Below are 56,691 nucleotides of genomic sequence, written 5' to 3' on the forward strand. Positions count from 1 at the left end.
CTTTTCCCGATCGGGACGCCCCCGAGTTTCCGACCAGAAAGGAATGCAGAAAACCTGCCCCCAACTGCCAAGTATAACATGCACTTTATCTAAAATGCCAATGGTCCAGCGGATCAATCGATACAATTACTTCGGTGGATGGGGCATACCACCCGGCAGGCCCCATCCAGCGTGGTCTCAAAAAAGCAGGGTCACTCGGTCGCGGGTTCTTCCGCCGTCAGCAGCAGCTTGTCGATGCGTCGCCCGTCAAGGTCGACGATCTCGAACACCCATCCATTCTTGACGAAGGTTTCGCCCACATCCGGCAGGTGTTTCATTTCCTCGAGCGCAAGTCCGGCAACAGTGTTGTATTCCGCGTCCTCATCGATCGGGAAACGCAGGAATTCCGAGAATTCGTCAATCGGCATCCAGCCGGAGACGAGATAGGAACCATCCGCACGGCGAACGATCGCCTTTTCCTCGATATGGTCCTCTTCCTGCATGGCGCCGATGATTGCCTCGATCACGTCGCCCGCAGTAATCACCCCTTCAAAATGGCCGTATTCGTCATAGACGAGCACCATATGCGTCGGCGTGCCGCGAATGGCCTCCACCACGTCCAGCGCATCGGAAAAATCCGACACGACCGGAACGTCCCGGACGATCTCGCGCAGATTGACGCTGCCCGTGGAGGAAAGCTGGTTGAAGAAATCACGCACTTGCAGGACGCCGATCACTTCATCGGAATTCTCGCCGCGTACCGGCAGCCGTGAACGGCTCGTATTGTGAAGCTGTTGGCGGATTTCGTCGAAACTGTCTTCAATATCGACCATTTCGACGTCCATGCGCGGCGTCATCAGTCCGCGCGCCGTCCGGTCTGCAAGGCGCATCACGCCTGCGATCATGCGGGATTCTTCCGTCTCGATCACGCCCGCGCTATGCGCTTCGGCGAGAACGGACTTGATCTCTTCATCGGTCACGCCGTCGCTCGACTTGCCGGACTGACCGAGCAGCTTGAGGACCAGACGGCCCGACGTATCGAGAAGCCAGACGAGCGGCGCAGCCATTTTCGACAGGAGCGTCATGGTCGGAGCGACGCGGCTTGCCACCGCCTCCGGCTCGCGAAGCGCGATCTGCTTCGGCACGAGTTCCCCGACGATCAGCGACAGATAGGTGATGACCACCACGACCGAACCGACGCCGAGCGCATCGGCAAGGGCCGGCGATATGCCCTGCGCCAGAAGCCAGCCGGAGAGACGGGCACCCAATGTCGCGCCCGAAAACGCACCTGACAGAATGCCGACCAGCGTAATGCCGATCTGGACGGTGGACAGGAAACGGCCTGGATTATCGGCAAGCTCGATGGCCATGCGGGCGCCGCGGCTGCCCTTGTCCGCCATTACCCTCAGTCGTGCCGGGCGGGAGGAAACCACTGCGAGTTCCGACATGGCGAGAACACCATTGAGGATCGTCAGCAGCACGACCGTAATTATTTCAAAATACAAAACTGCCCCTCGGGATCAGATGATCGGAATATAGAGCGTTTCCAGTTAAAACGGGTTCGCAGAACCGCTCTATCTCTTTTTGTCTACGCATTATCCTATGCAAAACCGCTTCGCGCTTTTGCTGGAAATGCTTTAATAATAGAAAGGAACGCCCCCTCTTTCCAGAGGCGGCCCGCATAAAATACTGCGATACTGTCACAATAACAGTCATGATGCGCTTTCTTCTGGCTCGCTTCTGATCAGGAGCAGCGGCCATTTGTCGTCCTCGCAATAAATGATTCACAATTCAGGCAAAACGAGAAAAGAGAAGATTGGTCAGGCCAATTGGGTCTAACAATAGCAATTAGGGGCCGAGCCAACCCATCATAACGAGTTTTTTGCTGCCTGCACAAAATTGGCTTGACCAGAAACCGCGTGCCTTCTACTTCTTCTGTCAATAGTTGACGAAACTTTGCGCGAGGAGGAAGCGCGATGGGAGGATTACCGTCAGCATCAGCGCGCGCGGATGCTGCGCCTGTATTGCTGAATCTGGATTCCGTTTCCAAGGAATTTCCGGGCGTCAAAGCCCTGTCGAACGTCAGCTTTGAATTGCGGGCGGGCGAGGTTCATGCCGTCTGCGGCGAAAATGGTGCGGGCAAATCAACCCTGATGAAGATCGTCAGCGGCGTCTATCAGCCCGATGGCGGGACGATCCATTATCGCGGCCAGCCGGTTCGCTTCGGCTCCACGCTTGAATCGGAAGCGGCAGGCATCGCCATCATCCATCAGGAACTGAACCTCATTCCGCATCTGAGCGTTGCGGAGAATATCTATCTTGCCCGCGAGCCGAAACGCGGTTTCTTTGTCGACCGCCGCAAGCTGAAGGAAGACGCGCAGCACTGCCTTGACCGGCTTGGCGTGAAGATCGATCCGTCCACGCAGGTGCTGAACCTTTCCGTTGCCCAATGCCAGATGGTCGAGATCGCCAAGGCGCTTTCGCTCAATGCCTCCGTCCTCATCATGGACGAACCCACCTCCTCGCTGACCGAGCAGGAAGCGCAGCTTCTGTTCAGGGTCATCCGCGAGCTGAAGGCGCAGGGCACCGGCATCGTCTATATTTCGCATCGCCTCGATGAAATGGCGGAGATTGTCGACCGCGTCACCATCCTGCGCGACGGGCGCTATGTCTGGACCAGGGATTTCCACGATGTCACCGTCGATGAGATCGTGGCCGGGATGGTCGGGCGCTCGCTGGACGAGAAATTTCCCGAACCGACGCGAAAGCCGACAGAGGAAGTGATGTTCTCCGTCGCCGGGCTGACGCGGGGCGGCGTCTTCGAGAATATCGGCTTTGAACTCACGCGCGGCGAAATCCTTGGCTTTGCCGGGCTGATGGGCGCGGGACGAACCGAAGTTGCGCGCGCGATCTTCGGTGCCGATCCGCATGACGCCGGAACCATCGTGCTCGAAGGCGAGACGCTTTCCATCACCAGCCCGCGCGACGCCATCGAGGCAGGCATCGCCTACCTGTCGGAAGACCGCAAGGCGCAGGGACTGGCCGTCAAGATGCCGGTCGATGCCAATCTGACCCTCGCCAATATGGAAGCCGTCAGCAGCGCCTATGGCGTTATCGATTTCGAACGCCACCGGCAGGCAAGCCAGCGCTATGTCGATCTTCTCAACATCAAGACGCCGGGGCTGGCCCAGCCCGTTCGCCTGCTGTCGGGCGGCAACCAGCAGAAGATCATCATCGGCAAGTGGCTGTTCCGCGAGCCGCGCATCATGTTCTTCGACGAACCGACGCGCGGCATCGACGTGGGCGCGAAATTCGCCATCTACCAGATCATGGACGAGCTGGCCGCAAGAGGCATCGGCATCGTGCTGATCAGCTCGGAACTGCCGGAAATTCTGGGGCTTTCGGACCGCGTGGCGGTCTTTCACGAGGGGCGCATCACCGCGGTCCTCGATACGGCTGCGACAACGCAGGAAGAAATCATGACCTATGCCTCCGGTCGGGGCCGGCAGGACAAATGAGGACGCAGTAATGGCCGAAATCACCACGGACAAGCCCCAGCAGACGTCGAAATCCAAAGGGCTCAGCGACCGCCAGAAGGATATCATCCAGAAGTTTGCGGCCGTCGGCAGCCTGATCATTCTGGCGGCGATCTTTTCCGTCACCAGCAGCGCTTTCATGACCGTCAACAATGCGATGACCATCGCCTTGCAGGTGACGTCCATCGCGCTGCTCGGCATCGGCGCGACCTATGTCATCATCACCGGCGGCATCGATCTTTCGGTCGGTTCCGTGCTGGCGCTTGCCGGTGTGGTGGCGGCGCTTGCGGTCAAGGAACTTTCACTGCCGATCCCGCTCGCCATGCTGCTCGGCATCCTGACTGGATCGCTCTGCGGTCTCATCAACGGCTTTGTCATCACCCGGCTCAAGCTGCCGCCCTTCATCGCCACGCTTGGCATGATGCTGATCGCGCGCGGCGTCGCGCTCCAGATCACCGGCGCGCGCGCCGTCTCCGGCCTTGGCGAATCCTTCGGCGTGCTCGGCAACGGATCGCTGTTCCGCATCGAGAGCATCGACGAACAGGGCTTTCCGGTCGTCACCTTCCCCGGCATCCCCTACCCGGTGGTGCTGATGATCGTGATCGCGATCGCGGCCGCACTCGTATTGAACCGCACGGTGCTTGGCCGCCACATCTATGCCATCGGGTCGAACGCCGAGGCAGCGCGGCTTTCCGGCGTCAATGTCGCCCGCGTGACGGCCTTCACCTATATCGTTTCGGGAACGCTTGCCGGGCTTACGGGCTGCGTTCTCATGTCCCGCCTCGTGACAGCGCAGCCCAATGAGGGCGTCGCCTACGAACTCGACGCCATTGCGAGCGCGGTCATCGGCGGCACGTCGCTCATCGGCGGCGTCGGCACCATCTCGGGCACGTTCATCGGCTCGTTCGTCATCGGAATCCTGCGGAACGGCCTCAACATGAACGGCATTTCCGCTTTCACGCAGCAGATCATCATCGGCCTCGTCATTCTGGTCACCGTATGGATCGACCAGATGCGCAACCGTCGATGAGAGGGGAGACGGAATGCGAGGCATTCCGGCAAGGGTAGAGCCAAGAGCTCGATAACAGGAGGAAAACATGCGTAAACTGGTGCCTGCATTGATGGCTTCGGCCTTCGTCCTTGCCGGGGCGGCAAGCGCTTCGGCTGGCGAAATCGCCGTTATCGTGAAGACCGTGAATTCGACTTTCTGGCAGAACGTCCAGAAGGGCGCCGAAGCCGCGATCAAGGATTCCAAGGACCACACCATGACCTTCCAGGGTCCGGCGGCTGAATCGGCCATCGCCGATCAGGTGAACATGGTGGAAAATGCCGTGAACCGCAAAGTGGACGCAATCCTGCTTGCCCCTTCCGACCCGGACGCGCTGACGCCCGCCGTGAAGAAGGCATGGGAAGCCCGCATTCCGGTCGTTATCATCGACTCGCAGCTCGCCGATGGCGGCGACAAATATTACCAGTCCTTCCTCGCCACCGATAACCGCAAGGCCGGTGAAGCCGCGGCCAAGGCCCTGATCGACAAGGCAGGCACCACCGGCAAGATCGCCGTCATGTCCTATGTCGCGGGTGCAGGGTCCGAAATCGGCCGCGTCGGCGGCTTCGTGGACTACATCAAGGCCAATTCCAAGCTGGAAATCGTCGGCCCCTATTACTCGCAGTCGCAAATGGCGACCGCGCTCAACCAGACCACCGACGTTCTGGCGGCCAATGGCGATCTCGTCGGCATCTTCGGCGCCAATGAACCGACCGCCATCGGCATGGGCCGCGCCATCAAGCAGGCAGGCAAGTCCGGCAAGCTGACCGCCATCGGCTTCGACGGCAATCAGGACCTGCAGGAATTCGTCAAGGACGGCACGTTGAACGCCATCGTCGTTCAGGGTTCCTACCAGATGGGCGAAAAGGGCATCGAAACCCTGCTGAAGGTGCTGAACAAGGAAAAGGTCGAGAAGTTCGTCGACACGGGTGCTGTTGTCGTCACCAAGGACAATATCGACAAGCCGGAAGCCAAGAACGTGCTTTATTAAACCACGGCAGTCCCAAATGTTCGAAAGGGAGGCGCAACGCCTCCCTTTTTGTTGGAGCGCATCCCGAAAATTGTGAAATGATGCGCGTTCCAATCGGATCGAAACTGCTCTAACGGCCCTTCCTTTCGCGCCAGGTCTGGAACTTGCGCTCGTTCTCTTCCTTCGTGCACGGATAAAGGCCGACAATGGCTGCGCCGTTCAGCACCTCTTCCAGCACGAAATCCTCATAGGTTTCCATGGCCGTGCATTCGGCGGCGATCTCATCGGCCAGATGCGCGGGAACGACCATGACGCCATCGGCGTCGCCGACCAGCACATCGCCCGGAAACACCGCCGCATCGCCGCAGGCGATCGGCACGTTGATGTCCACCGCCTCATGCAGCGTCAGGTTGGTCGGGGCGGAGGGCTTTGCGCAATAGGCAGGCATGTCCAGCTCGCCGATGCCGCTCACATCGCGAAAGCCGCCATCCGAGACGATGCCCGCCGCGCCGCGCAGCGCGAGCCTCGTCACGAGGATAGACCCGGCAGTCGCCGCGCGCGCATCCTTGCGCGCATCCATCACCAGCACGCAACCGGGCGGGCAGGTTTCTATCGCAACGCGCTGCTTGTGGTCCGGATTGCGGAAAACCGTGATGGGATTGCGATCCTCGCGCGCCGGGATATAGCGCAACGTGAAGGCCTGCCCGACCATGTTCTCGCGCTTGCGCGCTACCGGCAGCACGCCCTGGATGAACTGGTTGCGCAGGCCACGCTTGTAAAGCGCGGTCGCGACGGAAGCCGTCGAAACCGCCTTCAGCTTCGCCCGCGTTTCGTCGGAAAGCACATAATCTGACATCGAAGCTGCCTCTCAATAGATGACCGGTTCGTCGACGGGACGGCCGAAATCGGTTTTCAGGAAGTCGAAATCGCAGCCCTTGTCGGCCTGTTCGACATGCTTGGAGAACACGAACCCGTAGCCGCGCTCATATTTGGGCGGTGGCGCCTGCCAGGCCGCGCGCCGCGCCGCCAGTTCCGCCTCCGAAACCAGCATGTTGAGGCTGCGTGCCGGAATATCGAGTTCCACCATGTCGCCGGTCTTCAACAGGGCGAGCGGCCCGCCGATGAAGGATTCCGGGGCGACGTGCAGGACGCAGGCGCCGAAACTGGTTCCCGACATGCGCGCATCCGAAATGCGCACCATATCGCGCAGCCCAAGCTTCAAAAGCGCCTTCGGCATCGGGATCATCCCCCATTCCGGCATGCCGGGCCCGCCCTGCGGACCGGCATTGCGCAGCACCAGCACCGTGTCCGGCGTCATCGGATAGTCGGGATCGTCGATGATCTTCTTCAGGTCGGGGTAGCTGTCTGCCACAAGCGCCGGCCCCTTGTGGCGGTGGAAGCGCGGATCGCATGCCGCAGGCTTTATCACCGCGCCATCGGGACAGAGATTGCCTTTCAGCACCGCAAGCGACCCCTCGTGATAGACCGGATTGGAAAGCGGGCGGATCACGTCCTCATTCCAGATTTTGACGTCCTCCAGACCATCGGTGAGCGGCTTGCCGGTCACTGTTATCGCGGACGGATCGAGCTTGCCGCCAAGCTGCTTCATCAATGCCCGCAGCCCGCCCGCATAAAAGAAATCCTCCATCAGATAGGTGGTGCCGGACGGCCTGATATTGGCGATCACCGGTGTCGTGCGGCCGATGCGGTCGAGATCGTCCAGCTCCAGCGGCACGCCCACCCGGCGCGCCATCGCGATCAGATGGATGATGGCGTTTGTCGAGCATCCGGTGGCCATCGCAACCGTGACCGCATTGGTGATCGCGGCAGGCGTCATGATCTTTTCCGGCGTCAGGTCTTCCCAGACCATTTCCACGATACGGCGACCGCATTGGGTGGACATGCGCTGATGGTTGGCGTCGGCGGCCGGGATGGACGACGCGCCGGGAAGCGTGAGCCCCATGGCTTCGGCAATCGCGGTCATCGTCGATGCGGTTCCCATGGTCATGCAATGGCCGTAGGACCGGGCGATCCCGCCCTCGATCCCCTGCCATTCCTCCTTCGAGATGGTGCCTGCGCGGCGCTCGTCCCAATATTTGAAGCCGTCCGTGCCGGAGCCCAGATATTTACCGGCATAATTGCCGCGCAGCATCGGCCCGGCAGGAAGGAAGATGAACGGCAGGCCCATGCTGACCGCGCCCATGACGAGGCCCGGCGTGGTCTTGTCGCAGCCGCCCATCAGCACCGCGCCGTCGATCGGGTGCGAGCGCAGCAGTTCCTCGGTCTCCATCGCCAGCATGTTGCGGTAGAGCATGGTGGTCGGCTTCACGAAATTTTCCGACAGCGACAGTGCAGGCAATTCCATCGGGAAGCCGCCCGCCTGCAGGATGCCGCGCTTGACCCACTCCACCCGGTCCTTGAAATGCATGTGGCACGGCTGCGCATCGGACCATGTATTTATGACGGCGATGATCGGACGGCCTTCCCAGTCGACCGGATCATATCCCATCTGCATGGTGCGCGAGCGATGCCCGAATGAACGTTGGTCGTCCGGCAGCATCCAGCGCGCCGAACGCAGATCACCATAGGTCTTTCTGGTCATTTCCTACCTTCCCGATCAGAGCGCATCCCGAAAGGCATAAGCGGCTTCCGGGAGAAATAATTGGTTTGGGAGCAGCCGGGCGGTCACGTCACACGCCCCTCATCCGGTGCACCGCGGCACCGGCAACCGAAGCCGCGGCCAGAAACACGCCGCCCGACAGGGGCGCTGCGTCCAGTCCCGCGCCCGGCACCTGCCGGTGCGAAGTGATGGCCAGAAGTGTGAGGCCCGGTCCGCAAAAACAGGGCATTGTCGGGGCTGGAACCGGGACCGGAACCTTTTCCAGCAGATTGCCGTCACGGTCGAAGCGGTTCAGGACACCCGCCGATACGCCCGCGCTCCAATAAGCGCCCCCGGCATCGCAGGCCCCGCCATCCGGCCTGCCGCCCTGCTCATCAAGATCGCGGATGCGCTTGCGCCCGCTGACGCCACCCGTCTCCGGGTCGAAGTCGTAGCGGTCGATCCACGGCCCGCGTGAATCCGTATGAAACATGGTTCTGCCATCCGCCGTCCAGGCGAGGCCGTTTGAAATCCTGAAGCCGTCGGCCTTCACGGATGCATCGCCATCCCCCGTCACCCGATAAAGCCGCGATATAGGCTCGCGCTCGGGACGGCCATCCATGCTGCCGACCCAGAACGCGCCGTCGGGACCGACCTTGCCGTCATTGAGGCGGGACGTTGCAGGCTCGTCAAAGGCGGACCATAACGCTTCCTGACTGCCGGTTTCAGGATCAAACAGCACGACCTCGCGCGAAAGCGCCACGACAAGCCGTCCGCTTTCGGTCAATCCGAGGCTTGCCACCTTGCTGTCGAAAGACCATTCGCGAAGCGGCCCCCGGTCAAGGTCGATTTCATATATGCGTCGCCCCTCGATATCGCAGGCAAAGAGTGTCTGCCTGCGATCGTCCCAGACCGGGCTTTCCATCAACTCTCCGCGCAGATCGGCTATGCAGCGAAACGGCTCCATCATTCAGCCTCCGTCTTTCTCCTGACAACGTCAGGGTGATCGAGCACGAAACCGGAGAGTTCCAGTCCAAGGCCCGCGCCTTCGAATGGATAGATCACGCCTTTTTCGATGCGCGGCATCACCGTCACCAGATCGCGATACCAGGACGTGTAATAGGCGCGGACCGACTCCTGATAGATCGCGTTCGGCGCATTGAGCGACAGGTGAATGGAAGCGGCGAACACCACCGGGCCGGTGCAGTCATGCGGCGCGATGGGTCGCTGGAAGGCCTCGGCCATGGTGGCGATCTTCTTGGCTTCGGAAAGCCCGCCGCACCATGAAATGTCGAGCATCACATAGTCGGAAGCATCGGCACGCAGCACATCGAGAAACTGCGCGCGCGTCGCCATCGTCTCGCTGGCGCAGACCGGAATGCCGGACTGGCGCGCATAAACGGCAAGCGCCTGCGGGTTCATCATCTTGATCGGATCTTCCGACCAGAATGGCCGGAAGGCTTTCAGCTCGCGCGCGATGGCGAGCGCCGATGTGAGGTCCCACATGGAGTGGAACTCGACCATGATTTCCATCCGGTCGCCAACCGCATCGCGTATCTGGCGGAACGGTTGCAGCGCCTTGTCGAGATCGCCGGCATGGATGAAGTTCCCGCCGGAAGCGACTGCAAAAGGATCGAAGGGCCAGATTTTCATGGCCGTTATGCCTTCCGACAGAAGGCTTTCGGCAAGCGCGCCCGCATCCCTGTGAAAGGCGAGCTGGTCCTCATATGGCCCCTCCTTCGCCTCGTCGGCATCGCCGATATAGCGGCGCGCCCCGCTCTTGTTATAGGTGTAACCGGCGCAGGTATTGTAGGTGCGGATCGATTGGCGCGACAGGCCGCCCAGCAACTGGTGGATCGGCTGGCCGGTCAGCTTGCCGAAAATATCCCAAAGCGCGATGTCGATCGCCGATGCGGCGCGGATTTCCACGCCCGAGGAACGGAAGCCGACATAGGGTTCCAGCAGCAGTTTTGAAATGCGGTCGATCTCCAGCGGGTTCTGGCCAAGGAGCAGCGGCGCAACATCGCTGTGGATATAGGCTGCAACCGCATTTGCCCCACGAAATGTTTCGCCAAGCCCGACGATACCTTCGTCGGTGTGAACCTGCACCCACAAGATGTTGTTGAGGTGCGGAAGCTGCACCGTTTCAATTGCGGTGATCTTCATCCTGTAGCCTCAATGCGCGGACGGTTGACGGTTGCGTGCCACGATCTGCGTCGGATTGACGAAACGCAGCGCCAGAAGCAGCCAGACCAGCGAGGTGACCATATAGATGACCGCCATGGCATCGATGGACTGCACCGAGCGGACCCCGGCGGCGAACACGGAATAATAGAGCGCGACCACCAAAGTTTGCGATGTCGGCCCGGCGGTGAGGAAGGTCAGTTCGAACATCGCCACCGTGCGCACCAGAACCAGAAGCATGGCCGCGAGAACGCCCGGCGTCAGCATGGGCAGAAGCACATGGATGAAGAGCTTGAACGTGCCTGCGCCGAACACGCGCGCCGCCGCTTCCACCTTCGGGTCGATCTGCTCGATGAAGGGGATCATCACCAGAATGACGAAGGGGACCGTCGGCACGAGATTGGCGAGCACCACGCCCCAGAAAGTGCCGCCCACGCCGAACTTGTAGAGCACGGTCGCCAGCGGAATGCCGAAGGTTATCGGCGGCACCAGAAGCGGCAGCAGGAAGACCAGGAGCACCAGCTTCTTGCCGGGAAAATCGCGGCGCGCCATGGCATAGGCTGCCGTCACGCCCAGAATGCCCGACAGGATCACCACGGCAAAGACGACCTGAAACGTGACCAGCAGCACCTGATCGAGCTGGAATTCGGCCCAGGCCGCCGCATACCAGCGCGTGGTGAACGCTTCCGGCAGCCAGGTGCCGAGCCAGCGCGTGCCGAAGCTCGAAACCACCACAGCCGTGATGACCGCAAGGACATTGAGCACGAAGAAGCCGGTCACGAGCCAGACGAGGGTGATCCAGAGTTTGGAAAGGACGGAAGTATCGCGGATCATGGCCTATCCCTTTCCGCCGGCGGTGGAACCGCGATAGAAGAGCGAACGCACGCCGAGAAGCGCGCCGACGACAAGCAACTGCACGCCCGCCATGATCATCGCGATGGATGAAGCCATGGAGTCGTCATATTGCTCGAACGCCGCCTGTGCCGCGGCAATCGAGATCACGCGCGTCGGCCCCGACGGCGCACCCAGAAGGACGGCGGAGGGAAACACGGCGAAGGCCTGCACGAAGGTGAGACAGGCCGCGACGACCAGCCCCGGCACCAGCAGTGGCAGCATGACATGGCGGAAGCGCTGCCAGCTGTTTGCGCCATGGGTGGCGGCGGCGCGTTCCAGCGCGGGATCGATGCCCGTGATATAGGAAAGCGTCAGCAGGAAGGTGAACGGAAACACCGTGATGACCAGCGATGCGAAGACGCCCCAGTAATTGTTGGTGAGCTTCAACGGGCTGTCGATAAGGCCGATGGTGATCAGCGTGCGGCTGAACCAGCCTTGAGGTCCCAGATAGTTCAGCAACCCCTCCGCGATCAGGACGGTGCCGAGCGTTACCGGCAGGACCAGGATCGTGGTCAGCAGCCGCTGGCGGCGCATCAGCCGCACGCGCATGGCAATGGGAACCGCGAAAAGGACGCTGATGAGGGTAACGGGAACCGCCAGCCACAGCGTCGCGCCGATGGTCTTGTAGAGGTAGGGATCGGAGAAGAACTTGCTGTAATTGGCAAGCGCGCCCCCTCCGTCGAGCGGGTTGAAGGACAGGACCAGCCCGTAAAGAAACGGATAGATGAACACGCCCACCACAAAAAGCAGCGCGGGCAGGATCAGAAGGGTGACGCCATCGAAGCCGCGATTGGCGAGGCGTTGCCGCAGGCCGGGCCGCAAGGCGGGATTGAGCGGTGCGTCTGCATAGGTCTCGACTGCCATCGCTCAGCCCTCCGCCGGAAAGACCAGCGCATGGCCGGCATCGATGCCGAGCACGATGCGGCTGCCGGGTTCAACGCCGTGCGGCCCGTGAAAGATCAGTTCCATCCCGGTTTCGGTGCGGGCAGTGCCGACATATTCGCGCCCCCGATATTCGATGGTCTCGACGATGGCCTGCAAGTCGTTGCGATGGCCCGAACCGGACACGACATCATCGCCGCGCGCCATGAGCACGGCATCATCGCCCGGCCGAAGCTCGTCCATGGCGCGCCCGACGAGTTCGCTTCCAGCTACGGCAATGACCGCCTGCCCGTTTTCGATGCGCAGGACCTTGCCCGGCAAGGCGTTGCGGAAGCCCATGAAGGCGGCAACGTCGCGATAGCGCGGCTCTTCGTAAAGTTCGTGCGGCTTGCCCACCTGACGGATTTCGCCATCGCGCAGCACCACGATGCGGTCGGCAAGCGACAGGGCCTCATCCTGGTCATGGGTCACATAGATCGTCGTGGAGCCGAGTTGGTTATGGATGCGACGGATTTCGGCGCGCATCTCAAGGCGCAGCTTGGCATCGAGATTGGAAAGCGGCTCGTCCATCAGAACCAGCGGCGGCTCGATGACGATGGCGCGGGCAATCGCCACGCGCTGCTGCTGGCCGCCGGAAAGCTGTCCGGGCAGTTTTTCTTCCTGCCCTTGCAGGCGCACCAGAGCCAATGCGGCCCGCGCCCGCTTTTCGATCTCGCTTTTCGCCAGACCGCGCATCTTGAGGCCGAAGCCGACATTCTGCAAAACGTTCATATGCGGAAACAGCGCATAATTCTGGAACACCATGCCGAAGCCGCGATCCTCGGGCTTCAGCTGATCCACGCGCCGCTCGTCGATATAGATGCCGCCACCCGTCGTGCCGAGAAGTCCGGCGATGCAGTTGAGAGCCGTCGATTTTCCGCAGCCCGAAGGCCCCAGAAGCGCGATGAACTCGCCCTTGCGGATGGTGAGGTTGATATCCCTCAGGGCAGCGAAAGTCCCGAATGAACGGCTCATCCGGTCGAGCCGGAGTTCTTGAAATGACATTGACGCAAGCACCATGGTTTGGAATTGGCGAGTATCGGCGCCCCGTGACGGGCCGTTTGAGCCCGTCACGCAGCCGTCGGTTCATCAGCCCCCGGCGACCTCTTCGTCCCAGCGGCGGAACGCGGCAACCAGCGCCTCCGGCTCAAGCGGCAGCTCGATCGGATTGTTGGCGATCCAGTCGGCATATTCCGGACGGCCGAACTCCGCGATGATGTTCTGGCTTTCCTTCGGCGCCATTTCGATGGTGACATCCTTCACCGCCGGGCCCGGATAGAAATATCCGGCGTCATAGGAATAGGCTTGCTGGTCAGGCTTGAGCGCGAACTTGATGAACTCCATCAACACCGCCACCTTTTCCTCCGGCACGCCCTTGGGGATCGCGAAATAATGCGCGTCGCAAACCCAGTGGAAGCCGTCGAGCTTGCTGACGCCCATCTCCTTCGGCACCACGCCCAGAGCACGCGGATTGATGTCCCAGCCGGTTGTCGTCACCGTCATGTCGCGCGTGCCTTCGCCCAGTTCCTTCATGAGCGCGCCCGTGCCTGCCGGATAATATTCGATGTTCTTGTGCAGTTCCTTCAGATAGGCCCAGGTCTTGTCCCAGCCCTTGACCGGGTCTTTCGGGTCGCTGTCCTTCAGAAGATAGGGAAGCCCCATCAGGAAGGTGCGCCCCGGACCGGAATTGGCCGGGCGGGCATAGATGAACTTGTTCGGATTTTCCTTTGCCCAGGCGAGCAGTTCCTCCGCGGTCTTCGGCGGCGTCTTCACCTTGTCCGGATGATATTCAAGCAGGGGGCCGGATGGATAATAGGAAACGACGACGCCCTTGCCCTTCGACATTTCCTGCATGCGCCAGGCGGGTTCCAGATAGATATCCTGCAACTTCGGCAGGCCGTTGTCCGGCAGCGCAATGATGTCGGTCCATATGTCGTCGGCAAGCCCGGCAGAAAGCGCGTCCGGTCCGACGATCACCATGTCGATGTCGATGCGGTTGGCGCGCTGCTGCGCCTTGATCTTTCCCGGCAGTTCCGGCGCCGGTGCCTTGTTGAAGGTGAAGCGCGAGACGAGCGCCTTCTGCCCGGCTGCGAAATTATCGAAGATCGGCTGTGTCAGCGCCAGATTGCCAGCGGCATCGATGACGTTGAGCGCCACCGGCGAGGACGGCAGTTTCACCGACTGCGCCCACGCGCCCTTCGGCAGCATGAGCCCCATGCCGGTCGCAATCCCGGCCCCCGCCATGAATGTGCGGCGTGAAATTCCCTTGTTCATGTTCTCCTCCACTTTCTGGTTATCCGGTGCGCCCCTCTTCTCCCTGTCAGGACGCCCGGGTTCATTTGTCAGACAATGCCATCGGTCTCCCAGCCGGAGACGATCTTGCGAAGCGTCTCGCGATCATTCGCTTCAAGCTGCGGCAATCCGGGAAGCCGTACCTTGCCCACATCGAGCCCCTGAATCTGCAAGGCTTCCTTCACAACGGTCACATTGGCGCCGTTGCGGTATCTGGTGCGCATGGTCTCGAAATCGGCAATGCTTTCGACCACTGCCCGCGCCCTTGCGAAATCTCCCGCCTCCAGCGCGTTCCACACCGCGAGCGAGCGCTTCGGCGCGACATTGACGAGGCCGGAGGTGAAACCGCGCCCGCCAAGGGCATAGAACGGCAAGGCCCAGCTTTCCGCCAGACCGCAGATCCAGGTCGCTTCCATGCCCTTGGTCGCCCGGCAGCACTCGAAGAAAAGCATCGTGTTCTGCGATGCGAACTTGACGCCTGCGACCTTCGGATGGGTGGCAAGGCGCACCATTTCATCGAGCGGGATCAAGTCCGAGCGGATATAGGCGACGATGGGCAGATCGATAGCTTCGGCAATGGCGATGAAGTAATCCACCTGCGCGTGGGGCGCGGCGAAGGGATCGAGCGGATGGTGGATCATCACGCCATCGGCTCCCGCCTTGCCTGCCGCGCTCGCGACCCGGATCGCCTCACGCACCGAACGCCCGGCGGCAGCCGTTACAGCAGCCTTTCCGTCAACCGCGGCAATGGCAATCGCCTGAAGCCGGATAACTTCATCCTCGGTAAGACTGTAGAATTCGCCGGTATTCCCCCCGGTGACGATGTTATGAACACCTGCCTGCGCGATGCGCCCGACGATTTCACCCGTCAGTCCGGCATCGATCTCGCCCCTTGCGTCATAGGCAGTCGCATGCACGCCCGAAATGCCGCGAAGCACCCGGCGGTAGCCCGCTAAATCCATCATTTCCTCCCAATGTACCGGTCAGAAGACCAGTTCGATATGCGTATCCCCCGCTTTCACTATGTGCTCACGCATCAGCCGCTCGGCCAGATCGCCGTTGCGCGCCGTGATTGCCTGCATGATAGCCTCATGCTCCTTGAACGACTGGCGGCGCACATCCTCGCGCGACAGAACTGTCACCCTTGCGGCGTGGTCGTACATGCGCTGGGCATTCTGCAACCGGCGCAGATATTCGCAGCCCGATGCCTCATGGATGCCGTCGTGGAACTTTTCGTTCAACTCGATCAGCAGGTCGACATTGCCCGCTTCCACCGCCGCGCGCATTTCCTCGATCACCGCGCGAAGAAAGCCGAACGCCTCCTCGCCGCCATGCTTGGCCGCCTGCCGCGCAATGATGCTTTCCAGCGCGGCGCGGGCGAGCGTCATTTCCTCGGCCTGCCGCGCATTGAACGATACGAACGTCCCGCGCCGCGCCTCGGTCCTGACCAGCCCTTCCCCTTCGAGCTGGCGCAGCGCCTCTTTCAACGGGCTCGTGCTGATGCCCAGATCGGAAGCCAGCTGCCTCTCGTTCAGCTTCTCGCCAGACTTGATGCGTCCGGAAATGATCGCCTCCCGCAGATTGTCATGCACATGATCTCTGAGGCTCTTCACCTTGATCGGAGAAAGGGGGGAAACGTTATCACCCAAGGCAGCACCTGTTTGTCACGAACTTTCGGCCCTGATCCTGAAACAGCGAATCTGATATGTCAATATCTGATACATCAGATATCAAATGAAACTGACCCACAGGCTGACGGACGGCAAAAAGACGGCGAAACGCCGTCTTTCCCGGATAGGTTCATAAAGAATATGGGAATGGGCCGTGCCTGAAACCGGCAGCAAAATAGGAGCGGTTGTGCGGGTGGGCCTGTTGCGCCGCCCAGAGCATTTTCAGCAAAAGTGTGAAACGTCCACGCGGGGAAATCAGTTCACTGGACTGATTTCTATCCCGCTTCGATGCGTTGGATAATGCGATAAATAGTTAGAGCGGTTCCGGCGTTTCTGCCAGAAAAGGAACCGGTCTAGGACTGGTCCAGTCCGGCCTGCGCGACATGCAGGCGCCTGTAGCGCCCATCCTTCATGGCCAGAAGCGCGGCATGACTGCCCTGCTCGGCGATGCGCCCGCCCTCCACCACCAGAATGCGGTCGGCATTGACGATGGTTGCGAGGCGATGCGCGATCACCAGCGTGGTGCGGCCTTGCGAAAGCTCGGCCAGCGACTGCTGGATGGCGCGTTCGGTTTCCGTGTCGAGCGCCGACGTGGCTTCATCGAGGATAAGGATAGGCGGGTTTTTGAGGAATATGCGCGCAATGGCCAGGCGCTGCTTCTGCCCGCCGGAAAGCTTCACGCCACGCTCGCCGATAATCGTGTCATAGCCGTCCGGCAGGCTGGCAATCACGCCATCGAGCCGCGCGCGGCGCGCAGCGTCCGCGATTTCCGCGTCGGTCGCATCAAGACGGCCATAGGCTATGTTTTCCCGGATCGTTCCCGCGAACAGGAAAACATCCTGGCTGACGATGCCGATGTTGGAGCGCAGGGATTTCAGCGTCATATCGCGAATGTCGATGCCGTCGGCAAGGATCGCACCCTTTGTCACGTCATAAAAGCGCGGCAGCAGCGAGCAGATCGTGGTCTTGCCCGCACCCGATGGACCGACGAAGGCAATGGTTTCGCCTGCGCGGATGGAAATATCGAGGCCGTCGACAATGGGCCGCGCGGCGTTGTAGCCGAAGCTCACATCGCAATATTCGATATCACCGGTCAGGCGCGCAACCGTCTGCGCACCGGGGCGGTCCGCAATATCCGGGCGCGTGTCGAGAAACTCCGTATAGCGCTGGAAACCGGCAATGCCCTTGGGATAGGTCTCGATGACCGAATTGATCTTTTCGATCGGACGGAAGAACACGTTGACCAGCAGCAGGAAGCCGACAAACCCGCCAGCCGTCAGTTCGCCGCGCACCACGAACCACGCGCCCGCCAGCATCACCACGACCTGCACGAAACGCATCGACAGATAGGAGAGCGACATGGACGCCGCCATGATCTTGTAGGCAGCAAGCTTGGTGGTCAGGTATTTGTCGTTGCTTTCGGCGAAAAGCTGCCGCTCGTGGTCCTCGTTCGTAAATGTCTGAACGACGCGGATGCCGCCGACATTCTCCTCGATGCGGGCGTTGAAATCGCCGACGCGCCGGTAAAGTGCGTGCCATGTGTTGGTCATGCGCCCGCCGTAACGGGTGGTGACATAGGCCGACAGCGGAACGATGACGGCGGTAATCAGCGCCAGCGGCGGATGCACCCACAGCATAAGGATGAAGGCGCCGATAAGCGTCATGATCGCGATGAAGACATCCTCGGGGCCGTGATGCGCCACCTCGCCGATTTCTTCCAGATCCTTGGTCAGCCGCGCCACCAGATGGCCGGTCTTCTGGTTGTCGAAGAAGCCGAAGGAAAGCTTCTGCAAGTGATCGAAAGCCTTGCGCCGCATCTCTGTCTCGATCTTGATGCCGAGCATATGCCCCCAATAGGTAACGATGACCTGCAGGAAGGCATTGAGAACATAGATGGCAAGCAAGCCAACCGCAGCGATGGCGATCACGCCGAGCTGCCCGGTGGGCAGCAGCCTGTCGATGAAAAGCGTGACGGCGACCGGAAAGGCAAGCTCAAGCAGGCCGGATGCCACCGCACTGGAAAAATCCAGCGCGAACAGCCCACGATGCGGACGGTAATATCCGGCAAAGCGTTTCAGCAATCCAGCCATGATGCGGCTCCCTCGAAATCAATCACAGGGTGCCTAACTCATTCATCTCCCTATTAAAAGGGTAATCTGACCCCAGAGTTCAAGATTGGGGCGCCACCGTTGCCATCCGGTTGAGAATGCGGTCGTGGAAAAGCATTCCCAGACACATCATCGCGACGAAGAGCCAGACCTGCGGCAGGCCCATCGAGAGCGCCGACACGACAGGGCCGGGACAGAAGCCGGCGAGCCCCCAGCCCGCGCCGAATATCGCGGAACCGGCGATCAGCCGCCGGTCGATTTCGGTCTTTTCCGGCAGATGGAAGAATTGGCCGAGCACGGGCCGCGCCATGCGCCGCTGCAATAGGACGCCGGGGATTGCCACCAGCAGAGCACCGCCCAGCACGAAGGCAAGGCTCGGATCCCAATGGCCGCTGGCAATATTCAGGAATCCCGTCACACGGGCGGGATCGATCATGCCCGACAGCGACAGGCCGAAACCGAAGATCGCACCTGCAATCAAGGTCACGGAGAGGCGCGCGAATGCCGACTGTTTCATAGGAACGCTCCCGAAATGGTGGCAACCACGATGCCGGTTATGAGGAAAGTGAGCGTCGCCGCTATCGAGCGCCCGGAAAACCGCGCCATGCCGAGAATGCCGTGGCCTGACGTGCAGCCCGAACCCATGCGGGTTCCGATACCGACCAGAAGCCCGGCCACGATGATGACGGGCCATGACATGGCCATGGTGACGGGGGGAAACGAGCCATAGATCGCGGCATAGATAATCGGCCCCAGAACGAGGCCGACGACGAAGACTGCATTGGCCGGGATCTGCTGGCCACCCAGAAGCCGCCCGACGATGCCGCTGATACCGGCAATGCGCCCGTTCACGACAAGAAGCAGGACTGCCGAAAGGCCAAGCAGCATCCCGCCGGCCAGCGATTGCAGATAGGTGGCGATCATGACCGGGCCTCCGGTGCACAGAAAATGCCGTAGAGAGCCTCGATCAGCTGCGCGGCCCGGGCTTCCGTCAGCCGGTAGAAAATCTGCTTCGCTTCGCGGCGGGTTTCGACCACGCCCGCCTCCCGCAGCACACCCAGTTGCTGCGACAGCGTCGGCTGATGGATGCCTAGCGCTTCCTCGAGCTCCCCGACCGAATATTCACCTTCTGCAAGCGTGCAGGCCAGCATGAGCCGCGCCGGGTGCGACAACGTCTTGAGGAGTTCGGCAACCTCTGTTGCCCGGCCTTCCATTTGCGCGCGCGTCATCCTCTTTGCATCGGCGGGCGCACGGCCCGAAATCGCATCCATCTCGTCACCTCACAAACAATATACAATTAAATATAATATATATTGAGTTTTGCAAGAGGAAGCCGGAACAATAATGCCGCCGTTCATTCCGAACGGCGGCACCAAAGTCAGTATGCGAGAAGCGACTGGACTGCGGCCAGTTCCGTCTGGCGCAATTCGTGCCCGCCCGGATGCCAGACAAGCTCGACATCGGCTTTCTGGCGCTCGAAATATTGCGCCAGCGCTTCCGTCAGGTCCGGCGGACAGATGGGGTCCATCCGCCCGGCGGTCATGAGGATTTTCGCTCCTTCAAGCGCCGGATTATCCTTCGGCCTGAACGGGACCAGCGGATGCAGAAGCGCTGCCTTGTCGAAGACCCTGCCTTTCTCGATCAGCAGGTTCGCCATGATGTTGGCCCCGTTGGAATAGCCGAGCCCGATCACTTCGGACGGCTTGTGTTCAGCCGCAAGGGCGGCAATGAACCCGGCCATCTTGTCGGTGGCGCGGGCAAGGTCTTCCATGTCATAGACGCCCTCGCCCGTGCGGCGGAAGAAGCGCGCGGCGCCATATTCCGACACGTCGCCGCGCGGCGACACGATGGTCGCGTCCGGCAAAAGCTGTTCCGCCAGACCGAAGAACTGGTTTTCGTCGCCGCCTGTGCCGTGAAACACGATGAAGAGCGGCGCACCCTTTGCACCGGCCTTCAGCCGGTGCTCATAGGTTTGAGTGGTCATGTTCGTTTCCTCCCTGCGCCTCAGATCTTGTCGAGATGTTCTTCAAGATAGCTGCGCAGATGCTGGTGCTGCGCCGGCAGCTTCAATGCTTCGCCAAGATGCGCCGTGTCCTCGTCCCGGTCGAAACCGGGTTCGTTGGTCGCCACCTCGAACAATACGCCGCCCGGCGTGCGGAAATAGATCGCCCAGAAATAATCGCGGTCGATGACCGGCGTGACGTGATAACCCGTATCCATCAGCGCCTTGCGCACTTCCAATTGCTTCTCGCGATTTTCGACGGCGAAGGCCACATGATGCACGGAACCCGCGCCCTGCTGGTTGCGGCCCAATGCCGGAAGTGTCTCCAGATCGACGACGCCCGCGCCATTGCCCTCCGGCATGATGAAGCGGCTGATGCCGTCCTTCGCATCGAACTTCTGGTATCCCATATATTTCAGCAGTTCGGCTGTGGCGCCCTCGTCGCGAAGCCGCATCGAGACCGAATGAAAGCCACGGATGGCATGGTCGGGATCGATCCCTTCATGCGCCCATGGCGCACGCGGATCGTCCTTCACTTCGACCAGCGCAAAGCTGTCGCCGTCCGGCCCACGAAAATGGACACGCTTTTCGCCGAACGCCTCGTCTTCCGAATCCACCTTGACGGCAGACTGCTCGAACCGGTCCTTCCAGAAACCGAGCGAGCCCTGCGGCACGGCAAAGACGGTCGTTCCCACCTCGCCCGTGCCGTCGCGTCCGCGCGGTATGCCGGGGAACGGGAAATAGGTCATGACGGTGCCCGGCGTGCCGACTTCGTCGCCATAATAGAGGTGGTAAACGCTCGGATCGTCGAAATTGACGGTCTTCTTGACGCGGCGCAGCCCCAGGACATCGGTAAAGAACCGGTTGTTGGAGCGCGCATCTGCGGCAAGCGAGGTGACGTGGTGGAGGCCCTTGATCTGGTTAAGCATGGCGATCTCTCCTATTGTGTTGCCGCTAATATAACCATCGTCATGGGACTTGAAATATTGACGGTGCTACACAGATTGTATCTGTTTCAGATACAGTTGCGGGCAACCGCGATTTCCATCTGGACGCAGCACCCTTTGAACGTTTAGCTACCGCTAACCCAACACAGAAAGGTTTCCCATGGCATCCGGCTTGTTCGCACTTCTCGATGATGTCGCGGCCATTGCGAAAATGGCGGCAGCCTCGCTCGACGATGTCGCAGGACAGACCGCGAAGGCCAGCGCCAAGGCGGCGGGCATCGTCATCGACGACACGGCCGTCACCCCGAAATATGTCGTGGGGCTGAAGCCTGAACGCGAATTACCGGTCATCTGGAAGATCACCAAGGGATCGCTGCGCAACAAGCTCGTCTTCCTGCTGCCGCTGGCGCTCATTCTCGGCTATTTCGCGCCGTCCTTCATCATGCCGCTTCTCATGATCGGCGGTATCTATCTGGCTTTTGAAGGAACGGAAAAGCTGGTGGAATTCTTCATTCCGCACAGCGAAGAGGCACATGAGGAAACCAAGGCCGGTACGCCGCAGGAGATCGAGGAAACGACCGTCAATGGCGCAATCCGCACCGATTTCATCCTGTCGGCGGAAATCATGGCGCTGACGCTGGCAGGGCTCGCCCCTTCAAGCATCTATACGCAGGCGGCTATCCTCGCCAGCGTCGCCATACTGATCACCTTCGTGGTTTACGGCGTGGTCGGCATCATCGTGAAGCTCGATGACGTGGGCGTCTCGCTGGTGCGCAACAGCCATACCGCTTTCGGCAGGCAGCTCGGCAAGGGACTGGTCGCGGGCATGCCCATCATCCTCAAGGTCCTGAGCACCGTCGGCACCGTCGCCATGCTCTGGGTCGGCGGCAGCATCATCGTTCACGGGCTGGATTCCATCGGCATCCACAGCGTCGAAGCCTTCATCCATTCCCTCGTTTCGCACCTGCCGACCGAAGGCACCCGTTTTGCAGCCGCCTTCGAATGGATCGCAACGTCCTTCCTGCAGGCAGTGCTCGCCGTCCTGATCGGCATTGTCGTGGTGATCGTCGTCAAGGGCTACAAGTCCCTGAAGGCGAAGGCCTGAATCAAAAAGCCCGGCAAAAGCCGGGCTTTTCAATGAATTACATCACGAAGCTCAGATATTGGGCTCGATCTTGCCCTTCCCCTTGGCTCCGCCCTTGTCCTTGGCGGTGAGCCTGTCGATATAGGCGAGGAACAGCGCCGAGAATACGAATGCCAGATGGATGATGGTGAACCACATCAGCTGGCCCGACGTATAGCTGGTCGCGTTGAGGAATATCTGCAGCAGGTGGATCGACGAGATCGCAACGATGGTCGAGGCGACCTTGATCTTGAGCGAACCGGCATCGATGGTGCCGAGCCAGTGGACCTCGTCGCCCGCCTGATCGAAGCGGCTGACGAAATTCTCGTAGCCCGAAATGATGACCATGACCACGAGGCTCGCAATCAGCGCCGCGTCGATGAGCCCGAGGACTTTCAGGATCGTGTCGGTGTCGTTGAGCGCGGTGACTTTCGTGGCAAAATCGAACAGCTTGCCCACGAAGGATACGGCATAGATCGCCAGCGCCACGGCAAGGCCGAGATAAAAGACCACGAGCAGCCAGCGCGACGCCAGAATGATGTTTTCGATCAGGAGTTCAATTCGTTTCATCGATCCGTTTCCAGGTAATCATGCGGATACCCTCTTAAAAAACATCGCGCCTTTGACAAGCGCGCGAGATATTGAATGATGTGCAAAAGTAGGAACGCGACCGCTTTCCTGCAATATCAGCCCGCCTCTGTCGCCTCGAGCAATTCCAGCGCGAGCCTTCGTGCGCCTGCGGAAATATCCGGATTGAAGATCAGCCAGTAGCCCTTGTCGCTCGTCTGCGACACTTCGCAGGCATGGACAAGCTGACCCCGCTGCACGGCGCCGTCGATCAGCCCCGCCCAACCGAGCGCCACGCCCTGATCGGCAATCGCTGCCTCGATCACCAGGTTATAGGTGTTGAAGACCAGCCCGTAATTGCCGTCCTCAATATCTTCACCGATAGCATCGAGCCATGACTGCCATGTGAACCAGCGGTCGCCCTGCAAGGTGTCGAGATGCAGGAGCGAGGCCGCGCCGAGCCGTTTCCCGTCCGGAAAGGGACCATGCGCGGCAAGATAGGCCGGAGAGCAGACAGGCACGACCTTTTCGCCGATGAAGGCTATGGCGTCCTTCGGAAAGTCCCCGCGTCCGCCGAAGAGGATTGAAATGTCCGCGTCACGCCGGTCGAGCGGCTGAAGCATGGACGATGCCGTGATGCGCACATCCACTTCCGGATGTTTCGGGCGGAACTGCGCGACACGCGGCATCAGCCAGAAGGTTGCGAAGCCGTAATCGGTTGCGATGCGCAATCCCGGCGCACGCTGGCGGCGTCTGATCTGCTGCACCGCCTCATCGATTCCATCCAGACCGCTGCGCACCGCATCGTAAAGAATGCGGCCTTCGGGCAGAATTTCGACCCCGCGGGCACGCCGGGCGAACAGCGCGACACCCAGACGCTCCTCGATGCGTTTTATCTGATAACTCACTGCCGGTTGCGTCATGCCCAGTTCACGCGCTGCGAGGGTTAGATTTTCCAATCGTCCCACCGCTTCGAAAACGCCAAGGCTGCCAAGATCCCAGGATGGAGAAACCATAAAAACTTTCTATAGCTTCGATAAAAAATGAATGGGTTTTTCCTTAGCCTAAATGATGTTTTCCTTAAAGTAGGAATGCGAGACATAACCGGTTTTAATCTATAAGAGGGGTCATCAAATGCGCTACTTCAAGATTGCGGCACTGGCGTTCACGGCATTGGCGGGGCTTTCGGGAACGGCTTCCGCTGCCGATCCGGCGGCTTGCGAAACCATCCGCCTGTCCGATCCGGGCTGGACCGACATTACCTCCACCAACTCCATCGCCAGCGTCTTGCTGGAAGGGCTCGGCTATAAGCCGGATGTGAAGACCATGTCCGTGCCGATCGGCTATGAGGCGCTGAAAACCGGCAATCTGGACGTCTTCCTTGGCAACTGGATGCCCGCGCAGCAGAAATTCCGCGACGATCTCGACAAGGCCAAGGCTGCCGAAGTCATCGTGAAAAACCTCGAAGGGGCAAAGTTCACGCTGGCCGTGCCGGACTATGTGGCAAGCGAAGGCGTGAAGAATTTTACCGACCTTGCCGCCCATGCCGACAAGTTCGGCAAGGAGATTTACGGCATCGAGCCGGGTGCGCCCGCCAACCAGAACATCCAGAAGATCATCGAAGACCAGAAATTCAAGCTCGACGGCTGGAAGCTGGTGGAATCGAGCGAGCAGGCGATGCTCGCGCAGGTGGACCGCAAGAACAAGGACAAGAACTGGGTCGTGTTCCTCGCCTGGGCACCGCACCCGATGAACACAAGGCTGAACATCGAGTATCTGGCAGGCGGCGATGACTATTTCGGCCCGAACTTCGGTGGCGCGGAAGTCTACACGCTTGGCCGCACCGGATGGGCCGCACAGTGCCCGAATGCGGCAAGCTTCTTCAAGAACCTCGTCTTCACCGTCGACATCGAGAACGAGCTGATGGGCAAAATTCTCGATGGCGGTGCGGAAGGTCCCGCAGCCGCGAAGGAATGGCTGAAGGCGCATCCCGACCAGATCGACAAGTGGCTTGCAGGCGTCACCACCTTCAAGGGCGAACCGGGCGCGGAAGCCGTCAAGGCAAGCCTCGGCCTCTGATCCTGACAAGCACGACGAGCAAGGCGGGCGTTTCGGCGCCCGCCATTTCGCGTTTCCACACCTGCCAACGGTTCCGCACAATGAAAAAGCCGAATATCCTCATCCTCATGGTCGACCAGCTGAACGGCACCTTCTTTCCGGACGGCCCGGCCGAATTTCTCCACGTTCCACATTTGAGAAAGCTTGCCGAACGCTCCGCCCGTTTTGCCAATTGCTACACGGCCAGCCCGCTTTGTGCTCCCGCGCGCGCATCGTTCATGTCGGGCCAGTTGCCGTTCCGCACCGGCGTCTACGACAATGCGGCGGAATTTTCGTCGGAAATCCCGACCTACGCGCATCATCTGCGCAACGCCGGCTACCAGACGGCGCTTTCCGGCAAGATGCATTTCGTCGGGCCGGACCAGCTCCACGGTTTTGAACAGCGGCTTACGACCGACATCTACCCGGCGGATTTCGGCTGGACCCCCGATTATCGCAAGCCCGGCGAGCGCATCGACTGGTGGTATCACAATCTCGGCTCCATCACCGGGGCAGGTTCCGCCGAGATCACCAACCAGCTCGAATATGACGATGAGGTGGCCTATCAGGCCGAAGCAAAGCTCTATGATCTTGCGCGCGGCCATGACCAGCGGCCATGGTGCCTGACGGTCAGTTTCACCCATCCGCACGATCCCTATGTGGCGCGCAAGCGCTTCTTCGATCTTTATGCGGATATTCCCGAACTCGATCCGAAAATCGGACCGCTTGATGAAAGCGGGATCGACCCGCATACCGAGCGGCTGCTGCGCGCCTGCAAGGCGGAGGACTACGACCTCACCCGCGAACAGGTTCGCGCGGCGCGGCAGGCATATTTCGCCAATATTTCCTATGTGGATGAGAAGATCGGCGCGCTGCTCGATGTAATCGAGCGCTGCGGCATGGCTGACGACACGATTGTGGTCTTCACTTCCGACCATGGCGACATGCTGGGCGAACGCGGCCTGTGGTTCAAGATGAGCTTCTTTGAAGGTTCCGCCCGCGTTCCGTTGATGATTGCCGCGCCGCAATTGCAGGCTGGCCGCGTGGACGCGCCGGTCTCCACGCTCGACGTCCTGCCGACGCTGGCAGACCTTGCCGGCATAGACCTCAAGGGCATCTTGCCATGGACCGATGGCGTTGCGCTGGCAGGCGTTGCTTCGGGTTCCGCCGAACGCGGCGCGGTGCCTGTCGAATATGCCGCCGAGGGCACGGTCGCGCCGATGGTTTCGCTGCGTGACGGAGACTGGAAGCTCAACCTGTGCCGCGCCGACCCGCCGCAACTTTTCAACCTTGCCGACGATCCGGACGAGATGCGCAATCTGGCGGAAAATCCGGAGTTCAAGGCAGTTCTGGACAATCTTCTGGCCAAGGCGGAACAGCGCTGGAATCTGGATCGCTACGATGCCGACGTTCGCGCCAGCCAGGCGCGCCGCCATGTCGTCTATCCGGCGCTGCGTAACGGCGCCTATTATCCGTGGGATTACCAGCCGCTGCAAAAGGCGTCCGAGCGCTACATGCGCAACCATATGGACCTGAACGTGCTGGAAGAAAACCAGCGCTTTCCGCGGGAATAGTAAAGTGGGGCCTCACGGCCCCGCTTGATCAAGTTCTTACTGTTCCAAGAACTCCAGAACCGTGCCGCTGGCATTTTCCGGCAACACGGCGATGCCTGCCGGTGTCGTCACGTGGGAAACGCCGTTGGCTTCGAGAACGCCACGCGCCTTGTCCAGCGATGCAACGCGAATGCGCAGTGCGGCAAAAGCCTTGCCCGGCGTCTGGCCGAAATCCACACCGGGATAGAGTGCGGCGGCTTTCTCGGCGGTCACAACCCATATGTCTGCCGAGCGCGTGCCAGTCGAAACCTTCCAGCCGCCATCCTGCGCACCGGCCTTGCCGTCCGCGAAAAGGCGGGCAAACCCCTTGGCGGCTGTTTCCGGGTCGGACGAAATGGCAATGATGGCGGAAAGGCCATTCGCGCCATTTGCATGTTCGATCAGCTCCGGCAGCCAGACAGTCTCGCGGGTCTTGTGCTGGCACATGAACACCATGCCTTGCGGAACTTCGCTTTCCGCGAAGGATACGGTTTCAAAGGCCGCGATACCCTCGCCGCCACCCGGCAGCTGAACCGGACGCTGGAACGCGCCGACCTCACCCGTCCCGATGCCGAGCGCGCCCAGTTCAGCCTTGGCGTCGCGCGCATTGTCGATCCGGCAGGCAATGGCATGGAGGCCTTCGCCCTGCGCCGCCAGTTTCTCGCGCTGGTGCAGATTGCCCGGCGTCTCGGCTACGATGCCAAGCAGCTCGAAATAATCCTCCGGGAACATGATCGTGTAGTTGCCCGTGCCCTTCTCCTTGCTGTGCAGCCCGCGCGGGCTCAGCGTGAAACCGAAACGGCGATATTGCTCGGCACTTTTCTCCAGGTCGCCGACCAGCAGGAAAATATGATCGACGCCTTTGACCGGATGAGACATGCAAAACTTCCTTTTACTTCTTGGTCGGAGCCAGAACGATCTCATGGATCGTAACCTTGGGATTCATATTGGCAACATAGAGTGCCGTTTCAGCCATATCCTCGGGCTGGATGACCTCATCCATGCGGGAAAGATCGAAACCCGGACGGCGCGCCAGAAGCGGCGTCGCCACCTCGCCGGGGCAAAGCACGGTCGACCGGATGCCGTTCTGCCCTTCCTGCGCATTGAGGCTGGCGCTCAGATCGTTGAGCGCATGTTTGGACGCACCATAGGGAACACCGCCGCCGGGCGACGAAAAGCGCCCTGCCCATGACGATGTGTGGATCATCAACCCGCCGCCTTGCGCGCGCATGGGCGTCAGGGCGGCAGCAATCACGTTGATCGCCCCCTTGATGTTGATATCGATGACATCGTCCCATGAATCGAAATCGATATCCGCCCAGCTGCGGCGCGGAATATTGAGACCGGCATTGTTGCAGAGCACGTCCAGACGGCCCGCCCATTCGACGATAGCTCCGGCAGTAGCGGCAATTGCCTCCCGGTCGAGAACATCTGCCGGAAAAATCCGCGCCTCGCCGCCAATGGAAGCAATTTCCCCGGCAATTGCTGCAAGCGCATCCGCCTTGCGGCCCGTGAGCGCCACCCGCCAGCCTTCATGGGCGAAGCGCCGCGCCATTGCAGCGCCGATGCCCGACCCGGCGCCGGTAATCCAGACCGTACCGGGTACGATTTTGCCCGAATTGGCGTTCAGCTCGGGAGAATTTTGGCTCATCAACAAACTCCGTCGTAAAAAATCGACATTTAATAACGCAGGCTGGCCGAGAATTTTTACCAATTTTGCGACGCATATTAGTTTATCTTGACAATATCGCCACGGAATCTAGCATATCAATGCTTGCATACAATAACGACCCTCTGAAGCGGCATTTCGTTGCAATTTCAGGGGCTTGCACAATATTGGGACGTGCGGGAAAAGAGGCTGGAAAGCCCTCCCTCAACGTCCTTCAGGGGAACAGAGAATGCATATCAGAAAAGCTGGCCTTGGCCTGTTTGTTGCGGCGTTTTCGCTTGCGGCGGCGTCTTCGCACGCCGAAGAAGTCAAGCGCGGCGGCACTGTCATCGTCCATATGAACACCGAACAGGGTGTGCTCAACCCTGCGCTGCGCGCCTCCACCGGCGTCTATCAGATCACCGGCCGCATCATGGAGCCGCTGATCGACCGCACCTATGAGGGTTATGTGCCGGTTCTGGCCACAAGCTGGTCGTCCTCGGAAGACGGCAAGGCCATCACCTTCAAGCTGCGCGAGAATGTGCGCTGGCATGACGGCCAGCCCTTCACCTGCGATGACGTTTCGTACAGCGCGATGAACCTCTGGAAGAAGCTGCTCAACTATTCGACGACGCTTCAGGCCAATCTCGAAGCCGTGGATTGCACCGATCCGCACACGGCGGTGTTCCGCTATTCCAAGCCGATGCCGCTCGACCTTCTGGTCGCCGCCATGCCAGATCTCGGCCACCCCGTGCCGAAGCATCTTTATGAAGGCACGGATGTTCTGAAGAACAAGTACAACGCCGCGCCGGTTGGCACGGGGCCGTTCAAGTTCGTCGAATATGAACGCGGCCAACACATCATTGCCGAGCGCAACGAAGATTACTGGCGCGGCAAGGAATATCCTTACCTCGACCGCATCATCTGGCGCTTCATGCCGGACAAGGCAGCGGCTGCGGCGGCGCTCGAAGCCGGTGAAATGATGGAAACCGCCTTCAACGGCATTTCCATGTCGGATACCGAGCGCCTCCAGAAGGATGGCCGCTTCGATACCGGCACCAAGGGTTTTGAAAACAACGTCGCCCACTCGACAATCGAGTTCAACCTGCGCAATCCGATCCTTGCCAATCTGAAGGTTCGTCAGGCGATCTACCACGCGCTCGATATCGATTTCGCGATCAAGACGATCATGCGCGGCTATGCCAAGCCGGGTCGTGGCCCGATCCCGAGCACCGGCGGCGCCAACTATACGGATCAGGTTCAGACTTACCCGTATGATGTTGAAAAGGCCAAGAAACTGCTTGATGAAGCCGGATATCCCGTCAAGGAGAACGGCATCCGCTTCAAGCTGCGCCATCGCCCGGCCCCATGGGGCGAATATACGCAGCTCTGGGCTGAATATTACGCTCAGGCGATGAAGGAAGTCGGCATCGATGTCGAAATCCTCACCAATGACGCACCGGGCTTCCTGAACGGCGTCTATCGCGATCATGACTTCGACACCGCCAATGGCTGGCATCAGTTCCGCTCCGACCCGGCGGTTTCCACCACGGTGTGGCTGCGCTCCGGCGCTCCGGTCGGCACGGCATGGTCCAACCAGTTCGGCTACCAGTCCGACGAAATGGACAGCCTGATCGACAAGGCCGCGTCGGAACTCGATCCGGTCAAGCGCGCCGATCTCTATCATCAGATCCAGCAGCTTGAGATGAAGGACCTGCCGGTGATCTTCGCCATCGAACATCCGTTCGTGGGCGTGACCAACAAGGTGTTGAAGAACCACCACAACACCCCGCGCTGGGATTCTTCCAGCTGGTATGACCTGTGGATCGACCAATAAGCCAAAAGCTGTCGCTGCCGGTCATCCGGCAGCGACAGCTCTCTTAAATCAATGCCGAAATGAATATCTTGCAGGATAATCCGCAATGCCCCTGCCCCCGATCCTGACCTTTGCGCTGCGACGTATCTTGCAGGCGATCCCCGTCATTCTCCTCATCATGATCGGGTCATTCCTGCTGATCAAGCTTGCCCCCGGCGACACGGTGGACGCGCTTGTCGGCGACATGGGCGGCGCCGACCCGCAATTCGTCGCCAATCTGCGCGCCGAATATGGCCTCGACCAGCCGGTCTGGACGCAGCTCTGGATCTACATGACCAAGCTGGCGCAGTTCGATTTCGGCTGGTCCTATGTCTACGAGCAGCCGGTGCTGGACGTGCTGATGGCTCGCCTCGTGCCGACACTCCTGCTGATGGTTTCCTCGCTTTCGGTGGCTTTCATTTTCGGCATTGCGCTTGGGGCGTTTGCGGCGCGACGCGCCTATTCGCTCACCGACAATGCGATCTCCACGCTCGGCCTCGTCTTCTATGCCATGCCAAGCTTCTTCCTCAGCCTCATCCTGATGTTCATCTTTTCCGTCAAGCTCGGCTGGCTGCCGGTCGGCGGCTACAAGACGCTGGGCGGGTTCTATACCGGATGGAAGAATGTCTGGGATATTGCCGTCCACCTCGTCATGCCGACAACGGCGCTGTCGCTCATCTATCTTGCCTTCTACATGCGCCTGATGCGCACCAGCGTGCTGGAAGTGGCCGACCTCGATTATGTGCGCACAGCGCGCGCCAAGGGCGCCAGCGGCGCAAGGCTGATGTTTCATCACATCATGCGCAACGCATTCCTGCCCGTCGTCACGCTGCTCGGCCTGCAATTTTCCACCGTTCTCGGCGGCTCGGTCGTGATCGAGACGATCTTCTCGCTGCCCGGCCTCGGCCAGCTTGCCTACACCTCCGTGATCAAGCGCGACCTCAACACGCTGATGGGCATCATCTTCCTGTGCTCGGTGCTGGTGGTGATCGTGAATTTCATCACCGATCTCATCTATGCGCGGCTTGATTCCAGGATCGAACTGTCATGACTTCCCAGGACCTTTCCCTCACTCGCCCGCAGGTCTCCCGCACGAAAATTCTGTGGCAGCGCTTCAGCCGCAACCGCGCCGCCGTGCTTGGCCTTGTCCTCTTCATCGCCGTGGTCCTGATCGCACTGCTGGCGGATATCATTGCGCCCGGCGATCCGCTGCGGCGCGCTGGCGATCCGCTCGTCTGGCCGTTCCTCAATGCGGCAACGCCGCTCGGCACCGACCAGCTTGGCCGCGACATCATGGCGGGCATCTTCCATGGCGCGCGCATCTCGCTGCTGATCGGCGTGGTGGCCACCCTGATTTCCATCGTGATCGGCATCATCATCGGCGCGCTTGCCGGATATTACGGCGGCTGGGTGGATGACGTTCTGATGCGCATCACCGAAGCCTTCCAGACCGTGCCGAGCTTCGTGCTGCTTTTGACACTGGTGGCGATCTTCGGCTCGTCCATCGAGAACATCATCATCTGCATCGGCATTGTTTCATGGACCGCGCCTGCCCGCATGGTGCGCGCCGAATTTCTGGCGCTGCGAAAGCGCGAATTCATCGACGCCGCGCGCAATCTGGGCGTCGGCAATGTCTCGATCATCTTCCGCGAAATCCTGCCGAATGCCCTGCCGCCGGTGATCGTCTTCGCATCCGTGGTGATGGCAACCTCCATCCTGATGGAGAGCGCGCTCGCTTTCCTCGGTCTCGGCGACCCGAACTATGCAAGCTGGGGTAACATGATCGGTCAGGGCCGCGCCGTGCTGCGCACCGACTGGTTCTGCTCGGTCATTCCCGGCATCGCCATTCTGCTTACCGTCCTGTCCTTCAGCCTGCTTGGCGAGGGCCTCAACGACGCGCTTAATCCGAGGCAGAAGAAATAATGACCGCCGCACCTGTTCTTGAAATCAAAAACCTGCAGATCGCGCTGCCGAAAGGCGCAGACCGGCCTTTTGCCTTGCAGGACCTGTCGCTAACCATCAATCCCGGCGAGATCGTCTGCCTCGTCGGTGAAAGCGGCTCCGGCAAATCGCTTTCGGCGGGTGCGATCATGCGTCTTCTGCCGGAACCGCATGTGCGCGTGACCCATGGCACGATCATGCTCGACGGCACCGATCTTTATTCGCTCAGCGAAGCGGACATGAAGAAGCTGCGTGGCAACCGCATCGGCATGATCTTTCAGGAGCCGATGACCGCGCTCAACCCGCAGAAGACGGTCGGCTGGCTGATCGATGAGGTGCTGCGCCTGCACACGAAACTCGGCCGCAAGGAGCGCCGCGCCGCCGTGCTGGACATGCTGGCAGAAGTGAAGATTCCGGACCCGGAATCGGCCTATAATGCCTATCCGCATCAGATTTCCGGCGGGCAGCGCCAGCGTGTCATGATCGCCATGGCGCTGATCCTGAAACCGCGCCTCATCATCGCCGACGAACCGACCACCGCGCTCGATGTGACCACGCAGGCGCAGATCCTCAAGCTGATCCGCGACCTGCAACGCGAGCACAATACCGGCATTCTGTTCATCACGCACGACTTCGGCGTGGTGGCGGAAATCGCCGACCGCGTGGCCGTACTGCGGCTTGGCGAACTGGTGGAGGAAGGTCCGGCCAACGAAGTGCTGAACCACCCGCAGCACCCTTACACAAGGGCGCTGATCGCATCGGTTCCGGCGCTCACCCCGCCGCCAGCCAAACCGTCTCTTGAACAGCCGATCATTCTGAGGGCGAGCGCCCTGCGCAAGACCTTCAAGGCGCGCGGCGGCTTGCTCACCGGCAAACGCAGCGCCGTATCCGCCGTCAAGGACCTTTCGTTCGAGTTGCGCCAGGGCGAAACGCTGGGCGTCGTTGGCGAAAGCGGCTCCGGCAAGACGACCGTCTCGCGCATCGTCACCCGTCTGCTCGAAGCCGATAGCGGCAAGGTCGATGTGAATGGCAGGGATTTTCTGAGCGCCAGCCCGCGGGAAGTCCGCGCCATGCGCAAGGACATCCAGATGGTCTTTCAGGACCCGATGGCCTCGCTCAACCCGCGCCGCCGTGTCGTGGACCTCATCGCGCAGGGACCGATCGTCCATGGCATACCGAAGGAACAGGCACACGCGAAGGCCCGCGAATTGCTGGAACTGGTCGAGCTTTCGCCCGCTGCCGCGGACCGTTTCCCGCATGAGTTTTCAGGCGGACAGCGCCAGCGCATCGGCATCGCCCGCGCTTTGGCGCTTGAACCCCGTATCATCGTCGCGGACGAACCGGTCTCCGCGCTCGATGTTTCGGTGCAGGCACAGGTGCTGCGTCTTCTGGCCGACCTGCGCGAAAGGCTCAACCTGTCGCTACTTTTCGTAACACACGACCTGCGCGTTGCAGCACAGCTTTGCGACCGCATCATCGTCATGTCGAAGGGCGAGATCGCCGAAGCCGGGCCAACGGCGCAAGTCTTCGCCAATCCGCAACATGAATATACACAGCGCCTGCTTGCCTCCATTCCCGGCAAGGGCTGGACACCGCCTCGTTTGGAACATGCGTGAAGCCATGCAAAAAGTAGAATTTCCACCCTCCATATGGGCTGCAACCGCCCCGGCCCGGACCCCGGCCAAGCCGCTGACAACGGACGCGGAAGCCGATGTCGTCATCGTCGGCGGCGGTTTTACGGGGCTTTCGGCTGCACTCCATCTGGCAAAGCGCGGGAAGCGCGTCATCCTGCTGGAAGGCAATGTCGTCGGCTGGGGCGCATCAGGCCGCAATAATGGCCAGGTGATCCCCACCATGACCTCGGCGGAACCCGATGCAATCGCCAAACGCTACGGCGCGTCGGGCGAACGCTTCGCCAGACTGATCGGCAACAGCGCCGATATTCTTTTCTCCATCGTGCGCGATGAGAATATCGAGGCCGAAGCCGAGCAGAACGGCTGGTTCCAGCCTGCCCATTCGCCGGGCCGGGTGAAGCTGTCGCAAACCCGCGTGGAAGCATGGAAACGTTTCGGCTTCCCGGCACAGTTTCTCGACCGCACCGCAACAGAACAGCTGCTGGGCAGCGATTTCTGGTATGGCGGCATGTTCAACCCCACCGGCGGCCATATCAATCCGCTGGCATTCGCTCGCGGGCTTGCAGCCGCCGCCGAGCGTCACGGCGCAATCATCCACGAGCAAAGCCCGGTCATTTCCTATGCCCGAGCGGGCGACCACTGGGAGGTGAAGACCGCAAGCGCCACAGTTCGCGCCAAGGGCTTCCTGCTCGCCACCAACGCCTATACCGGCGAGTTGCGCGAGGGGCTGGCCCCGCGCCTTGCCCGCACCATCGTGCCGGTTCTCTCGTGGCAGATGGCGACAGCGCCCGTCAGCGACAATCTGCGCGCGACGATCCTGCCCGGACGACAGGCGGTTTCCGATACACGCGGCGACCTGCGCTTCTTCCGCTACGATGCCCGCAACCGGCTGATTACCGGCGGCGTGGTGATGGGCGATTTCAACGTGGCGGAGCGCGTCAGACGCAAGACGGCGCGCAACATGGCGGAAGCCTTTCCAGCGCTGGGCGAACCAGAAATCACCCATGTGTGGAGCGGCTATATCGGCATGACATGGGATCGTTTCCCGCGTGTCCATCAGCTCGGCCCCAAGGGCTGGGCGTGGATCGGCTGCAACGGTCGCGGCGTGGCGCTTGGCACATCGCTTGGCCGGGAGTTTGCGCGCGCACTGGATGGCGAGCCGGTGCAGGAGCTTGCCCTTCCCGTCTCGGAACCGGCGCCGTTGCCTTTTCACAAGGTCGCACGGAAGATTGCGCCGTTCTATCTCGCATGGCTTCGGCGCAAGGATCTCTCGGAACCGAACCTGTAAATCCGCTTCCTCAATGTTCATGTGAAAGGTCAGGTCCATGAATCAAATGTCAATTCTCGAACGTCGCCGTATCGAAGCGCTGGTTCTCAAGAACGTCTACGAAGTCATTCGTGAACGTTCCGGTGAGGAAGAAGCGCAGGCCGCAATCGGCGAAGCAGTCAGCCGCTCGGCAATCGAACAGGGCAAGAGCTTTGCCGATGAGCTGGGCCGCACGCCGACGATACAGGATTTCGCCGATATCCAGCCGCTGTGGACGAAGGAAAACGCGCTGGAAATCGACGTTATTTCGCAGGGCGAAGATCATTTCGATTTCAACGTCACGCGCTGCCGCTATTCGGAAATGTATCGCGACATGGGGCTTGGCCATATCGGTCATCTGCTGTCATGCAATCGTGATGGCGATTTCTGCATCGGCTATAACCCGGCCATGAAGCTGGAGCGCACGCAAACCATCATGAAGGGCGCCAGCCACTGCGATTTCCGCTATAGCCTTGAACAGAACGACACGAAAGACGGGGAAGCCTGACATGCCGGTTGAAAACTGGACTTCAAACCAGATCGAGGAACTGGTCGCATTCCGCCGCGACCTGCACCAGAATCCGGAATTGCTCTATGACGTCAACCGTACCGCCGAAAAGGTGGCCGAAGCGCTGCGCGCCGCGGGTGTCGATGAGGTAGTGACAGGCATCGGGCGCACCGGCGTCGTCGGCGTCATTCGCGGCCAGTCGAACCGCTCCGGCCGCGCCATCGGCCTGCGCGCCGACATGGATGCGCTGCCGATCCTCGAAGAAACCGGGGCTGAATGGTCGTCGAAAGTGCCGGGCAAGATGCATGCCTGCGGTCATGACGGCCACACGACCATGCTTCTGGGCGCTGCCCGCGAACTGGCGCAAAGCCGCGCCTTTGACGGCACGGTCATCGTGATCTTCCAGCCAGCCGAAGAAGGCGGCGCGGGCGCAAAGGCGATGATCGATGACGGCCTGTTCAAGCGCTGGCCGGTCAATGAAGTCTACGGCATGCATAACCGTCCGAACCTCGCAGTCGGGCATTTCACCATCAATTCCGGCCCGATCATGGGATCGGTCGATGTTCTCGACATCACCATCGAGGGTGTTGGCGGCCATGCCGCTTCGCCCCACCAGACGATTGACCCCATCCCGGTGACCGCAGCGCTAATTCAGGCGATCCAGACGCTGACGGCGCGCACCATCGACCCGCTCGATTCCGCCGTGATTTCCATCACCACCATTCAGGGCGGCGATGCATTCAACGTCATTCCGCAGAAAATCCGCCTCACCGGCACTGTCCGCACGTTGCGCGAGGAAGTGCGCAACCATATCGAGGAAAAGCTGACCCGCGCCGTGCAGGGCATTGCCGATGCTTTCGGCGCCAAGGCGACGCTCGACTACCAGCGCAATTATCCGGTGACGGTCAATCACGAGCAGGAAACGGAACTCGCAGCCATTGCCGCCGAGGCGGTGGCCGGCGCGGAGCGCGTCACCCGCGACATGCCGGCGACGCTTGGCGGCGAGGACTTCGCCTTCATGCTCAATGAAGTGCCGGGCGCGATGATCAATATCGGCAACGGCCCCAGCGCCAATCTGCATCATCCAAAATATGACTTTAACGATGATGTGATCGCCTGGGGTTGCTCCTACTGGACAACGCTCGTCCGCCACCGGCTGCCGATCAGCAACTGAATAATCGAGTTTGACGCGTTATGACGGGCGGTCCAGTGGGCCGCCTGTTCTTTTTTTTAAGCTCAGGAAGCCGCCAGTGCGGTGGCTTTGAAACCGAAATTCCTTAGCAACACTGCTCCAAAGTTGTACGAAATTCGGATTTGCCGCACTAGTCTATCCAAGATAACCGTAATATAAGGCCCTCCCAATAACCATCGCGGCTTTTCCCGATGGGACGGACAACGCATCCCGGACATTGTGAGACGGCTTTCCATCTGGACACGTGTTTCGGCAAAAAGTTGGAACGGAATCCATGAATATCGAGTCTGCCCTGAGCGACAGCGCCAATATTTTTGACCTCGCCCCAATCTCCCTGTGGCTTGAGGACTATAGCGGCCTGCGCAAGCAGTTCGAGGAATGGCGTGCGCTTGGCGTTACCGATCTGAGGGCCTTCCTGCATGAGGACACGACCCGGCTGCGCATCTGCACCAACCATATCCGCGTTCTCAAGGTCAATCGCAAGACGCTTTCGCTCTTCGAGGCCGATAGCGTCGACCATCTGGTGACCAATCTTGAACGCGTGTTCCGCGACGACATGCTGGACCCGCATATCGAAGAGATGGTGCAGCTCTGGGAGGGCGGCAACGCCTTTTCCAGCGATACCATCAACTATACGCTCAAGGGCAAGCGGCTTGATATCCAGCTCAAGGGCGTCGTGTTGCCGGGCTATGAACACAACTGGGAGCGGGTCCTGCTTGCCATCGAGGACGTGACCGCCCGCGAGGATGCCCGCCGCGAACAGGACCGTCACAAGCAGCATGCGCAAGGGCTTTTCGAGCATTCGCCGGTTTCGCTCTGGGTCGAGGATTTCAGCCGCATCAAGCATTTGATGGACGATGTGCGCCAGCGCGGGATCGTCGATTTCCGCGTGTTCACCGACGTGCATCCAGAATTCGTGCGCCAGTGCATGAGCGAGATCCGCGTGCTCGAAATCAACTCCGAAACGCTCGCCCTCTTCCTCGCGCCGGACAAGAAGACCCTGCTGCAAAACCTGCCGCACATCTTCAAGGACGAGATGGAGGCATCATTCCGCGAGCAACTGATCGACCTGTGGAACGGCGTGCTGTTCCAGCGCCGCGAAGTGGTCAATTATGCGCTCGACGGCACCGAGCGGCACGTGCTGCTGCAATTCTCTGTCCTGCCGGGACATGAGCAGGACTGGTCGCTGGTGCAGGTCGCGCTCACCGACATTACGGCCCGCAAAAAGGCGGAAGCCTATCTGGAATATCTCGGCAAGCACGATGTGCTGACGAAGCTGCACAACCGCGCCTTCTATGTCGATGAACTCAACCGGCTCGAGCGCAAGGGCCATGCGCCGATCTCGATCATCATCATCGATCTCAACGGCCTCAAGGCCGCCAACGATCAATGGGGCCATGCGACAGGCGATGGCTTGTTGCGGCGCCTTGGCGAAGTGCTGAACGGAGCGGTAAGGCAGCCGGGCCATGCAGCCCGCATCGGCGGCGACGAATTCGCGGTCGTCCTGCCTTATGTGGACGAGCGCGGTGCGGAAGCGATGGTCGAAGACATCCAGCGGCTGGTCGATATCAACAATCAGTATTATTCCCAGTTGAAGCTCAATCTTTCCATCGGCACGGCCACCAGCATGCCCGGCGAAAAGCTGGAAACCGTCGCCAAACGCGCCGACCTGCTGATGTATGAGAACAAGCGGCAGCAATATACGAGCCGCACGGTATAGGTGCTAGAGCGGTTCCTGTTCTAACAGAATCGCCGGAACCGCTCTAACTATTTGTTTCATCGCATTATCCAACGCATCGAAGCGGGATAAGAAATCAGTCCAGTGAACTGATTTCCCCGCGTAGACGTTTTTGCTGGAAATGCTCTAATCATCAAACTTGATGATGGTCTTTCCGCGTGTCAGGTCGGTCACCAGCCTTGAAAGATCGTTCTGCGCGGCAATGGGCATGAGGCCTGCAAGCTCGACGCCCGTTCCCGTAAAGTTTTCGTCGGTGATGGCGAGATTTTCGACCGCGGTGAGACGCGCCTTCAAAAGCGCATGGTCGGAAAAATCGCAGGCAAAACGAAAGCCTACCAGCGGAATGACCTCGGTCTTTTCGGCCTGTCGCAGACAGGTCGCGGCCGTGCCGCCATAGGCGCGCATCAAGCCGCCACTGCCGAGCAGAATGCCGCCGAACCAGCGGATCACCACCACCACGATATTGTCGAGCTGCTGGCCGTCAATGGCTTGCAGGATCGGCTTGCCCGCCGTGCCGCTCGGCTCGCCGTCATCGCTGAACCGATAGTTCTGCCCCATGCGCCACGCCCAGCAATTGTGGTTGGCGGCAAGGTCCGAATGTTCGCTCAAAAAGTCCTTCGCCGCCTGCTCGTTCGCTACAGGCGCGGCAACAGCCAGAAACCGGCTTTTCCTGATCTCCTGACTGAAGGTTTCAACGCGGCTGATCGTGAACATGGCAATCCCGAAAATAATATCCTTTGCGCCCTAACATTTTCCATTGAGGATGACGACCCCTGCCGACTTTAAATCCGGGCACCGGCATGCTGGCGCATCACGCCCGGAAAATGCGCAATCGCCGCACGGGCCTGACCAAAACTCGCTGAGCCAAACTCATTGGGTTTTGGCATTTCCCGGCATTGCGCCCACCGGTTATAGGGTATAAGGCAATTCAAAAATGAGCCCTTCTTTTTGGGCTCGGTTCTTGCATACCCAGATGAAAGGTCCCGCCGATGTTCGATTTGATCGTGAGAAACGCCAATCTCCCCGACGGTCGCGAGAAGCAGGACATTCTGGTCAAGGATGGCAAGATTGCCGATATCGTGCCTTCCACGGGAGAGCATCAGGCGGCTCAGGAAATCGATGCGACAAACCGGCTCGTAACCCCGCCTTTCGTCGACCCGCATTTCCACATGGACGCGACCCTGTCGCTCGGCCTGCCGCGCCTCAATCGGTCCGGCACCCTTCTGGAAGGCATCGCGCTCTGGGGCGAATTGAAGCCGATGCTGACCGTGGAAGCCATGGTCGAACGCGCGCTGCGCTATTGCGATCTGGCCGTCAGCCAGGGCCTGCTCGCGATCCGCAGCCATGTCGATGTCAGCGATCCGCGCCTCCTCACCGCTGAAGCGATGATCGAAGTGCGCGAGAAGGTGAAGCCTTACATCGACCTGCAACTGGTCGCCTTCCCGCAGGACGGTTATTACCGTTCGCCCGGCGCGGTCGACCTCGTCAACCGTTCGCTCGACATGGGCCTCGACGTGGTGGGCGGCATCCCTCATTTCGAGCGCACGATGGCCGACGGCGCAGCCTCGCTGGAAGCGCTCTGCCGCATCGCCGCCGAACGCGGTCTGCCGGTCGATATCCATTGCGACGAAAGCGACGATCCGATGTCCCGCCATGTCGAAACGCTGGCGGCTGAGACCATGCGCTTCGGACTGCAGGGCCGGGTTTCCGGCTCGCATCTGACCTCCATGCATTCCATGGACAATTATTACGTCTCAAAGCTCATTCCGCTGATCGCGGAAGCGAAGATGAACGCCATTCCGAACCCGCTCATCAACATCACGCTGCAGGGACGCGCCGACACCTATCCGAAGCGCCGCGGCATGACCCGGGTGCCGGAGCTGATGGCTGCCGGCATCAACGTCGCCTTCGGCCACGACTGCGTCATGGACCCGTGGTACTCGATGGGCTCCGGCGACATGCTGGAAGTCGGCCACATGGCGATCCATGTCGCGCAGATGACGTCCATCGAGGGCAAGCGGCAGGTTTTCGACGCGCTGACCGTTAACTCAGCCAAGGCGCTCGGCCTGGAAGGCTATGGCCTCGCCAAGGGCTGCAATGCCGACTTCGTGGTGCTGCAGGCACGCGATCCGATCGAAGCGCTGCGCCTCAAGGCGAACCGCCTCAAGGTCGTGAAGCGCGGCAAGATCATCGCCGAAACCCCGCAGCGCGTAAGTGCACTCAACCTCGAAGGCCGCCCGTCTTCGGTTGACGGAGCTGACTACGCACCAGTCGGCCAGCTTTAGAATCTTCTTGAATTAAAGGCGGTTTGGGCAATGATGGAAATCGTTGCTCACCAAATCCGCACGTCAAAACGAAGCAACCGGCTGCGCGCACCCGCGCGCCGAAAACACACATGAGGGGTCCCAGACCAAATGACCAAAATCATCAAGACATCGAACTTCACCCGCCGCGATATTCTCGCAATGTCGGCGGCACTGGGCGCAACGGCGATCACCAGCCGGGTCTTCGCCGCCGATGAAAAACTGAAAGTGGCGGGCATCCACGCTTCGCCGGTGGAAAATGCCTGGAACTCGCGCCTGCATGAAGCCCTGAAACAGGCCAACGACGCAGGCGTGATCGAATATGTCTTCTCGGAAGGTGTTTCGGCGAGCGACTATCCCCGCGCCATGCGCGAATATGCCGAACAGGGTATCAAGCTGATCGTGGGCGAATCCTATGCCGTGGAACGCGAAGCGCGTCAGGTTGCCGGCGACTATCCACAGACGGCTTTCGTCATGGGCTCTTCCGGCAAGCCGCAGGGCGACAATTTCGGCGTCTTCGGCACCTGGAATTTCGAAGCGGGCTATCTCACCGGAATGCTGGCGGGCGCGATGAGCAAGTCCGGCATCTTCGGCTCCGTCGGCGCAGTGCCGATCCCCGAAATCAACATGCTGATCAACGCCTTTCAGGACGGCGTGCGCGAAACGCGTCCCGACGCGAAGTTCGTCGCGTCCTTCATGGGCACCTTCTTCGACCCGCCGAAAGCACGCGAGGCAGGCCTTGCGGCCATCGATTCCGGCGCGGACATCCTGTTTGGCGAGCGTATCGGCACGGCGGACGCGGCCAAGGAGCGCGGCATCAAGGCCATCGGCTCGCTGACCGACTATACGCCGCGTTATCCCGACACGGTTTTTGCCAATGCAATCTGGAACTTCGGGCCGATCCTTAATGCTGCAATCGCAGACGTGAAGGCTGGAAAGCCCGCAGGCAAGGACTACACGCCTTTCAGCATGATGAAGGAAGGCGGCAACGACATCATCTACGTCAAGGGCGTCGCACCGGCGGAAGCCGAAGCGAAGATGGAAGCGCGTCGCAACGAGATCAAATCGGGCGCGTTCACGCTCAAGCTCAACGCCGAAGAGCCGAAATAATCACGCCTCGCGCCGGTGCCTGACACCTGTTCCAGCACCGGCGCGCCTTCTGGTTCGGATAACAATCCGCAAAACCGGCTCCCGCTTTTCAGGCCCGCTTCATGTCTTCAACCGTCCTCGAACTTCGCAACATAACAAAGCGCTTTGGTCCCCTGACCGCCAATGACGATATTTCGCTGAAGCTCGGACGCGGCGAAATTCTCGCTTTCCTCGGGGAAAACGGCGCTGGCAAGACCACGCTGATGAACATCCTGTTCGGCCATTATGTGCCGGATGAAGGCCGTGTGTTCGTCAAGGGCGAGGAAATCCCGCAAGGCAAGCCGCGCGCCGCCATCGAGGCGGGGGTGGGCATGGTGCACCAGCATTTCACGCTCGCGCCCAATCTTACCGTGCTTGAAAACATCATCACCGGCACGGAAAGCCTCTGGAAGCTCAAATCCGCGCACGGCCCCGCACGCACCAAGATCGCCGCAATCGCAAAACGCTTCGGCTTGCAGGTCGATCCCGATGCGCGACTTGGCGATCTTTCGGTAGGCGAGCAGCAGCGCGTCGAAATTCTGAAAGCGCTCTATAACGACGCCGATATCCTCATTCTGGATGAGCCGACGGCGGTTCTCACAACGCAGGAAGCCGAAAACCTGTTCGCGACGCTGAAAGAGATGGCGCGGCAGGGCCTGTCGCTGATCTTCATTTCTCACAAGCTGCATGAAGTCATGTCCGCCGCCGACCGCGTGATCGTCCTGCGCGGCGGCAAGCTTGTGGCCGAGCGCAAGGCTTCCGAAACCTCCAAGGAGGAATTGGCCGAACTGATGGTGGGCCGCCGCGTCTCGCGCCCTTCCCGCGCCGCTTCCACGCCCGGTGAAACCCTGCTGGAAGCACGGAATGCAACGGTTGTGGAGGACGGCGCAACCCGCCTTTCAGACCTCGACTTCCATGTTCGCGCCGGTGAAACACTGGGGATCATCGGTGTGTCGGGCAATGGGCAGGCAGCGCTTGGACGTCTCGTTTCCGGCCTCAGCCAGCCGGCAAGCGGTGAACTTGTCATGTTCGGGCAGACGGTAACGAAATTCGACCCCCGCCAGTTCGTGGCCGAAGGTGTGGGCCGCATTCCGGAAGACCGCAATGCGGAAGGCGCAATCGGCGATCTGACGCTTTGGGAGAATGCTGTGCTGGAGCGCGTGCGCGACCGGCAATTCTCCAATGGTCTTCTGGTCAACCGCGCGGCAGCGCGCGAGTTTACCGATCGTATCATCAAGGATTTCGATGTGCGCGGCGGCACGCCTGACAGCCGCATTCGCCTGCTTTCCGGCGGCAACATGCAAAAGCTCATTCTGGGCCGCAATCTGGAAACCGCCCCGCGTATCCTGATCGCGGCACAGCCGACGCGCGGCCTTGACGAAGGCGCAGTGGCGGCGATCCACGCCCGCATTTTGGAAGCACGCGCCAAGGGTGCTGCGGTGCTGCTCATCTCCGAAGATCTGGATGAAATCATTGGCTTGGCGGATCGTGTTCAAGCGATTGTCAAAGGCCGGCTCTCGCCCCCGATCGATGCCGGGAAAGCAAACGCGCAACGACTGGGCCTGATGATGGCAGGTGAATGGGGCAAAGCATGATCCCGAAAAGTGTGAAGCGGTTTTCAGATAAGAACATGCTCAAGCAATTGAAGGGGCTGAACTGATGCGTATCGAACGACGCGAAACCCGGCCCGTGGCACTGGTGGCAACCGCACCGGTCATCGCCGTTCTGGCCGCCTTCGTGCTTGCCGGCCTGCTGATCGCCGCCGCCGGTGCGCCGGTTCTGGAATCCTTCCGCCAGATCGCCATCGGTGCCTTCGGCAACAAGCTTTCGATCACCGAAACGCTCGCCCGCGCGACGCCCTTGATGCTGACCGGTCTTGCCGCTGCCGTCGCCTTCCGCTCCAAACTCTGGAATATCGGTGCCGAAGGCCAGTTCTACATGGGTGCGCTGGCGGTCGTCGCCTGCGGCACGCAGTTGCAGCTTCCGGCCGCCGTTCTCATTCCGCTTCTGCTGATCGTCGGTGCGATTGCAGGCATGATCTTTCTTCTGATCCCGCTCGGGCTGCGCCTGCGCTTCGGCGTCGACGAGGTTGTGACGACGCTGCTCTTGAACTTCGTGGCGGTGCTTATCGTATCCATGATGATCGAAGGGCCGATGAAAGACCCCCTCGCCTTTGGCTGGCCGCAATCCGAGCCCGTGCCGGACGCGGCGGTGCTGCCGAAAATCATGTCCGGCATGCGGCTTCACATCGGCATCGCGATAGCCATCGCCCTGGCGCTCATCATCGCCTATGTGCAGAAGCGAACCGTCTTCGGCCTTGAAACCAAGGCTGCGGGCCTCAATCCGCGCGCCGCGCGCTTTGCCGGTGTCCCGCTGGCAAGGACGCTGGTAAAGGTCGCCTGCATTTCCGGTGGCCTTGCGGGGCTTGCAGGCGCGATACAGGTCATGGGCGTGAAAGGCTACGTCACGACCGATCTTTCGCCGGGCTTCGGCTATTCCGGCATCATCGTCGCCATGCTCGCCAATCTGAACCCCATCGGCGCGATCTTCTCTGCACTTTTTGCTGCCGCCATGTTTGTCGGCGCCGACGGCATGAGCCGCGCCATCGGCATTCCGAGCTTCATCGCCGATGTCACCGTCGCGCTGTCGCTCCTGACCATGCTGGTCGCTCTGTTTTTCACACAATACAGGATCGCCCGATGAACGAGCTGATGGATATTCTTCTCTCCGCCGGCCTGTGGGTCTCGGTCCTGCGCATCGCAACACCGCTTATCTTCGGCACACTCGGCGCGCTTTATTGCGAACGGGCGGGCGTACTCAATCTCGGCATTGAAGGCATCATGACCTTCGGCGCAATGATCGGCTGGCTGACCGTGTTCAACGGCGCCGACCTGTGGACCGGCGTGGCGGTTGCGGCAGCTTCCGGCGCACTGTTCGGCTTGCTTCATGCAGCCCTCACCGTGCCGCTCGGCCTATCGCAGCATGTGGTGGGCCTCGGCATCACGCTGTTTGCATCGAGCCTCAGCTATTTCCTGTTCCGGCTTCTGGTGCCGCTGTCCTCGACGCCGCCGTCCATCACGCCTTTCCAGCCGCTCAATCCGTCATGGCTTGCAGAAGTCCCGTTCATCGGACAGGTGCTTGGCACGCAGACGGCGCTGACCTGGATCGCCATTCCGCTGGCGCTTCTGCTCGGTTACGTGCTTTTCCGCACGCCGCTCGGCCTTGCCATCCGCATGACCGGCGAAAACCCGCATGCAGCGGAAGCGCAGGGCATCAACCCGATCCGTGTGCGCATTTTCACGATCATGTTCGGCAGCGCGCTCATGGCAGTCGGCGGCGCGTTTCTTACGCTCTCCGCCTTCAACTCGTTCTTCCCGACCATGATGCAGGGGCGTGGCTGGGTCTGTATCGCACTTGTCGTCTTCGCCTCGTGGCGTCCGACGCGCGCGCTTCTCGGCGCGCTTTTGTTCGCGCTGTTCGATGCATTCCAGCTTCGATTGCAGACAGTCTACGGCAAGGCCGTGCCCTACCAGCTCTTCCTGATGATCCCCTACATCATGTCGATCGTGGCGCTCATCGTCATGGCGCGGCGCGCCCGTGTTCCGCAGGCGCTGATGCAGCCCTATCGCCGCGGGGAACGGTAAGCGCTTCACGCACACCAGCCCCTCATCATGAGGATAGCCCCACGTGCACCCTGAGCCCTGAGCTTGGCGAAGGGTCTGTGCTTGAGATTGGCTGCCACGCAAGCCCCTCATCCTGAGGAGCCGCCGCAGGCGGCGTCTCGAAGGGCAAGGGGCGGCAATGCCGTGCGGCAGCGCGGTTTAGACGAGAGAATTTTTCAAACAAAAACGGCGCCCAAAGGCGCCGTTTTCTTTATGCTGTCGGGCTTATGCAGCGCTCGACTTGCTCTTTTCAAAGCGCTTGCGCTCATTCGGGTCAAGATAGAGCTTGCGCAGTCGGATGGACTTCGGCGTCACTTCCACCAGCTCGTCGTCCTGAATCCACGACAGGGCGCGTTCCAGCGTCATCTTGATCGGCGGGGTGAGCTTCACGGCTTCATCCTTGCCGGCAGCGCGGATGTTGGTGAGCTTCTTGCCCTTGAGCACGTTGACTTCCAGATCGTTGTCGCGGCTGTGAATGCCGATCAGCATGCCCTGGTAGACCTTGACGCCAGCGTCGATGATCATCGGACCGCGATCTTCAAGGTTGAACAGCGCATAGGCAACAGCTTCACCCTGATCGTTGGAAATCAGAACGCCGTTGTTGCGGCCAGCGATTTCGCCCTTGTAGGGCTGATAGTCGTGGAACAGGCGGTTCATGATCGCCGTGCCGCGCGTATCGGTCAGGAGTTCCGACTGATAGCCGATAAGGCCACGGGTCGGAGCGTAAAACACCATGCGAACGCGATTGCCGCCCGAAGGACGCAGTTCGACCATTTCGGCCTTGCGTTCGGACATCTTCTGCACGACCGTGCCGGAATATTCTTCATCGACGTCGATGACGACTTCTTCCACCGGCTCCAGCTTTTCGCCGTTCTCGCCGTCCTTCATGACGACGCGCGGACGCGAAACGCCAAGCTCGAAGCCCTCGCGGCGCATGTTTTCGATGAGAACTGCAAGCTGCAATTCACCGCGGCCGGAAACGAAGAACGAATCCTTTTCGTTCGATTCCTCGATCTTCAGCGCGACATTGCCTTCAGCTTCCTTGAGCAGGCGGTCGCGGATGACGCGGCTCGTTACCTTGTCGCCTTCCGTGCCCGCATATGGACTGTCATTGACGATGAAAGACATGGTCACGGTCGGCGGATCGATCGGCTGTGCGGCGAGCGGCTCACTCACGGACGGGTCGCAGAACGTGTCGGCAACCGTGCCCTTGGAAAGACCGGCGATGGCGACGATGTCGCCCGCATGCGCTTCATCGATGGCCTGGCGCTCGATGCCGCGGAAAGCGAGAATCTTCGAGATACGGCCATTTTCGAGCAGCGAACCATCCTGACCGAGAACCTTGACGGCCTGGTTCGGCTTGATCGAGCCGGAATGGATACGACCGGTGATGATGCGGCCCAGGAACGGATCGGCTTCGAGGATCGTGCCGATCATACGGAACGGACCTTCAGCAACCTTCGGTGCCGGAACGTGCTTCAGCACGAGGTCGAACAGCGGTGCGAGGCCTTCGTCCTGCGGACCTTCCGGGTTCAGCGCCATCCAGCCGTTACGGCCTGAACCGTAAAGGATCGGGAAATCGAGCTGTTCGTCGGTCGCATCGAGATTGGCGAAGAGGTCGAACACTTCGTTGATGACTTCTTCATGACGGCCATCCGGACGGTCGATCTTGTTGATCGCCACGATCGGACGCAGACCAACCTTCAGCGCCTTGCCGACGACGAACTTCGTCTGCGGCATCGGGCCTTCGGCAGCGTCGACGAGAACGATAGCGCCGTCCACCATCGAGAGAATACGCTCAACCTCACCGCCGAAATCGGCGTGGCCCGGCGTATCGACGATGTTGATGCGCGTATTTTTCCAGACAACCGAAGTGGCCTTGGCGAGAATGGTGATCCCGCGTTCCTTTTCGATGTCGTTGGAATCCATCATGCGTTCTGCAACGCGCTGGTTGTCGCGGAACGAGCCGGACTGCTTCAGGAGTTCATCGACCAGAGTTGTTTTGCCATGATCGACGTGTGCGATAATAGCGATATTACGCAATTCCATATGGAGATCACTTCTATATGAGTTGGGAGCCGCGCCAACAGACCCGCGCGGAAAAACAATGCGGCGCTCTTACAGGTTTTTTTGCATTTTAGAAAGGGGCAGCACGAAACTGCCCCTCAATTAACCCGAAAAACCCGGATTTCGTTGCGTTTTTACACTGTCAATTTGACAGTTTTTTGTACTCATACGGGCATGTCGTTGTTACGCCCATGCCTGGCATTACAAAAGCGTACCGGACAGAATGACCATCGCCACGCTGAAATAGATGACAAGACCCGTCACATCGACCAGTGTGGCGACGAACGGCGCCGATGCGCTGGCCGGATCGAAGCCCAGCCTTTGCAGGATGAATGGCAGCATGGAGCCTGTCAGCGAGCCGAAGGTGACAATGGCCACCAGCGCCATGCCCACGGTGAGCGCTACCAGCATCCAGTGCTCGCCATAATCGTAGATGCCGAGCGTCTGCCAGGCGATGATGCGCAGAATGCCGATGCAGCCCAGAAAGCTGCCCAGCGCAAGGCCGGATGGGATTTCACGCAGCGCGACACGCCACCAGTCCTTCAGCCTGATTTCCTGCAAGGCAAGCGCGCGGATGATCAGCGACGTTGCCTGCGAGCCGGAATTGCCGCCCGAAGACATGATGAGCGGGATGAAGAGCGTCAGCACCAGCGCCTTTTCCAGTTCCGCCTCGAAATGCTGCATGGCGCTTGCCGTCAGCATTTCGCCGAGGAACAGGATGCCGAGCCAGCCGGCACGCTTCTTCAGCATCTCGCCGAAGCCGATGCGCATATAGGGCTTGTCCAGCGCCTCCATGCCACCGAAACGGTAAGCGTCCTCGCTTGCCTCTTCGGTCATGGCGTCAAGCACGTCATCGACGGTCACGATGCCGATGATATGGCGGCTCTCATCCACCACGGGCACGGCCAGAAGGTCATGCTTGCGAAAGAGCCGGGCGACTTCCTCGCGGCTTGCCAACGGCGAAATCGTGATCGGCTCGTCATCCCGCGCGATGGACAGAATCGGCTCGTCCGGCTGGCGGATGATGAGACGGCGCAGGCTGACCACGCCCAACAGGACGCGACTAGCCGGATCGACCACATAAATGGCATAAACCGTTTCGCGCGTGCGCTCGACCTTGCGGATATAGTCCAGCGTCTGGCCGACATTCCAGTTGGAAGGCACCGCGATGAATTCGATGGTCATGAGCGAACCCGCCGTGTTCGGCGGATAGCCCATCAGTTTCTTCAGTGCGACCTTGGTTTCAGGCGCGAGGATGGGAAACAGGCCCGCGCGGTCATCGTCTTCCAGTTCCTGAAAAACGTCGGTTGCACGGTCCGCCGACATGCCGTCAAGCAGGAGGCTTGCAAGGCCGGGCGGAAGCATGGCGATGATTTCGGTGGCACGATGCAGTTCCGGCTGGTCGAGCAGACGAATGGCATCTTCGTGCGAAAGCTGTGCGATGACGGCGACTGCATCATCGGCATCGAGTTCGTTAACGAGTTCCACTGCGTCGCCGGTACGCATGTCCGCAATGCGGCTTGCGATGGCAGCAGCAGGGAGGTCGGCAACATTGAGTACTTCCGGGAAGAAGTTGTTGTCGGTCATGGGCTTGCCTTTCTGTCGATCCGCCGTCAAAGGCAGACCGTGCAAGCCGACCGCGAGCGATCAGATCACGAACTGCCTTGACGGCTGAAACAATCGACTGTGACTGTCGCTTGGCATAAGAGAATAAAACTCCGGTTGAAAATGCTGCCGCAGAAATTCGGCTGCGGGCGTGATTTGCGCTTGGTCGCCCATAAAGTCAAGCCCTGACGGATAATGTAGAACGGTTTTCCCGCAGCCTGTCATAACGACAACTTGCCCTTGCCCGCATGCAAGGCAGCGCCTAAATCTGGTTCAGCTTATCAACACCATCCGAACCGGAGTTCATCATGTCCGACAACACCGCCCACAATCACGCGCTGACAGACTGGAGCGGACCGTTGGGCCTGCCGGATTTCACCGCGTTCGGCGACGGGGATTTCGCACCTGCCTTCGATGTGGCGCTGGCGCAGGACCTCGCGGAAGTGGAAGCCATCGCCGGGGCGACCAAAGACGCCACCATCGAAAACACGCTCAAAGCCCTGCAACTGACCGGCAAGGCGCTCGACCGCGTGTCAGCCATTTTCTGGCTGCGCGCCGGTGCGCACAGCAACGACACGATCCAGGCGCTGGAGCGCGAAATCGCGCCTAAAATGTCGCGTCATTATTCGCGCATCATGATGGACCCGGCGCTTTTCGCCCGCATCGACGCGCTTTATGAAAACCGGGACATGCTGGATCTCGACACCGAAACCAAGCGGGTTCTTGAAAAGACCTGGAAAGGTTTCGTCCGCTCGGGTGCGAAGCTTGATGAAGCGGGCAAGACTGAACTTGCCGGCATCAATGAGAAGCTCGCCGGGCTTGGCGCCCGTTTTGGCCAGAACGTGTTGAAGGATGAATCAAGCTGGGCGCTGTTCATCACCGATGAAGCCGACCTCGCGGGCCTGCCTGATTTCCTGAAAAACGCCATGCAGAGTGCTGCCGCCGAGCGCGGCAAACCGGATACATGGGCCGTCACGCTGTCGCGCTCAATTGTGGAGCCATTCCTTTCCTTCTCTCAAAACCGTGCGCTCCGCGAACAGGCGTTCCACGCCTGGGCAAAGCGCGGTGAAAATGGCGGCGAAAGCGACAATCGCGATATCGTGCGCGAAATGGTGGAACTGCGTGAGCGCAAGGCGCATCTGCTCGGCTACGCCAACTTTGCCGCCTACAAGCTTGACGACACCATGGCCAAGACGCCCAAGGCAGTCATGGACCTGCTGGAACCAGTCTGGGACAAGGCCCGCGCCAAGGCCCGTGAGGAAGAAGTCGAACTCGAACGACTGATCGCAGGCGATGGCGGCAATCACAAGGTCGCGCCGTGGGACTGGCGTTTCTATGCGGAAAAACTGCGTGCCGAACGCTTCGCCTTTGATGAAGCGGAACTGAAGCCTTATCTGCAGCTTGAAAAGATCATCGAAGCCGCCTTCGACGTCGCTCACCGCCTTTTCGGCATCCGCTTCGAGGAAAAGAAGGGGATCGCAGCATGGCATCCGGACGTGCGCGTGTTTCAGGTGCTCAATGCTGATGGCAGCGAACGCGGCCTGTTCCTTGGCGACTATTTCGCCCGGACATCGAAGCGTTCAGGCGCATGGATGAGTTCGCTGCAATCGAGCCACAAGCTCGATGGCGGGCAGAAGCCGATCATCTACAATGTTATGAATTTTGCCAAGCCAAAGGCCGGTGAACCGGCCCTGCTCTCGCTCGACGACGCACGCACCCTGTTCCACGAATTCGGCCATGCGCTGCATGGGCTTCTCTCCGATGTGACCTGGCCCGCTGTTTCCGGTACTGCCGTTTCGCGCGATTTCGTGGAACTTCCGTCGCAGCTTTACGAACACTGGCTGACCGTTCCGGCGGTCCTCGAAAAATACGCCGTGCACTATCGCACCGGCGAGGCCATGCCGAAGGCGCTTCTGGACAAGGTTCTCGCAGCCCGCACCTTCAATGCAGGTTTCAACACCGTTGAGTTCACCTCATCCGCGCTGGTGGACATGGCATTCCACACCGGCACGGAAAAGATCGCCGATCCGCTCGCCTTCGAGGTGAAGACGCTGGAAAAGCTTTCGATGCCGGATGCGATCATCATGCGCCATCGCACACCGCATTTCACCCACGTCTTTTCCGGCGACGGTTATTCCGCGGGCTACTACTCCTATATGTGGTCGGAAGTGCTGGACGCAGACGCGTTCTCGGCATTCGAGGAAACCGGCGATGCCTTCAACCCGGAACTGGCAGCGAAGCTTAAGCAGCATATCTATGCCGCCGGTGGCAGCCGCGACCCGGAAGAGCTTTACAAGGCCTTCCGCGGCAAGATGCCGACACCGGACGCGATGATCGAAAAGCGTGGGCTGAATTAAAACCAAAAACAAAAAGGCCGGGAAACCGGCCTTTTTTCAATTCTTGTGGGTCAGGATATTCACGAGCCGCCCATAGGGATCACGCGTGAAGAAACGGCGCACGCCCCATTCCTCATCCGCCGGGCCGTATTCTACGGGAAACCCCAGCGCGATCGCGCGCTGCAGCATGGCGTCGACGTCATCGACCTCGATGGAAAGGTCGGGCACCGGCGTGCCCGACCCGCCTTCGCTCATTATGCTCACCTGCACCCGTGCCTGCGCATCCGCGGCATAGGTGACGATCCAGCCGAAATCCATCGCCACATCGAGGCCCAGCAAGTCGCCGTAGAAGCGCTTTGCCGCCGCCGGGTCGCCGGCTGCGATATTGGCAACGATGCGGCGCACAGTCATCAGTATTCGCCGAGCTTGATGTCCGGCGTGTAATCGACGCCGTCGACTTCCTTCACCACCGGCTGGCCGCAATGCATGACACCCGTGGCGGCATTGAAGGCGTAGGTCGGCGAGCCGTAAAGCTGCCAGCCCTTGTTGAGCGCCGCCGTGACGCGATGGCAGAAAGCGGAATCGTCGGGGCCTGTAATGAAACGGTATAACTTCATGCTTTTACTTCCTCTGTTATAACTTCACGCCGGTTCTGGCGAGCACGCGCTCGGCCATCTGAAGATGCAGGCGCTCGACCATCTGCCCGTCCAGCGAGACGACACCCTTATCGGCATTTTCAGGGCGGGCAAAGATTTCAACGACGCGACGGGCCTGTGCCACTTCCTCCTCGCTCGGGGAGAATGCCCGGTTGGCCGCTTCGATCTGCCCCGGATGAATGAGCGTCTTGCCGTCAAAACCCATGGCAGCGCCTTGGGCGCATTCGGCCTCGAAACCCACGCTATCGCGAAAATCGTTATAAACGCCGTCAAGCACGGTGATCCCGCCAGCGCGCGCGGCAAGAACGATCTGCATCAGCCAGGGGATCAGATAGGGTCGCCCCGGCTGCGGACGCACGCCCGTTTCCCGCGCTATATCATTCGGCCCGACGACAAAACAGGCAAGCCGCACTGCCGAACGATGGCCAAGAACCGCAATTTCGTCGGCGTTGAGAATGCCCCTTGGCGTCTCGATCATCGCCCAGACACCAACGGCCGGATCGGCGTCATGGCGATCAAGCCGGTTGGCTGCGTCGATTATGTCCTGCGGGCGTTCGACCTTGGGCAGAAGGATCGCATCCGCGCCCATCTTCGCAGCCGCCGCAACATCGTCCTTGCCCCACGGCGTTTCTGCCGTATTCACCCGCACGATCCGTTCGAAGCCAGACTTCGGATGGCTCGCAAAATGCGCCGCCAGCGCATCGCGCGCCACAACCTTTGCATCGGGCGCTACGGAATCCTCCAGATCGTAGATCACACAATCCGCCGGCAGCGTCAGCGACTTCTCGAGAGCGCGGGCATTGGAAGCAGGAACGAACAGGACGGAACGGCGGGAGCGAACAATGGTTTTCATGTCCCGATTTGTGCACCGAACCGTGTAAACGCGCAAGGTCCGGAAGCGTTCGGCGTGGTCCCGCAGGCCTTCCCGGAAAGGGACTTGAAATCCGCATCACGGCTGCCTATTTTCCGGCCTTCGGTTGAATGCACCTGCCGCCCGCAGCTTCCAAGCCATGGTAAAGCATTCTGAAACTTCGTTTTTGTTCCGGTGACGGCAGAAACGGCAATGCGGGCACCCGTTCATGAAAACGCCGCTCACAATCAGGAGCGAAAACAATGACCACAGCTATCATCGCTGGGACCAATAATGTTGACTTCAAGCACCAGGCCCGCCGTCTGCGGCAGGCTTTGAGCGAGGAAGGCATCGCCATCAGCCACGGCAAGGCCCTCGACCTCGTGGCGCGGCAGTCCGGCACGCGCGACTGGAACACACTTGCCGCCAATGGCAGCAAGGTTGAAGCCGCATCCGTGCAGGACGATACCGCGCCTTACCGCGTCGGCCAGCGCATCACCGGGCTGTTTCACACCACGCCGTTCGACGCCCGCATTATCGCGGTCGAGGAAACGATCAAGCCGGAGTTGTGGCGTATCACGCTCCAGTTCGATCCGGCTATCGATGTGGCGGTTTCGCCCAACCTTTCGATGTTGCGCAGGCGCGTCACGGCTGTTGTCGGCACCGACGGAAAATCCCGCCGCCTGACCGGCAGCGAGACCGGCGGCATCGCGTTGAATGTCGGATAATTGCTCAAAGTGCCTCGCATACGCATGATCCGCAAACCTTGACGCGGTTTACAGACAGGATTATGCGCATAACCCGACAGTCGAACTATCCGGCGTGCTTGCAGGCGCGCCGGATAAATCGCAAGACGGGTCGGGAGTTGCGACCTATTGGGCAGTTTCGGCCTCAAACGTTGACTCTCGGTCAAGCTGATGTAAACCAGTTTGCAAATTGCAAATTCCCAACCGACAGGTTCAGGACATGGATAAGTTCACCAAGCTCACGGGCGTCGCCGCCCCCCTGCCGATCGTCAATATCGATACGGACATGATCATTCCGAAGGATTACCTGAAGACGATCAAGCGCACGGGTCTGAGCAAGGGTCTTTTCGCCGAAATGCGCTTCAACGAAGACGGCACGGAGAACCCGGATTTCGTCCTGAACAAGCCGGGCTACCGCAACGCGCAGATTCTCGTCGCAGGCGACAATTTCGGCTGCGGTTCGTCGCGCGAGCATGCGCCGTGGGCCCTGCTCGATTTCGGCATCCGCTGCGTGATTTCGACTTCTTTCGCCGACATCTTCTACAATAACTGCTTCAAGAACGGCATTCTGCCGATCAAGGTCAGCCAGGAAGATCTGGACAAACTGATGGACGACGCTTCGCGCGGCGCCAATGCAACCCTCACCATCGATCTTGAAGCCAAGGAAATTCACGGCCCGGATGGCGGCACGATTTCCTTCGATCTCGACGATTTCAAGCGCCATTGCCTGCTCAACGGTCTGGACGATATCGGCCTGACCATGGAAAAGGCTGGCAGCATCGACGCATTCGAGGCCAAGCGCGCTGAACAGCGTCCCTGGGCATAATGACGGCATGCGCTATATATACTCGGCCAGAATGCCCGCCAGAACGCCCGGCTGCAGGTCTGGCGGCCTGCACAAGTGAATAGGACACGATTGGCTGGAATGGCCCGAGAAGATCAAAGCGGCGACTGGGCGGGACGTCTTTCGCCCTCGCTGGACGAAATCGAATCCATCGCGATTGAAGCTCTTGCGCATCTGCCGCAGGAGTTTCGTGCGTTGTGCGGCGACATCATCATCCAGATCGCCGACTTTCCTGACGACCAGATCATCGAGGATATGGGGCTGGAAACGCCTTTCGATCTGCTCGGCCTTTTCGAAGGTCGCGGCATCGGCGAGCGTTTCAGCCTGCAGACCGGCGAAGGTCCGAATCGCATCACGCTTTATCGTCGCGCGATCCTCGACTACTGGTCCGAACATGAAGAAGTGCTGGGCGATATCATCACCCATGTGCTGATTCACGAGATCGGCCATCATTTCGGCCTGTCGGACGACGATATGGAAAATATCGAGGCTCAGGCGGAGTAGCCGCTGCTGATTTTTGGAGCGGCTTAAAACGCGCCATCTTCCTCCAGGAATTTGATCGCCATGAGCGCAGCGCACCGGCTGAGCAAGATGTCTCGTTCATCTGAAAGGTCGGTGGCAAAGCGATCCGCAAGCCTGCGATATGAAGCGTCAATTGCCGGATTTATAAGGTAGCGCGCTTCCATTCTGTCACAAGTCGAGCGGAGTTCGCGAATATCCGGTTTTATACTCATCGACAGGGCTTCCTGCTGAAATTCGGAAAGTATCATAAAAAAGGCGCCCTCGCCGGGCGCCTTTTCCATTTCCTGTTACGCCACGCTCAGGCGAACATCGATATTGCCGCGCGTTGCATGCGAGTAGGGGCAGACGATGTGCGCTGCCTGAACCAGTTCTTCGGCCTTCGCCTTGTCCACGCCCGGCAATGCCACTTGCAGTGCGACATCAAGGCCAAAGCCGGTGCCGTCCTCACGCGGACCGATACCGACCGTCGCGGTCACGGTGCTGTCGGCTGAAATGGAAACTTTTTCCTTTGCGGCAACGAACTTCAACGCACCGAGGAAGCAGGCCGCATAACCGGAAGCGAAAAGCTGCTCGGGATTGGTGCCCTCGCCGCCCGAGCCGCCCAGTTCCTTCGGCGTATCGAGAACGACGCTCAGCCGTCCGTCAGCGGTTTTGGCGCTTCCCGTGCGGCCGCCGGTTGCTGTGGACTGGGTGGTGTACAGAATTGACATCTGGGTTTCTCCTTTGGTTTGTCTTCGCAGCCAAACTCGCAGATTTTTAAATTGCGCGCAATCTAATTTTGCAAAATATAATATCACGATTATATGATGCACAATCCAATTGCGTATGCTGTATATATCGACCAAGGAGTTGTCTGAATGAAGCGCGACGATCAGGATTCGAATCTCGACCTTTCCAACATGGTCTGCTTTGCGATCTATTCGACCGCAAATGCGTTGACGCGCGCCTATCAGCCGATCCTCAACAAACTCGACCTCACCTATTCGCAGTTTCTGGTGATGATCGTGCTGTGGGAACAGGACGATCGGACAGTCTCGGAGATCGGCGCACAACTCAATCTGGACTCAGGCACGCTGACGCCGCTGCTGAAACGCCTCGAAGCAGCCGGACGCATTGCGCGGCGACGCGATGCGCGGGACGAGCGGCAGGTGCGCATCACATTGACCGACGAAGGCCGGGAATTGCGCAAGCAGGCCGAGAACATCCCGGAGCAGGTGTTCTGCGCACTGGGTCAGCCTGTCGATGAGTTGCAGGATCTGCGCGCACGCTTGCTCGGTATACGCGGCAATCTCGCCAACAGCCTCAACCGCTAACAAAAAGCGCCGGAAAACCGGCGCTTGGACTTCTGATAAGGCTACGCAGATCAGCGATAATGGTTGTTGAAACGCTTGTCGTACCAAAGCCAGCCAAGACCGGCGGCCGCTACGATCAGCGGGAAAATGTACCAAAAGAAGACCCCCGAAGTCATGGCTTCAATCTCCCTAAAACGCGTCTTGCCATAAGATGTAATACGATCGCCGGCAAAATCCAAGCTGTGACGCCGAGAAAAGAGACGACCAGGCCGCTCCCCGGCGTGAAATTAAAGGTGTTGCCCAGAACCCCGACAGCGAGAAACGCCGTG

The 56,691-nt window shown here is 60.1% G+C and carries 54 protein-coding genes (1 of these 54 cut by a window edge); 24 read left to right on the plus strand and 30 right to left on the minus strand.

All coding sequences use genetic code 11. The features are described from left to right. Positions 1-191 precede the first annotated feature (191 nt). Positions 192-1,484 carry a hemolysin family protein gene (locus ABWW28_RS00480; protein WP_063620492.1) on the minus strand — a complete coding sequence of 431 codons (1,293 nt, stop codon included), beginning with the start codon at positions 1,482-1,484 and terminating at the stop codon, positions 192-194. Between the two features lie 471 nt (positions 1,485-1,955). Here ABWW28_RS00480 and ABWW28_RS00485 point away from each other — a divergent pair, with 471 nt between their 5' ends. The 3 genes from ABWW28_RS00485 (at position 1,956) to ABWW28_RS00495 (ending at position 5,554) form a co-directional block, all read left to right on the plus strand. Then, positions 1,956-3,497 carry a sugar ABC transporter ATP-binding protein gene (locus ABWW28_RS00485; protein WP_176587940.1) on the plus strand — a complete coding sequence of 514 codons (1,542 nt, stop codon included), beginning with the start codon at positions 1,956-1,958 and terminating at the stop codon, positions 3,495-3,497. Positions 3,498-3,507: 10 nt separating this feature from the next. Then, positions 3,508-4,545 carry an ABC transporter permease gene (locus ABWW28_RS00490; RefSeq protein WP_176587941.1) on the plus strand — a complete coding sequence of 346 codons (1,038 nt, stop codon included), beginning with the start codon at positions 3,508-3,510 and terminating at the stop codon, positions 4,543-4,545. Between the two features lie 67 nt (positions 4,546-4,612). Further along, positions 4,613-5,554: an ABC transporter substrate-binding protein gene (locus tag ABWW28_RS00495; protein WP_353389772.1), complete on the plus strand. Its 942-nt coding sequence runs from the start codon at positions 4,613-4,615 to the stop codon at positions 5,552-5,554. A gap of 109 nt (positions 5,555-5,663) precedes the next feature. Here the strand turns inward: ABWW28_RS00495 and ABWW28_RS00500 are convergent, their stop codons facing one another. From ABWW28_RS00500 to ABWW28_RS00575, 16 genes are all read right to left on the minus strand, one after another. Continuing rightward, positions 5,664-6,389, minus strand: coding sequence for a ribonuclease activity regulator RraA (locus ABWW28_RS00500; protein WP_176587942.1), 726 nt, complete (start codon positions 6,387-6,389; stop codon positions 5,664-5,666). 12 nt (positions 6,390-6,401) lie between these two features. Continuing rightward, positions 6,402-8,135, minus strand: a complete 1,734-nt coding sequence (gene araD, locus ABWW28_RS00505) for an L-arabinonate dehydratase (protein ID WP_353389775.1) — start codon at positions 8,133-8,135, stop codon at positions 6,402-6,404. An 88-nt stretch (positions 8,136-8,223) separates the two neighbouring features. After that, positions 8,224-9,102, minus strand: a complete 879-nt coding sequence (locus tag ABWW28_RS00510) for an SMP-30/gluconolactonase/LRE family protein (RefSeq protein WP_176587943.1) — start codon at positions 9,100-9,102, stop codon at positions 8,224-8,226. Further along, positions 9,099-10,298 (minus strand): mandelate racemase/muconate lactonizing enzyme family protein, encoded by a 1,200-nt coding sequence (locus ABWW28_RS00515; protein ID WP_006468603.1) that lies wholly within the window; start codon positions 10,296-10,298, stop codon positions 9,099-9,101. Before ABWW28_RS00515 ends, ABWW28_RS00510 begins: the two co-directional genes overlap by 4 nt. Positions 10,299-10,307: 9 nt before the next feature. After that, a complete protein-coding gene (locus ABWW28_RS00520) occupies positions 10,308-11,150 on the minus strand; it encodes an ABC transporter permease (protein WP_176587944.1) in 843 nt (280 codons plus the stop codon). A gap of 3 nt (positions 11,151-11,153) precedes the next feature. Beyond that, positions 11,154-12,074 (minus strand): ABC transporter permease, encoded by a 921-nt coding sequence (locus tag ABWW28_RS00525; protein ID WP_006468601.1) that lies wholly within the window; start codon positions 12,072-12,074, stop codon positions 11,154-11,156. A 3-nt stretch (positions 12,075-12,077) separates the two neighbouring features. Beyond that, positions 12,078-13,151 (minus strand): ABC transporter ATP-binding protein, encoded by a 1,074-nt coding sequence (locus ABWW28_RS00530; protein ID WP_176587945.1) that lies wholly within the window; start codon positions 13,149-13,151, stop codon positions 12,078-12,080. A gap of 69 nt (positions 13,152-13,220) precedes the next feature. Continuing rightward, complete coding sequence (locus ABWW28_RS00535) at positions 13,221-14,405, minus strand: extracellular solute-binding protein (protein ID WP_353389780.1); 1,185 nt, start codon at positions 14,403-14,405, stop codon at positions 13,221-13,223. Positions 14,406-14,473: 68 nt separating this feature from the next. Continuing rightward, complete coding sequence (locus tag ABWW28_RS00540; protein WP_176588032.1) at positions 14,474-15,385, minus strand: dihydrodipicolinate synthase family protein; 912 nt, start codon at positions 15,383-15,385, stop codon at positions 14,474-14,476. Between the two features lie 21 nt (positions 15,386-15,406). Further along, positions 15,407-16,015, minus strand: a complete 609-nt coding sequence (locus ABWW28_RS00545) for a GntR family transcriptional regulator (protein ID WP_006472239.1) — start codon at positions 16,013-16,015, stop codon at positions 15,407-15,409. Positions 16,016-16,446: 431 nt separating this feature from the next. Continuing rightward, positions 16,447-18,183 (minus strand): ABC transporter ATP-binding protein, encoded by a 1,737-nt coding sequence (locus tag ABWW28_RS00550; RefSeq protein ID WP_176587947.1) that lies wholly within the window; start codon positions 18,181-18,183, stop codon positions 16,447-16,449. 79 nt (positions 18,184-18,262) lie between these two features. Then, positions 18,263-18,718, minus strand: coding sequence for a YeeE/YedE family protein (locus ABWW28_RS00555; RefSeq protein WP_176587948.1), 456 nt, complete (start codon positions 18,716-18,718; stop codon positions 18,263-18,265). Then, positions 18,715-19,125, minus strand: a complete 411-nt coding sequence (locus ABWW28_RS00560) for a YeeE/YedE family protein (RefSeq protein WP_176587949.1) — start codon at positions 19,123-19,125, stop codon at positions 18,715-18,717. Before ABWW28_RS00560 ends, ABWW28_RS00555 begins: the two co-directional genes overlap by 4 nt. Continuing rightward, positions 19,122-19,472 (minus strand): sulfite-sensing transcriptional repressor BigR, encoded by a 351-nt coding sequence (gene bigR / locus ABWW28_RS00565; protein ID WP_176587950.1) that lies wholly within the window; start codon positions 19,470-19,472, stop codon positions 19,122-19,124. The genes ABWW28_RS00560 and bigR overlap by 4 nt, the downstream gene beginning before the upstream one ends. A 107-nt stretch (positions 19,473-19,579) precedes the next feature. After that, complete coding sequence (locus ABWW28_RS00570; protein ID WP_006468593.1) at positions 19,580-20,185, minus strand: alpha/beta hydrolase; 606 nt, start codon at positions 20,183-20,185, stop codon at positions 19,580-19,582. Positions 20,186-20,205: 20 nt separating this feature from the next. Next, a complete protein-coding gene (locus ABWW28_RS00575) occupies positions 20,206-21,132 on the minus strand; it encodes a VOC family protein (protein ID WP_176587951.1) in 927 nt (308 codons plus the stop codon). A 178-nt stretch (positions 21,133-21,310) separates the two neighbouring features. On the opposite strand from ABWW28_RS00575, the gene ABWW28_RS00580 reads away from it, so the two are divergent. Next, a complete protein-coding gene (locus ABWW28_RS00580; protein WP_063620508.1) occupies positions 21,311-22,255 on the plus strand; it encodes a DUF808 domain-containing protein in 945 nt (314 codons plus the stop codon). A gap of 51 nt (positions 22,256-22,306) precedes the next feature. On the opposite strand, the gene ABWW28_RS00585 is transcribed toward ABWW28_RS00580, so the two are convergent. Together ABWW28_RS00585 and ABWW28_RS00590 are read right to left on the minus strand one after the other, a co-directional pair. Next, entirely contained in the window at positions 22,307-22,843 is a 537-nt protein-coding gene (locus ABWW28_RS00585; RefSeq protein ID WP_075041539.1) for a TIGR00645 family protein, read from the minus strand. A 116-nt stretch (positions 22,844-22,959) separates the two neighbouring features. Further along, positions 22,960-23,856 carry a LysR substrate-binding domain-containing protein gene (locus ABWW28_RS00590; RefSeq protein WP_025092064.1) on the minus strand — a complete coding sequence of 299 codons (897 nt, stop codon included), beginning with the start codon at positions 23,854-23,856 and terminating at the stop codon, positions 22,960-22,962. Between the two features lie 118 nt (positions 23,857-23,974). On the opposite strand from ABWW28_RS00590, the gene choX reads away from it, so the two are divergent. Then, positions 23,975-24,919, plus strand: a complete 945-nt coding sequence (choX, locus tag ABWW28_RS00595) for a choline ABC transporter substrate-binding protein (protein ID WP_112700946.1) — start codon at positions 23,975-23,977, stop codon at positions 24,917-24,919. An 80-nt stretch (positions 24,920-24,999) separates the two neighbouring features. Further along, on the plus strand, positions 25,000-26,511 hold the full coding sequence (betC, locus tag ABWW28_RS00600) for a choline-sulfatase (protein WP_176587952.1): 1,512 nt from the start codon (positions 25,000-25,002) through the stop codon (positions 26,509-26,511). 36 nt (positions 26,512-26,547) lie between these two features. Here betC and ABWW28_RS00605 read toward each other — a convergent pair whose 3' ends face one another. Both ABWW28_RS00605 and ABWW28_RS00610 read right to left on the minus strand, forming a co-directional pair. Continuing rightward, on the minus strand, positions 26,548-27,408 hold the full coding sequence (locus ABWW28_RS00605; RefSeq protein WP_176587953.1) for a VOC family protein: 861 nt from the start codon (positions 27,406-27,408) through the stop codon (positions 26,548-26,550). Between the two features lie 13 nt (positions 27,409-27,421). Next, on the minus strand, positions 27,422-28,180 hold the full coding sequence (locus ABWW28_RS00610; RefSeq protein WP_176587954.1) for an SDR family oxidoreductase: 759 nt from the start codon (positions 28,178-28,180) through the stop codon (positions 27,422-27,424). Positions 28,181-28,427: 247 nt separating this feature from the next. On the opposite strand from ABWW28_RS00610, the gene ABWW28_RS00615 reads away from it, so the two are divergent. The 8 genes from ABWW28_RS00615 (at position 28,428) to ABWW28_RS00650 (ending at position 38,333) form a co-directional block, all read left to right on the plus strand. Beyond that, entirely contained in the window at positions 28,428-30,014 is a 1,587-nt protein-coding gene (locus ABWW28_RS00615; RefSeq protein WP_176587955.1) for an ABC transporter substrate-binding protein, read from the plus strand. 85 nt (positions 30,015-30,099) lie between these two features. Next, complete coding sequence (locus ABWW28_RS00620) at positions 30,100-31,083, plus strand: ABC transporter permease (protein WP_113475877.1); 984 nt, start codon at positions 30,100-30,102, stop codon at positions 31,081-31,083. Continuing rightward, positions 31,080-31,955 (plus strand): ABC transporter permease, encoded by an 876-nt coding sequence (locus ABWW28_RS00625; protein WP_006468582.1) that lies wholly within the window; start codon positions 31,080-31,082, stop codon positions 31,953-31,955. Before ABWW28_RS00620 ends, ABWW28_RS00625 begins: the two co-directional genes overlap by 4 nt. Continuing rightward, positions 31,955-33,589, plus strand: coding sequence for an ABC transporter ATP-binding protein (locus ABWW28_RS00630; RefSeq protein ID WP_176587956.1), 1,635 nt, complete (start codon positions 31,955-31,957; stop codon positions 33,587-33,589). The genes ABWW28_RS00625 and ABWW28_RS00630 overlap by 1 nt, the downstream gene beginning before the upstream one ends. 4 nt (positions 33,590-33,593) lie before the next feature. Next, positions 33,594-34,895 carry an NAD(P)/FAD-dependent oxidoreductase gene (locus ABWW28_RS00635; protein WP_176587957.1) on the plus strand — a complete coding sequence of 434 codons (1,302 nt, stop codon included), beginning with the start codon at positions 33,594-33,596 and terminating at the stop codon, positions 34,893-34,895. A 37-nt stretch (positions 34,896-34,932) separates the two neighbouring features. After that, positions 34,933-35,421 carry an L-2-amino-thiazoline-4-carboxylic acid hydrolase gene (locus ABWW28_RS00640; protein ID WP_176587958.1) on the plus strand — a complete coding sequence of 163 codons (489 nt, stop codon included), beginning with the start codon at positions 34,933-34,935 and terminating at the stop codon, positions 35,419-35,421. A gap of 1 nt (position 35,422) precedes the next feature. After that, on the plus strand, positions 35,423-36,595 hold the full coding sequence (locus ABWW28_RS00645) for a M20 aminoacylase family protein (RefSeq protein WP_075041547.1): 1,173 nt from the start codon (positions 35,423-35,425) through the stop codon (positions 36,593-36,595). A 292-nt stretch (positions 36,596-36,887) separates the two neighbouring features. Further along, positions 36,888-38,333 (plus strand): sensor domain-containing diguanylate cyclase, encoded by a 1,446-nt coding sequence (locus tag ABWW28_RS00650; protein WP_176587959.1) that lies wholly within the window; start codon positions 36,888-36,890, stop codon positions 38,331-38,333. A gap of 144 nt (positions 38,334-38,477) precedes the next feature. On the opposite strand, the gene ABWW28_RS00655 is transcribed toward ABWW28_RS00650, so the two are convergent. Further along, a complete protein-coding gene (locus ABWW28_RS00655; RefSeq protein ID WP_021585587.1) occupies positions 38,478-39,065 on the minus strand; it encodes an IMPACT family protein in 588 nt (195 codons plus the stop codon). A 275-nt stretch (positions 39,066-39,340) separates the two neighbouring features. Between ABWW28_RS00655 and ABWW28_RS00660 the strand changes: the two genes are divergently transcribed. From ABWW28_RS00660 to ABWW28_RS00680, 5 genes are all read left to right on the plus strand, one after another. Further along, positions 39,341-40,636 carry an amidohydrolase family protein gene (locus ABWW28_RS00660; RefSeq protein WP_021585588.1) on the plus strand — a complete coding sequence of 432 codons (1,296 nt, stop codon included), beginning with the start codon at positions 39,341-39,343 and terminating at the stop codon, positions 40,634-40,636. 129 nt (positions 40,637-40,765) lie between these two features. Continuing rightward, a complete protein-coding gene (locus ABWW28_RS00665) occupies positions 40,766-41,764 on the plus strand; it encodes a BMP family protein (protein ID WP_021585589.1) in 999 nt (332 codons plus the stop codon). 101 nt (positions 41,765-41,865) lie between these two features. Further along, positions 41,866-43,377 carry an ABC transporter ATP-binding protein gene (locus ABWW28_RS00670; RefSeq protein WP_021585590.1) on the plus strand — a complete coding sequence of 504 codons (1,512 nt, stop codon included), beginning with the start codon at positions 41,866-41,868 and terminating at the stop codon, positions 43,375-43,377. Between the two features lie 64 nt (positions 43,378-43,441). Next, positions 43,442-44,485 carry an ABC transporter permease gene (locus ABWW28_RS00675; protein WP_021585591.1) on the plus strand — a complete coding sequence of 348 codons (1,044 nt, stop codon included), beginning with the start codon at positions 43,442-43,444 and terminating at the stop codon, positions 44,483-44,485. Next, on the plus strand, positions 44,482-45,426 hold the full coding sequence (locus ABWW28_RS00680) for an ABC transporter permease (RefSeq protein WP_021585592.1): 945 nt from the start codon (positions 44,482-44,484) through the stop codon (positions 45,424-45,426). Before ABWW28_RS00675 ends, ABWW28_RS00680 begins: the two co-directional genes overlap by 4 nt. A gap of 243 nt (positions 45,427-45,669) precedes the next feature. On the opposite strand, the gene typA is transcribed toward ABWW28_RS00680, so the two are convergent. Both typA and mgtE read right to left on the minus strand, forming a co-directional pair. Next, complete coding sequence (gene typA / locus ABWW28_RS00685; protein WP_006468571.1) at positions 45,670-47,493, minus strand: translational GTPase TypA; 1,824 nt, start codon at positions 47,491-47,493, stop codon at positions 45,670-45,672. Positions 47,494-47,712: 219 nt separating this feature from the next. Beyond that, on the minus strand, positions 47,713-49,098 hold the full coding sequence (mgtE, locus tag ABWW28_RS00690) for a magnesium transporter (protein WP_006472231.1): 1,386 nt from the start codon (positions 49,096-49,098) through the stop codon (positions 47,713-47,715). Between the two features lie 326 nt (positions 49,099-49,424). Here mgtE and ABWW28_RS00695 point away from each other — a divergent pair, with 326 nt between their 5' ends. Next, a complete protein-coding gene (locus tag ABWW28_RS00695; RefSeq protein ID WP_021585594.1) occupies positions 49,425-51,473 on the plus strand; it encodes a M3 family metallopeptidase in 2,049 nt (682 codons plus the stop codon). Positions 51,474-51,509: 36 nt separating this feature from the next. Here the strand turns inward: ABWW28_RS00695 and ABWW28_RS00700 are convergent, their stop codons facing one another. Genes ABWW28_RS00700 through ABWW28_RS00710 form a run of 3 tightly spaced genes read right to left on the minus strand, consistent with a single transcriptional unit; the run spans position 51,510 to position 52,961 of the window. Next, on the minus strand, positions 51,510-51,863 hold the full coding sequence (locus ABWW28_RS00700; protein WP_025092067.1) for a VOC family protein: 354 nt from the start codon (positions 51,861-51,863) through the stop codon (positions 51,510-51,512). Further along, positions 51,863-52,069, minus strand: a complete 207-nt coding sequence (locus ABWW28_RS00705; protein WP_002965766.1) for a DUF1737 domain-containing protein — start codon at positions 52,067-52,069, stop codon at positions 51,863-51,865. Before ABWW28_RS00705 ends, ABWW28_RS00700 begins: the two co-directional genes overlap by 1 nt. A 16-nt stretch (positions 52,070-52,085) precedes the next feature. Continuing rightward, complete coding sequence (locus tag ABWW28_RS00710; protein WP_021588122.1) at positions 52,086-52,961, minus strand: HpcH/HpaI aldolase/citrate lyase family protein; 876 nt, start codon at positions 52,959-52,961, stop codon at positions 52,086-52,088. A 260-nt stretch (positions 52,962-53,221) separates the two neighbouring features. On the opposite strand from ABWW28_RS00710, the gene ABWW28_RS00715 reads away from it, so the two are divergent. From ABWW28_RS00715 to ABWW28_RS00725, 3 genes are all read left to right on the plus strand, one after another. Continuing rightward, positions 53,222-53,686, plus strand: a complete 465-nt coding sequence (locus tag ABWW28_RS00715) for a glyoxalase superfamily protein (protein ID WP_021588123.1) — start codon at positions 53,222-53,224, stop codon at positions 53,684-53,686. 238 nt (positions 53,687-53,924) lie between these two features. Continuing rightward, the gene (gene leuD, locus ABWW28_RS00720) at positions 53,925-54,530 is read left to right on the plus strand and encodes a 3-isopropylmalate dehydratase small subunit (RefSeq protein WP_006472229.1); all 606 of its coding nucleotides are present in this window, start codon (positions 53,925-53,927) and stop codon (positions 54,528-54,530) included. A gap of 99 nt (positions 54,531-54,629) precedes the next feature. After that, positions 54,630-55,052 (plus strand): metallopeptidase family protein, encoded by a 423-nt coding sequence (locus ABWW28_RS00725; protein ID WP_006472228.1) that lies wholly within the window; start codon positions 54,630-54,632, stop codon positions 55,050-55,052. Between the two features lie 23 nt (positions 55,053-55,075). Here the strand turns inward: ABWW28_RS00725 and ABWW28_RS00730 are convergent, their stop codons facing one another. Both ABWW28_RS00730 and ABWW28_RS00735 read right to left on the minus strand, forming a co-directional pair. Beyond that, positions 55,076-55,351 carry a hypothetical protein gene (locus tag ABWW28_RS00730; RefSeq protein WP_021588125.1) on the minus strand — a complete coding sequence of 92 codons (276 nt, stop codon included), beginning with the start codon at positions 55,349-55,351 and terminating at the stop codon, positions 55,076-55,078. A 6-nt stretch (positions 55,352-55,357) separates the two neighbouring features. After that, positions 55,358-55,780 (minus strand): organic hydroperoxide resistance protein, encoded by a 423-nt coding sequence (locus ABWW28_RS00735; RefSeq protein WP_021588126.1) that lies wholly within the window; start codon positions 55,778-55,780, stop codon positions 55,358-55,360. A gap of 147 nt (positions 55,781-55,927) precedes the next feature. On the opposite strand from ABWW28_RS00735, the gene ohrR reads away from it, so the two are divergent. Continuing rightward, positions 55,928-56,383 (plus strand): transcriptional regulator OhrR, encoded by a 456-nt coding sequence (gene ohrR, locus ABWW28_RS00740; protein WP_021588127.1) that lies wholly within the window; start codon positions 55,928-55,930, stop codon positions 56,381-56,383. A gap of 151 nt (positions 56,384-56,534) precedes the next feature. On the opposite strand, the gene ABWW28_RS00745 is transcribed toward ohrR, so the two are convergent. Beyond that, positions 56,535-56,691, minus strand: the 3' portion of a protein-coding gene (locus ABWW28_RS00745; RefSeq protein WP_230349924.1) for a hypothetical protein. It continues 59 nt past the right edge of the window; the window shows 157 of its 216 coding nt (coding positions 60-216); its start codon lies off the right edge, out of view — the gene reads right to left on this strand; the stop codon is at positions 56,535-56,537.

It is taken from the genome of Brucella sp. NBRC 14130 (genome assembly GCF_040371715.1).
In the GTDB taxonomy this organism is placed as follows: Bacteria; Pseudomonadota; Alphaproteobacteria; order Rhizobiales; family Rhizobiaceae; genus Brucella; species Brucella intermedia.

Coding starts and splice junctions, on each gene's coding strand:
- ABWW28_RS00500 (WP_176587942.1), bottom strand. CDS start 6,389: ATGTCAGATTATGTGCTTTCCGACGAAACGCGGGCGAAGCTGAAGGCG.
- ABWW28_RS00585 (WP_075041539.1), bottom strand. CDS start 22,843: ATGAAACGAATTGAACTCCTGATCGAAAACATCATTCTGGCGTCGCGC.
- typA (WP_006468571.1), bottom strand. CDS start 47,493: ATGGAATTGCGTAATATCGCTATTATCGCACACGTCGATCATGGCAAA.
- ABWW28_RS00665 (WP_021585589.1), top strand. CDS start 40,766: ATGACCAAAATCATCAAGACATCGAACTTCACCCGCCGCGATATTCTC.
- ABWW28_RS00655 (WP_021585587.1), bottom strand. CDS start 39,065: ATGTTCACGATCAGCCGCGTTGAAACCTTCAGTCAGGAGATCAGGAAA.
- ABWW28_RS00695 (WP_021585594.1), top strand. CDS start 49,425: ATGTCCGACAACACCGCCCACAATCACGCGCTGACAGACTGGAGCGGA.
- ABWW28_RS00615 (WP_176587955.1), top strand. CDS start 28,428: ATGCATATCAGAAAAGCTGGCCTTGGCCTGTTTGTTGCGGCGTTTTCG.
- mgtE (WP_006472231.1), bottom strand. CDS start 49,098: ATGACCGACAACAACTTCTTCCCGGAAGTACTCAATGTTGCCGACCTC.
- ABWW28_RS00555 (WP_176587948.1), bottom strand. CDS start 18,718: ATGAAACAGTCGGCATTCGCGCGCCTCTCCGTGACCTTGATTGCAGGT.
- betC (WP_176587952.1), top strand. CDS start 25,000: ATGAAAAAGCCGAATATCCTCATCCTCATGGTCGACCAGCTGAACGGC.
- ABWW28_RS00580 (WP_063620508.1), top strand. CDS start 21,311: ATGGCATCCGGCTTGTTCGCACTTCTCGATGATGTCGCGGCCATTGCG.
- ABWW28_RS00610 (WP_176587954.1), bottom strand. CDS start 28,180: ATGAGCCAAAATTCTCCCGAGCTGAACGCCAATTCGGGCAAAATCGTA.
- leuD (WP_006472229.1), top strand. CDS start 53,925: ATGGATAAGTTCACCAAGCTCACGGGCGTCGCCGCCCCCCTGCCGATC.
- ABWW28_RS00540 (WP_176588032.1), bottom strand. CDS start 15,385: ATGGATTTAGCGGGCTACCGCCGGGTGCTTCGCGGCATTTCGGGCGTG.
- ABWW28_RS00645 (WP_075041547.1), top strand. CDS start 35,423: ATGCCGGTTGAAAACTGGACTTCAAACCAGATCGAGGAACTGGTCGCA.
- ABWW28_RS00560 (WP_176587949.1), bottom strand. CDS start 19,125: ATGATCGCCACCTATCTGCAATCGCTGGCCGGCGGGATGCTGCTTGGC.
- ABWW28_RS00535 (WP_353389780.1), bottom strand. CDS start 14,405: ATGAACAAGGGAATTTCACGCCGCACATTCATGGCGGGGGCCGGGATT.
- ABWW28_RS00510 (WP_176587943.1), bottom strand. CDS start 9,102: ATGATGGAGCCGTTTCGCTGCATAGCCGATCTGCGCGGAGAGTTGATG.
- ABWW28_RS00630 (WP_176587956.1), top strand. CDS start 31,955: ATGACCGCCGCACCTGTTCTTGAAATCAAAAACCTGCAGATCGCGCTG.
- ABWW28_RS00730 (WP_021588125.1), bottom strand. CDS start 55,351: ATGGAAAAGGCGCCCGGCGAGGGCGCCTTTTTTATGATACTTTCCGAA.
- ABWW28_RS00530 (WP_176587945.1), bottom strand. CDS start 13,151: ATGGTGCTTGCGTCAATGTCATTTCAAGAACTCCGGCTCGACCGGATG.
- ABWW28_RS00550 (WP_176587947.1), bottom strand. CDS start 18,183: ATGGCTGGATTGCTGAAACGCTTTGCCGGATATTACCGTCCGCATCGT.
- ABWW28_RS00620 (WP_113475877.1), top strand. CDS start 30,100: ATGCCCCTGCCCCCGATCCTGACCTTTGCGCTGCGACGTATCTTGCAG.
- bigR (WP_176587950.1), bottom strand. CDS start 19,472: ATGGATGCGATTTCGGGCCGTGCGCCCGCCGATGCAAAGAGGATGACG.
- ABWW28_RS00650 (WP_176587959.1), top strand. CDS start 36,888: ATGAATATCGAGTCTGCCCTGAGCGACAGCGCCAATATTTTTGACCTC.
- ABWW28_RS00520 (WP_176587944.1), bottom strand. CDS start 11,150: ATGATCCGCGATACTTCCGTCCTTTCCAAACTCTGGATCACCCTCGTC.
- ABWW28_RS00575 (WP_176587951.1), bottom strand. CDS start 21,132: ATGCTTAACCAGATCAAGGGCCTCCACCACGTCACCTCGCTTGCCGCA.
- ABWW28_RS00705 (WP_002965766.1), bottom strand. CDS start 52,069: ATGAAGTTATACCGTTTCATTACAGGCCCCGACGATTCCGCTTTCTGC.
- ABWW28_RS00485 (WP_176587940.1), top strand. CDS start 1,956: ATGGGAGGATTACCGTCAGCATCAGCGCGCGCGGATGCTGCGCCTGTA.
- ABWW28_RS00725 (WP_006472228.1), top strand. CDS start 54,630: ATGGCCCGAGAAGATCAAAGCGGCGACTGGGCGGGACGTCTTTCGCCC.
- ABWW28_RS00680 (WP_021585592.1), top strand. CDS start 44,482: ATGAACGAGCTGATGGATATTCTTCTCTCCGCCGGCCTGTGGGTCTCG.
- ABWW28_RS00590 (WP_025092064.1), bottom strand. CDS start 23,856: ATGGTTTCTCCATCCTGGGATCTTGGCAGCCTTGGCGTTTTCGAAGCG.
- araD (WP_353389775.1), bottom strand. CDS start 8,135: ATGACCAGAAAGACCTATGGTGATCTGCGTTCGGCGCGCTGGATGCTG.
- ABWW28_RS00670 (WP_021585590.1), top strand. CDS start 41,866: ATGTCTTCAACCGTCCTCGAACTTCGCAACATAACAAAGCGCTTTGGT.
- ABWW28_RS00715 (WP_021588123.1), top strand. CDS start 53,222: ATGACCACAGCTATCATCGCTGGGACCAATAATGTTGACTTCAAGCAC.
- ABWW28_RS00710 (WP_021588122.1), bottom strand. CDS start 52,961: ATGAAAACCATTGTTCGCTCCCGCCGTTCCGTCCTGTTCGTTCCTGCT.
- ABWW28_RS00625 (WP_006468582.1), top strand. CDS start 31,080: ATGACTTCCCAGGACCTTTCCCTCACTCGCCCGCAGGTCTCCCGCACG.
- ABWW28_RS00525 (WP_006468601.1), bottom strand. CDS start 12,074: ATGGCAGTCGAGACCTATGCAGACGCACCGCTCAATCCCGCCTTGCGG.
- ABWW28_RS00660 (WP_021585588.1), top strand. CDS start 39,341: ATGTTCGATTTGATCGTGAGAAACGCCAATCTCCCCGACGGTCGCGAG.
- ABWW28_RS00605 (WP_176587953.1), bottom strand. CDS start 27,408: ATGTCTCATCCGGTCAAAGGCGTCGATCATATTTTCCTGCTGGTCGGC.
- choX (WP_112700946.1), top strand. CDS start 23,975: ATGCGCTACTTCAAGATTGCGGCACTGGCGTTCACGGCATTGGCGGGG.
- ABWW28_RS00495 (WP_353389772.1), top strand. CDS start 4,613: ATGCGTAAACTGGTGCCTGCATTGATGGCTTCGGCCTTCGTCCTTGCC.
- ABWW28_RS00640 (WP_176587958.1), top strand. CDS start 34,933: ATGAATCAAATGTCAATTCTCGAACGTCGCCGTATCGAAGCGCTGGTT.
- ABWW28_RS00735 (WP_021588126.1), bottom strand. CDS start 55,780: ATGTCAATTCTGTACACCACCCAGTCCACAGCAACCGGCGGCCGCACG.
- ohrR (WP_021588127.1), top strand. CDS start 55,928: ATGAAGCGCGACGATCAGGATTCGAATCTCGACCTTTCCAACATGGTC.
- ABWW28_RS00675 (WP_021585591.1), top strand. CDS start 43,442: ATGCGTATCGAACGACGCGAAACCCGGCCCGTGGCACTGGTGGCAACC.
- ABWW28_RS00570 (WP_006468593.1), bottom strand. CDS start 20,185: ATGACCACTCAAACCTATGAGCACCGGCTGAAGGCCGGTGCAAAGGGT.
- ABWW28_RS00515 (WP_006468603.1), bottom strand. CDS start 10,298: ATGAAGATCACCGCAATTGAAACGGTGCAGCTTCCGCACCTCAACAAC.
- ABWW28_RS00490 (WP_176587941.1), top strand. CDS start 3,508: ATGGCCGAAATCACCACGGACAAGCCCCAGCAGACGTCGAAATCCAAA.
- ABWW28_RS00700 (WP_025092067.1), bottom strand. CDS start 51,863: ATGACTGTGCGCCGCATCGTTGCCAATATCGCAGCCGGCGACCCGGCG.
- ABWW28_RS00635 (WP_176587957.1), top strand. CDS start 33,594: ATGCAAAAAGTAGAATTTCCACCCTCCATATGGGCTGCAACCGCCCCG.